Annotated in this window: 34 protein-coding genes and 2 rRNA genes (1 of these 36 only partly in view); 9 read left to right on the top strand and 27 right to left on the bottom strand. The window is 63.5% G+C overall.

Annotated elements, in window-relative coordinates; translation table 11 throughout:
• Positions 1-170, top strand: partial view of a PIN domain-containing protein gene (locus KIH78_RS01695; protein ID WP_219130957.1) — the end only. Its footprint begins 397 nt before the window's first position; the window shows 170 of its 567 coding nt (coding positions 398-567); its start codon lies off the left edge, out of view; it ends in the stop codon at positions 168-170.
• Positions 171-188: 18 nt separating this feature from the next.
• Here the strand turns inward: KIH78_RS01695 and KIH78_RS01700 are convergent, their stop codons facing one another.
• From KIH78_RS01700 to KIH78_RS01750, 11 genes are all read right to left on the bottom strand, one after another.
• Entirely contained in the window at positions 189-1,367 is a 1,179-nt protein-coding gene (locus KIH78_RS01700) for a restriction endonuclease subunit S (protein WP_219130958.1), read from the bottom strand.
• Complete coding sequence (locus KIH78_RS01705; RefSeq protein ID WP_219130959.1) at positions 1,367-2,851, bottom strand: class I SAM-dependent DNA methyltransferase; 1,485 nt, start codon at positions 2,849-2,851, stop codon at positions 1,367-1,369. The genes KIH78_RS01700 and KIH78_RS01705 overlap by 1 nt, the downstream gene beginning before the upstream one ends.
• A gap of 53 nt (positions 2,852-2,904) precedes the next feature.
• Complete coding sequence (locus KIH78_RS01710; protein WP_219130960.1) at positions 2,905-4,221, bottom strand: chloride channel protein; 1,317 nt, start codon at positions 4,219-4,221, stop codon at positions 2,905-2,907.
• Between the two features lie 185 nt (positions 4,222-4,406).
• Positions 4,407-5,774 (bottom strand): trigger factor, encoded by a 1,368-nt coding sequence (tig, locus tag KIH78_RS01715; RefSeq protein WP_219130961.1) that lies wholly within the window; start codon positions 5,772-5,774, stop codon positions 4,407-4,409.
• 53 nt (positions 5,775-5,827) lie between these two features.
• Entirely contained in the window at positions 5,828-7,141 is a 1,314-nt protein-coding gene (locus KIH78_RS01720) for an HRDC domain-containing protein (protein ID WP_219130962.1), read from the bottom strand.
• Entirely contained in the window at positions 7,125-7,745 is a 621-nt protein-coding gene (locus KIH78_RS01725) for a DUF3000 family protein (protein WP_219130963.1), read from the bottom strand. Before KIH78_RS01725 ends, KIH78_RS01720 begins: the two co-directional genes overlap by 17 nt.
• 56 nt (positions 7,746-7,801) lie before the next feature.
• On the bottom strand, positions 7,802-8,680 hold the full coding sequence (gene pflA, locus KIH78_RS01730) for a pyruvate formate-lyase-activating protein (protein WP_219130964.1): 879 nt from the start codon (positions 8,678-8,680) through the stop codon (positions 7,802-7,804).
• A 135-nt stretch (positions 8,681-8,815) separates the two neighbouring features.
• Positions 8,816-11,191: a formate C-acetyltransferase gene (gene pflB, locus KIH78_RS01735; RefSeq protein ID WP_214314814.1), complete on the bottom strand. Its 2,376-nt coding sequence runs from the start codon at positions 11,189-11,191 to the stop codon at positions 8,816-8,818.
• 270 nt (positions 11,192-11,461) lie between these two features.
• Entirely contained in the window at positions 11,462-11,665 is a 204-nt protein-coding gene (locus KIH78_RS01740) for a hypothetical protein (protein ID WP_214314812.1), read from the bottom strand.
• Positions 11,666-11,745: 80 nt separating this feature from the next.
• Positions 11,746-13,443 carry an NAD+ synthase gene (locus KIH78_RS01745; RefSeq protein WP_219130965.1) on the bottom strand — a complete coding sequence of 566 codons (1,698 nt, stop codon included), beginning with the start codon at positions 13,441-13,443 and terminating at the stop codon, positions 11,746-11,748.
• Positions 13,444-13,480: 37 nt separating this feature from the next.
• On the bottom strand, positions 13,481-14,632 hold the full coding sequence (locus tag KIH78_RS01750) for a M20 metallopeptidase family protein (RefSeq protein WP_214314807.1): 1,152 nt from the start codon (positions 14,630-14,632) through the stop codon (positions 13,481-13,483).
• A gap of 103 nt (positions 14,633-14,735) precedes the next feature.
• On the opposite strand from KIH78_RS01750, the gene KIH78_RS01755 reads away from it, so the two are divergent.
• Complete coding sequence (locus KIH78_RS01755; RefSeq protein WP_338024091.1) at positions 14,736-15,545, top strand: Cof-type HAD-IIB family hydrolase; 810 nt, start codon at positions 14,736-14,738, stop codon at positions 15,543-15,545.
• Between the two features lie 174 nt (positions 15,546-15,719).
• Here the strand turns inward: KIH78_RS01755 and KIH78_RS01760 are convergent, their stop codons facing one another.
• The 7 genes from KIH78_RS01760 to KIH78_RS01790 form a co-directional block, all read right to left on the bottom strand.
• Positions 15,720-16,259, bottom strand: a complete 540-nt coding sequence (locus tag KIH78_RS01760; RefSeq protein ID WP_219130967.1) for a peptidylprolyl isomerase — start codon at positions 16,257-16,259, stop codon at positions 15,720-15,722.
• Between the two features lie 1,264 nt (positions 16,260-17,523).
• A complete protein-coding gene (locus KIH78_RS01765; RefSeq protein WP_214314801.1) occupies positions 17,524-18,204 on the bottom strand; it encodes a methionine ABC transporter permease in 681 nt (226 codons plus the stop codon).
• Between the two features lie 2 nt (positions 18,205-18,206).
• A complete protein-coding gene (locus KIH78_RS01770; protein ID WP_219130968.1) occupies positions 18,207-18,986 on the bottom strand; it encodes a methionine ABC transporter ATP-binding protein in 780 nt (259 codons plus the stop codon).
• Between the two features lie 132 nt (positions 18,987-19,118).
• The gene (locus KIH78_RS01775; protein WP_214314981.1) at positions 19,119-19,958 is read right to left on the bottom strand and encodes a MetQ/NlpA family ABC transporter substrate-binding protein; all 840 of its coding nucleotides are present in this window, start codon (positions 19,956-19,958) and stop codon (positions 19,119-19,121) included.
• A 256-nt stretch (positions 19,959-20,214) separates the two neighbouring features.
• Positions 20,215-22,545 carry a RelA/SpoT family protein gene (locus KIH78_RS01780; protein ID WP_214314797.1) on the bottom strand — a complete coding sequence of 777 codons (2,331 nt, stop codon included), beginning with the start codon at positions 22,543-22,545 and terminating at the stop codon, positions 20,215-20,217.
• A gap of 83 nt (positions 22,546-22,628) precedes the next feature.
• The gene (gene dut / locus KIH78_RS01785; RefSeq protein WP_214314795.1) at positions 22,629-23,111 is read right to left on the bottom strand and encodes a dUTP diphosphatase; all 483 of its coding nucleotides are present in this window, start codon (positions 23,109-23,111) and stop codon (positions 22,629-22,631) included.
• Positions 23,111-23,404: a DUF4193 domain-containing protein gene (locus KIH78_RS01790; RefSeq protein WP_034530006.1), complete on the bottom strand. Its 294-nt coding sequence runs from the start codon at positions 23,402-23,404 to the stop codon at positions 23,111-23,113. Before KIH78_RS01790 ends, dut begins: the two co-directional genes overlap by 1 nt.
• Positions 23,405-23,557: 153 nt before the next feature.
• On the opposite strand from KIH78_RS01790, the gene sepH reads away from it, so the two are divergent.
• Positions 23,558-24,577 carry a septation protein SepH gene (gene sepH / locus KIH78_RS01795; protein ID WP_219130969.1) on the top strand — a complete coding sequence of 340 codons (1,020 nt, stop codon included), beginning with the start codon at positions 23,558-23,560 and terminating at the stop codon, positions 24,575-24,577.
• A 75-nt stretch (positions 24,578-24,652) separates the two neighbouring features.
• On the opposite strand, the gene KIH78_RS01800 is transcribed toward sepH, so the two are convergent.
• Positions 24,653-25,930 (bottom strand): alkaline phosphatase family protein, encoded by a 1,278-nt coding sequence (locus KIH78_RS01800; RefSeq protein ID WP_219130970.1) that lies wholly within the window; start codon positions 25,928-25,930, stop codon positions 24,653-24,655.
• A gap of 118 nt (positions 25,931-26,048) precedes the next feature.
• Between KIH78_RS01800 and KIH78_RS01805 the strand changes: the two genes are divergently transcribed.
• The gene (locus KIH78_RS01805) at positions 26,049-28,772 is read left to right on the top strand and encodes a DNA gyrase/topoisomerase IV subunit A (protein ID WP_219130971.1); all 2,724 of its coding nucleotides are present in this window, start codon (positions 26,049-26,051) and stop codon (positions 28,770-28,772) included.
• A gap of 107 nt (positions 28,773-28,879) precedes the next feature.
• Here KIH78_RS01805 and KIH78_RS01810 read toward each other — a convergent pair whose 3' ends face one another.
• Complete coding sequence (locus KIH78_RS01810; protein ID WP_219130972.1) at positions 28,880-29,389, bottom strand: LURP-one-related/scramblase family protein; 510 nt, start codon at positions 29,387-29,389, stop codon at positions 28,880-28,882.
• A 728-nt stretch (positions 29,390-30,117) separates the two neighbouring features.
• On the opposite strand from KIH78_RS01810, the gene KIH78_RS01815 reads away from it, so the two are divergent.
• The gene (locus tag KIH78_RS01815) at positions 30,118-30,675 is read left to right on the top strand and encodes a class II glutamine amidotransferase domain-containing protein (protein WP_219130973.1); all 558 of its coding nucleotides are present in this window, start codon (positions 30,118-30,120) and stop codon (positions 30,673-30,675) included.
• Between the two features lie 92 nt (positions 30,676-30,767).
• Positions 30,768-32,621 (top strand): DUF262 domain-containing protein, encoded by a 1,854-nt coding sequence (locus tag KIH78_RS01820; protein WP_236034331.1) that lies wholly within the window; start codon positions 30,768-30,770, stop codon positions 32,619-32,621.
• Positions 32,622-32,799: 178 nt separating this feature from the next.
• On the opposite strand, the gene KIH78_RS01825 is transcribed toward KIH78_RS01820, so the two are convergent.
• The 4 genes from KIH78_RS01825 to KIH78_RS01840 all read right to left on the bottom strand — a co-directional run bounded on the left by KIH78_RS01825 (position 32,800) and on the right by KIH78_RS01840 (position 39,151).
• Positions 32,800-33,312, bottom strand: coding sequence for a hypothetical protein (locus KIH78_RS01825; RefSeq protein WP_219130974.1), 513 nt, complete (start codon positions 33,310-33,312; stop codon positions 32,800-32,802).
• Between the two features lie 6 nt (positions 33,313-33,318).
• On the bottom strand, positions 33,319-38,202 hold the full coding sequence (locus tag KIH78_RS01830; RefSeq protein ID WP_219130975.1) for a type ISP restriction/modification enzyme: 4,884 nt from the start codon (positions 38,200-38,202) through the stop codon (positions 33,319-33,321).
• A 207-nt stretch (positions 38,203-38,409) separates the two neighbouring features.
• Complete coding sequence (locus KIH78_RS01835; protein WP_338024095.1) at positions 38,410-38,874, bottom strand: PIN domain-containing protein; 465 nt, start codon at positions 38,872-38,874, stop codon at positions 38,410-38,412.
• Positions 38,840-39,151, bottom strand: coding sequence for a type II toxin-antitoxin system RelB/DinJ family antitoxin (locus KIH78_RS01840; protein WP_219130977.1), 312 nt, complete (start codon positions 39,149-39,151; stop codon positions 38,840-38,842). Before KIH78_RS01840 ends, KIH78_RS01835 begins: the two co-directional genes overlap by 35 nt.
• Positions 39,152-39,739: 588 nt before the next feature.
• Between KIH78_RS01840 and KIH78_RS01845 the strand changes: the two genes are divergently transcribed.
• Genes KIH78_RS01845 through KIH78_RS01855 form a run of 3 tightly spaced genes read left to right on the top strand, consistent with a single transcriptional unit; the run spans position 39,740 to position 43,810 of the window.
• The gene (locus tag KIH78_RS01845) at positions 39,740-40,798 is read left to right on the top strand and encodes a hypothetical protein (RefSeq protein WP_219130978.1); all 1,059 of its coding nucleotides are present in this window, start codon (positions 39,740-39,742) and stop codon (positions 40,796-40,798) included.
• Positions 40,799-40,800: 2 nt separating this feature from the next.
• Positions 40,801-43,083, top strand: a complete 2,283-nt coding sequence (locus tag KIH78_RS01850) for a hypothetical protein (protein ID WP_219130979.1) — start codon at positions 40,801-40,803, stop codon at positions 43,081-43,083.
• Complete coding sequence (locus KIH78_RS01855) at positions 43,073-43,810, top strand: hypothetical protein (RefSeq protein WP_219130980.1); 738 nt, start codon at positions 43,073-43,075, stop codon at positions 43,808-43,810. Before KIH78_RS01850 ends, KIH78_RS01855 begins: the two co-directional genes overlap by 11 nt.
• Positions 43,811-43,864: 54 nt before the next feature.
• On the opposite strand, the gene KIH78_RS01860 is transcribed toward KIH78_RS01855, so the two are convergent.
• The 3 genes from KIH78_RS01860 to KIH78_RS01870 form a co-directional block, all read right to left on the bottom strand.
• Entirely contained in the window at positions 43,865-45,112 is a 1,248-nt protein-coding gene (locus KIH78_RS01860; protein ID WP_219130981.1) for a sigma factor-like helix-turn-helix DNA-binding protein, read from the bottom strand.
• A gap of 135 nt (positions 45,113-45,247) precedes the next feature.
• Positions 45,248-45,364 (bottom strand): 5S ribosomal RNA (rrf, locus tag KIH78_RS01865).
• Positions 45,365-45,510: 146 nt separating this feature from the next.
• Positions 45,511-45,652 (bottom strand): 23S ribosomal RNA (locus KIH78_RS01870); the annotation flags it as partial.

Here is a 45,652-nt window from a genome sequence, read left to right on the forward strand (position 1 = left end):
TCGACCTCGATCCCGGACGGGTTGCACAGGTATGTTATGCGGCGCTCATCAGCTACAAGGCGTATCCGCAGACACCGGAGGATTACGCACACATGCTCCAACGATGCGGACTGCCTCGATTCGCCGAACGACTGTATCCGATTCTCGACGCGCTCTACGAACGAAGCTGACCGTAAGGACAGTCTGTTTTAGGCGAAGTAGCGTTGGGTGAGGCTGGCGTAGAGGGTGTTCAGCCGATCGAGCTGTTGGCGAATGGTGGTTTTGAGGGATTCCACCGACGCGACGAACTCGATATATTCCGTCTGCGCCGAAAGAGACGGTACTAGAACAGGCAATCCCTTAACATCTTTTTGATTGATACTTGCCTGTCCGATAGCTCGTTTTGCATGGTTTTCAAAATACTCTTTCGAATATTCAGACGTCATCTGCGCACACAGAAACTCCGGCAGCATTCGACTCTTATCAGCATGCAGTCGCATCATATTAGATTCAAAAACAACCGTCTCAGGCATGTTCTTAACTAGCATCGTCTTCCCCATGTAACCGACGCTGTTCACCCGATTAATAACGATGTCCCGTTCCTGAAGTCCATATCGCTTAACCTCCGCAGTATTACAGACAAGACGTTTCAAAGAACCATAATCAGGACCTTCACGACGGAAAGAATCAATTCGGACAATCGGGATTCCCGAACCGTCAGTCACATAGTCTTTCTGAGGTTTATACAACCCATTCGACGGCTGCACCGACAAAACATCGCCAAGATTGACAACCGACGCTCTATGAGGGTTCTCGGATGGATCACCGAACATCTCGATGAAGCGGGATTGGATGAGTTCGTCAGCTTTGGCGAGCATCTGCTCGGCAACTTTGATCTGTTCCTGAACAGCGCTCAGCTTCCGTACAATCTCCTTCTGTTCCTGCATATCAGGAACAACGATGGGCCATGCCTTGAGAATTTTCTGACTGATATTGGGTTGGGTCCCGGTATTGCTGGATTCTTTGAACTGCTGTCGTTGTGAACGAAGATAGTGAAACAAATACCAGCGATCAATGATCTCTGTTTTCGGTTTCGCAAAAGCGATCGCCTGTGATGTGCAGCATTCACGTCCAGCGATTCCCAGTTTCCCGATGGAAGCGTACATCGCAATCAGAACCGTTCCAGCCGGCACCACTTTTGCAGAGCTGTTATCAATGCCGGATGCCGTCAACGATTCCTTCGCGTCCATGACAATGTCATCATTCAAATCAGAGACCGACAGCCAAGGCACACCTTCGCCAAAGTATCCTGACATGCCGCGCTTAGGAGTACCGCCACTGCCCCATGTCGCAACGTCCTGAAGAGTCATCAACTTCCGCTCCCCCATCACTCACCATCCTTGGTAAGCATGGCGTCGAGGGCGTCGAGGCCGTCCACGAACTTGGCGTTCAAGCCGCGCAATTCGGCCATGAGCTGTCTCGTCGGCGGGTATTCCTTGCGCTCGTATTCGACCTTGACGTACTTGTTGAAGCTGAAGTCGTAGTCGTTGGCGGCGATGTCGTCGCGCGTCACCATAAAGCTCTGCTCGGTGCGCTCGCGAGCGCCTTCGGACTCGAGATCCTTCCAACGTGCGAGGATGTCGGGGATGTCGTTGTGCGTCGGGTCCTCGTCACGTTTGTCGTCGAGCGTGTAGCCGTCGTGTTCCATGTTGTACAGCCAGACCCTGTCGGTGCTGTTCGGCGCATCGGTTTTGGTGAACACGAGGATCGCGGTGTTCACTCCCGAATACGGTTTGAACACGCCGGACGGCATGTAGATGATCGCCTCGAGACGCTGATGGTCCACCAGTTCGCGGCGCAGTTCACGATACGCCTTTGCGTTGGAGCGGAATAGCACGCCGTTGGGCACGATGCACGCGCAGCGGCCGCCGAGCTTCAACATGCGCAGGAACAAAGCCACGAACAGCAGTTCGGTCTGTTTGGTTTCCACAATGGCTTTAAGCGAGTCGTCGATGTCTTCGACATCCACGGAACCGGTGAACGGCGGGTTGGCGAGAATCACGTCGAACCTGCTGCGGATCGTGTTCAACCTTGACAGGCTGTCTTGATTGCGGATGTCGGGGTGTTCGACGCCGTGCAGCAGCATGTTCATTGCAGCGATGCGTACCATTGTCTGGTCGGTGTCGAAGCCGGTGAATTGCTCGCCTTCGAACAGGTTCCACTGGTCGGCGCTCATCGTGTCGCCATAGGTGCGGCGAATCCATTCGGCCGCGGAAATCAGGAATCCCGCGGTGCCGCACGCCGGGTCGCCAATCATCTGGCCGGGCTTCGGGTCAAGGAGACCGACCATGAGGTCGCGAATATGCTTGGGCGTGCGGAACTGGCCGTTCGCACCGGCCGTGTTGAGCTTGCTCAGCATGTATTCGTACAGGTCACCCAGATCATCCTGGTCCTTGACGTAGTTCGTCAGCAGGTCATCAATGCCGGCGACCGCACGTTCGAGTGTCTTTGGCTTGTTGAAGCCGAACGAAGCATCCTCCATACTCTCGGCGAACGCGTTGCCCGTGTGCAGGGTCTTCAGGAATGGGAACACATGCTGACCGACGGTCGCGAACATCTGCTCGGCCGGTTCGTTCTTGAAATTATGCCAGCGCAGACGCTGGCCTTCGGGCGTATCCGGGAACGTGAGCTTGCCGACGGGAATACCGGTGAGCTGCGCCATCTGCTCGGCTTCGAGCTGCTTGTCGTCAAGCGACTTCATGAACATGAGGTAGGTGAGCTGGCTGATCACCTCGAGCGGATTGGTGATACCGCCCTCCCACATGCGCTGCCAGATGTCATCGACCTTGTTCTTCACAGCCCCGGTAATCATCCAACTCCTTTCCGGATTCTTTCACATGCTGCTCCCACTGTACCGTTTGCCGTTCATCGGCGCGACGAAACACTCCTGTCCAGCAGTCGGTGCGACAGGACGGCCGAAACGGCGACGGCCAATCCGACGGGAACGAAGAGCGTGATGGGGGCTTCGGTGAGCTCCATGACGAGGCACATGGCCATGAGCGGCGCCTGCTGGGAGGCGGAGAGCAGCGCGGCGGCGCCGATGAGCGCGCACACGCCCACCGGATCGCCGGGGAACGCGAACGACCAGAGGATGCCGAGCGTCGCGCCCAACGCGGCGCCGAGCGCGATGCCGGGCTGGAGCACGCCGCCGGACGCGCCGGAACGGATGGTGGCGAGCGTCGTCGCGGCCTTCACAAGGAACGTGACCGCCAGCAGCCCCACGAGCGACCAGACCTGAGCGGATCCCACGGTACCGGCGGAGCCGGCCATGCCGTCGAAGGCGAGCTGGGCGGCGGCGCGGCCGTTGCCCATCACCTGCGGCGCGAACACGGCGATCAGGCCGGTGACGAAACCGGCGAGCGGCATCTGCCACAGGAGCGCCGCACCCTTCGGCTGGTGCGCGGTCGCCCACGAGGAACCCTTACGGAACAACGCGCCGGCCGCACCGCATGCAACTCCGCACAGCAGGGCGAACAGCATGAGGCTCGGCGTATAGTCGGCGGTCATGCCGGCGACGGCGTAGAACGTGTGACGCCCCTTGACGAGCGAGGCGACGTACGCGGCCGTGGCGGACATGCCCAACGCGAACCCGACCTTCTCGAGCGTCACATCGGCGAGCAGGATCTCCACGGCGAAGAACATGCCGGCGAGCGGCGCATCGTAGACGCCGCCCAGGCCGGCGCCGGCGGCGACGGCGACGACCATGCGGCGGTCGGCGAGCCCTGCGGCGTCGCCCTCATGGCCGATATGGAACAGATCGCAGAAACGTTGGGCGAGCATCGCGCCGAGTTCGCGCGGCGCGACCTCACGGCCGATGGACGCGCCGGAACCGACGATGAAGATCTGGAGCACGACGTGCACGACGGTCTGCCACCAGGGCATCCGCTCCCCCGCGACCGCTTTCTTCACGGACGGCACCTTCGTCGTTTTCGTGCGCAACAGCCACCAGGCAAGACCCGCGAGCGACAGGCCGACGGTCACGGAGACGGCGCGACGCACGGCCGGCACGGCGAACGGACCGGGCGCGCCGGCACCCTCCACGTACCCGAGCATCACATGCTCGACGCCGTACAGCAGCAGCGTGAGCAGGCCGGCTCCCGCGCCGATCAGCGAGCCCAGCACGAGCGTCGCGGCGACGAGCCACAGCATCCGGTTGACACGGACGTCTTTCCACACCGTCATTGTTCCCTCCCCATCCGAAGCCATCCGAAACCATCTGCAGTTGGTCCGACCGAAACCATACCGATAAACCGCCCCGGCGATGGGCGGCCACGGTCCACGCGGCGTCGCCGCATAACGAAACGGAGGCTTGGAACCCAAGGGTTCCAAGCCTCCGTGCATCACATCACGCTACTGCGCGGCTGGGCTCACTCGCCGTCCTTGGCGGACAGCTCGTCGGCCACGGCGGCGGCGGCGGAAGCGGCCTCGACGGACTCGGCCTCTTCGTCTTCGGCGGCCTCGCCGAGGAAGGCGGACAGGTCGACCTCTTCACCGTTGGCGGTGAACTTGACGGCGCGCATGCCGGCGAGCAGGCCCTTGGAACGACCGACCTCCTGCACGGCGGAGCCGAGCTGGCCGTTCTTGATGATGGCCTGGATGAAGGCGTTCGGGTCCATGCCGTACTGCTGGGCGATGGAGGCGAGGAAGTTGAACACGTCGGCCTGGGAGACCTGGACGTCCATCTTCTCGGCGAGGGTGTCGAGCAGGATCTGGTCCTTGAGCTCCTTCTCGGCGCCCTCCTCGGCCTGCTGCTTCTGCTCGTCGGTGGCCTTCTCCGGATCCGGGGTCAGGCCCTTGAGGTGCTCCTCGACGGCAGCGGCCTTCACGCCCTTCGGCACCGGGATCTCGAGGCCTTCGGCCAGCTTGGCCAGGAAGGCGTCGCGGGCCTCGGTGGCCTGACGGCCCTTGGCGTCCTCGCCGGCGGCCTTGCGGATGTCGGCCTTGAGCTCGTCGAGGGTGTCGAACTCGGAGGCCTCCTGGGCGAAGTCGTCGTTGAGCTCCGGGAGCTCCTCGGCCTTCACGGAGTTGACCTTCACCTTCACGGTGGCCTTCTGACCCTCGTGCTCGCCGGCCTCCAGCGTGCCTTCGAAGGTGGTCTCCTCGCCGGCGGACAGGCCTTCGAGGGCCTCATCCAGACCGTCGAGCATGGTGTTGGAGCCGAGCTCGTAGCTCACGCCCTCCTGGGAGTCGACGACCTCGCCGTCGATCTCGGCGGACAGGTCGATGTTCGCGTAGTCGCCCTTGGCGGCCGGACGGTCGACGCCCACGAGGGTGCCGAAGCGCTGGCGCAGGGTCTCGAGGCGCTTGTCGACGTCTTCATCGGTGACCTCCGGTGCGGCGATGGCGATCTCCATGCCTTCGATCTCCGGCAGTTCGATGTCGGGGCGACGCTCCACGGTGGCGGTGAACTTGAGCTTCTTCTCGTCCTTGGCGGATTCCGGCACGTCCACGACGTCGAACTCCGGCTGGGCCATCGGGTGGATCTTCTTCTCCTCGAGGGCCTTGGAGTACAGCTCCGGCACGCCTTCGTTGACGGCCTCGCCGGCGACGGCGCCGAAGCCGAAACGCTGGTCGATGAGCTTGCCCGGAACGTGGCCCTTGCGGAAGCCCGGCACGTTCACCTGCTTGGCGATGTCCTTGCGGGCGGCATCGAGGTACGGGTCGAACTCCTCCGGCTCGACGGTGATGGTGAGCTTCACCTTGGTGGGTTCGAGGTTACGAACGCTGATCTTCACGCTAAACGCTCCTGAAAAGTCGTTGTGTTCTTATATCTGCCCGAAGGCAACCGTCACAGTATAACGCGTTCCACGGACGCTGCAATGAGCCGCACCTGCCAGCGCCGTGCACCCTGCTCCGTGAGGAACTCCGCCACGTCGCGCGTCTCCGGCTCGTCCGTCCAGCACAGGTTGCGGATGATCTGGGGGTTGACGATGATCTCCACCGGGGTGCGCGTGTCCTCGGCGATCTGGTTAACCACGCTCCGCACGCGCTTGAGGCGCTCCATCCGCTCCGGGTGCCGCTCCCACTGCTTGTTCGAGCGGGGCGCGTTGGCGGCGGGACCGTCCTTGGGGTCGCGGCCGCCGGGCGTCGACGGCAGTTCGGATGCGGGCAGTGCGAGCGCCTCCTGGATGACGGTCTTCCACAGGGACGGCTTCACCGAGCGCTGGATGGGCGCGTAGCGTTCGAACATCTTGTCCTGCTCGCTGCCGGTGTGCATGCGCACGCGCTCGTTGAGGCAGCGCACGGCGCGGAACTCGCGCGCGTTGCGCGGCTTGCGCTTCGCCGCCTCGATGATCGACGAGTCCTCGAGCAGCAGGGGCGGGGAGATGTCGTAGCGGCGGGCCAGCTCGTCGCGCTTCGTCCACAGGGCGCGTGCGACGGCGAGGGCGCGCGGGTCGCGGATGATCTCGGTGATGTGGGAGATGCGCAGCCATGGCACCGGATGCTCGTGGCGAGGCCTGCCTGACGTGCCTTCGGCGAGGATGTGCGCGAACTCCTCCTCGGCCCATTCCTCCTTGCCGGCCCGCCTGAGGTCGGCGCGCATGAGTTCCTCGAGTTCGATGAGCTCCTCGACGTCGAGCGCGGCGTAGTTGCGCCAATCGCGCGGTAGCGGGCGATACGACCAGTCGGCCGCGGAATGCTCCTTGGCGAGGACGAGCCCGAGATAGTGTTCGGTGACGGCGGCGAGGCCGAACCGGTGCAGTCCGAGCAGGCGAGCGGCCATCTCGGTGTCGAAGAGGCGCTTCGGCGTCAATCCGATGTCGATGAAGCCGGGCAGGTCCATCATCGCGTCGTGGATGATCCATTCGGCATCGCCCACGGCCGTGTTGAACGTATGCCAGCTGACGCCCGCCTTGGTGAGCGCCACCGGGTCGAGCAGGATGATGCCGGAGTCGCCGCGTTTGAATTGGATGAGCCAATCCTCGTGCCCGTAGCGGAATCCGGACGCGCGTTCGGCGTCCGCGGCCAGCGGGCCGGATGCCGAGGCGAGCGCCACGCAGGCGTCCCGGTATCCTTCGCGGGTGTCGGTGACGTCCGGCACTCCCCCGCGTGGTTCGTTGAGCAGGCGTGGCTCCAGATTGCGTTCAATCAACAATGTCATCCTCGTCGAAACGGATGGTGGACCTGATGAACCGGGCCCAGTCGCCGACGGTCGCGCCGGCGTCGAACATCCCTCCGGGCTCGGTCACCGGAGTGAAGGATACACGTATCTCGCAACCTGCGGAATCGTCCACGCCGAGCGAGCCGAACGTCGTGTTCTGGGTGACGGTGACGGTGCCTCCCATGCTGTCGCGGCGGACGCCCCCCATGCGTCGGCACAGGTCGTCCCAGTACATGTCCGGCGCGAGCGACGTGTTCTCCTTCGGCTCGAGCGGGATGGCGGCGAAGGCCACGCAACGCCAGCGCGACCCCCAATCGTCGCGGGGCTCCCTCGCGTGCAGCAGCATGATCCAGCCCGAGGCGTGGGGCGACCTGTCGGACCGCGTCTCCATCGACACGCCGATGCCGTAGTCCGCCAGGGTCTGCGGCACCGGTATCTCCCGGTACTCCATGTCCTCGAGCCGGTCCATGACGCGCACCGATTCGACGGCGTTCCAGACGTCGTCGGGCACGCCGTCGGGGCGTTCCGGCAGCGGCGTACGGGAGTCGACGCCGTCCGCCGTCCGCGGTTCCACGCCTATGGGGAATGCGTAAATGTCGGCCATGTCTCCAGCGTAAGGGCGTTCGCGCCGTTTCGGGGTATCGGCACGCGGGAGGCCGGTCAGTAGACGGTGAAGCCGTGCGATTCGAACTGTTTGACGACGCGTTCGCGCAGCGCCGCGTTCGGCCCCTTCTGGTTCTCCAGCGGGTACGGGATGCGCAGCTCGTGCCACTTGGGGCGTCCGAGCTGATGGAATCCGAGCACGTCGATGTGTTCGACGGCGTCGCCGAAGCTTTCGCAGATGCGGGCGACGTTCTCGACGTTCTCCTCGGCGTCGGTGAGGCCCGGCACGAGCACGAACCGCACCCAGATCTTCTTGCCGGCCTTGGAGATGCGCCGGCCGAAGTCGATGGTGGGCTGCAGCACGCCGCCGGTGACCTTGTGGTAGGTCTCCTCGTCGCCGGATTTGACGTCGAGCAGGCACAGGTCGATGTCCTCGAGCATCTCATCGGTGTAGTTCTCGTTGAGGAATCCGGAGGTGTCGAGGCAGGTGTGCACGCCCATCTCCTTGGCGGCGTGGAACACGCGGGAGACGAACGCGGGCTGCATCATCGATTCGCCGCCGGAGAAGGTGATGCCGCCGCGCGTGGCTTTGAACAGGTCCTTGTAGCGGTCGACCTTCTTGATCATCGCCTCGAGCGTGACGGGCTTGCCGTCGCGCATCTTCCAGGTGTCGGGGTTCTGGCAGTACTGGCAGCGCAGCGGGCAGCCGCTCATGAAGACGGTCATACGGGTGCCCGGTCCGTCGACGGACGTGTTGATGTCCCACGAGTGGACGAAGCCGATGTCGCCGGACCGCAGTGCGGCGATGCGGTCCCGTCGGTCCAGCCCGATGGGCGATTCGAAGCCGGACAGACCGCCCATGAGGGTCTGCTTGGCGTAGGTCTTGGATGCGCGCAGCATATGGCGCGTGGTGGTGCGGAACTGGGTGTCGGGCATCGTCGTCCTCCTGTTCCTGGTGATGCGAGGGAAGGATGTTGGTCGTATGTTGATGGTCATGATGAAGGGGTGGGACGAATCCCACCCCTTCATCATCGTTCTACCGCTTCACGCGGTCGCTGTCTGCGACGGAGATCAGTCGGTGACGGCGCCCTGGTGGAAGGTGCGGGAGATCACGTCGAGCTGCTGCTCCTTGGTGAGCTTGACGAAGTTCACCGCGTAGCCGGAGACGCGCACGGTCAGGTGCGGGTACTTCTCCGGGTGCTCGACGGCGTCCTCCATGGTCTCCTTGCGCAGCACGTTGATGTTCGCGTGGTAGAGGCCGTGGCCGTTGCCGGCGTCGAGGATGCCGACGAGGTTGCCGATGCGCTCCTGCTCGTCGCGGCCGAGGCCATCAGGGGTGATGGTGTTGGTCAGCGAGATGCCGTCGAGCGCGTCGTTGTAGTCGATCTTGCCGACGGAGAACATGGACGGCAGCATGCCGTGGGAGTCCATGCCGTTCTCCGGGTTGGCGCCCGGGGCGTACGGGGTGCCCTTCTTGTGGCCGGACGGGAAGGAACCGGTGTTCTTGCCGTACTCCACGTTGGAGGTGATCGTCAGGATGGACTGGGTCGGGACGGCGCCGCGGTAGACCGGCAGGCGCTTGACCTGGCCCATGACCGTGGAGACGACCCACTTGGCGATGTCGTCGGCGCGGTCGTCGTCGTTGCCGTAGATCGGGAACTCGCCCTCGGTGCGGTAGCCCACGACCAGGTCGTCGTCGGCGCCCTCGACGTACTCGTACTCGTGGCCCTCGAGGGTCTTGGCCTCGGCGTTGGTGATCGGGTACACCTTGGCGTACTTGATCGCGGCGAGGGAGTCGGCGGCGATGGACAGACCGGACATGCCGCAACCCAGGGTGCGGTACACCTCCTTGTCGTGCAGGGCCATCTCGATGGACTCGTACGCGTACTTATCGTGCATGTAGTGGATGATGTTCAGCGCCATCACGTAGGTCTCGGACAGCCATTCGAGAGCCTTCTCGTAGTTGTTCTTGACCTTCTCGTAGTCCAGGGTGCCGTCGGCCTCCGGGAGGATCGGGTCGATGACGCCCTTGTCGATGACCTGCATGCCGGTCATCTCGTCGCGGCCGCCGTTGATCGCGTACAGCAGCGCCTTGGCGGAGTTCACGCGGGCGGCGAAGAACTGCATCTGCTTGCCGACGCGCATCGGGGAGACGCAGCAGGCGATGGCCGCGTCGTCGCCCCAGTGGCCGCGGATCTCACGGTCGGACTCGTACTGGATGGCGGAGGTGTCGATGGAGATCTTGGCGCAGAAGCGCTTGTAGCCTTCCGGCAGCTTCGGATCCCAGAAGATGGTGATGTTCGGCTCCGGGCCGGGTCCGAGGTGCTCGAGGGTCAGGGTGTTGAGCAGACGGAACGAGGTCTTGGTGACCAGCGGACGGCCGTCGTCGCCGAAGCCGGCGTCGGACCAGGTCGCCCAGTAGGGGTCGCCGGAGAAGATGGCGTCGTAGTCCTTGGTGCGCAGGAAGCGGACGATGCGCAGCTTCATGACGATGTTGTCGATGAGCTCCTGGGCGTCGGTCTCGGTGATCTTGCCGGCCTGGAGGTCGCGCTCGATGTAGCAGTCGAGGAACGCGGAGTTGCGGCCGAAGGACATGGCGGCACCGTCCTGGGACTTGATGGAGGCGAGGTAGCCCATGTAGGTCCACTGCACGGCCTCCTGGGCGGTCTGGGCCGGACGGGTCAGGTCGAGGCCATACTCGTTGCCGAGGTTGATGAGCTGCTTGAGGGCCTTGATCTGCTCGTCGTGCTCCTCACGGAAGCGGATCCAGTGCTCGATCTCCGGCTCGGTGAAGTCGTTGCGGTACGGCACGGAGTCCTTGTCGCGCTTCTTGAAGGCGATGAGCTTGTTCACGCCGTACAGGGCCACGCGGCGGTAGTCGCCGATGATGCGGCCGCGGCCGTAGGCGTCCGGCAGGCCGGTGAGGATCTTGTTGTGGCGGGCCACCTTGATCTGCTTGGTGTACACGCCGAAGACACCGTCGTTGTGGGTCTTGCGGTACTTGGTGAAGATCTTCTTGATCTCCGGGTCCGGCTCCTTGCCGGCCTCGCGGATGGCCTGCTCGACCATGCGCCAGCCGCCGTTCGGCATCATCGCGCGCTTGCAGGGGACGTCGGTCTGCAGGCCGACGATCACGTTGTCGACCTCCGGGGAGTCGATGTAGCCGGCCGGGAAGGCATCGATGCCAGCCGGGGTGTGGGTGTCCACGTCATAGACGCGCTGCTTGCGCTCGACGGCCAGGTAGTTGTCGTCGAGGTACTTCCACAGGTGCTTGGTCTTCTCGGTGGCCGGGGCGAGGAAGCTCTCGTCGCCGGTGTACGGGGTGTAGTTCTTCTGGATGAAGTCGCGGACATCGATGTCCTTCTGCCAGTTGCCGCCCTCGAAGCCGGCCCACGCCTTCGCGTCGAGCTCTTCCGCGGTCAGTGCAGCAGATTCAACAGCTGTCATTTCCACTCCTTGGTGTTGTATCTTGTTGCCGACGCACCTTCGTCGTCGTTGGTTTTAAGTCTAGCTGTACGTATCTGGCAAAAGGTTCAAAAAGCGCGTGAGCTATATCACATTGCGTTATCGTTCACACGACTTACCGGAGCAAGACGCCTGCAAACGTTCCCGCAAACGCAACCGGCCGTTCCCGCAACGCCGCGGATATGCCCGGAAACGGCGAGGGCGCCTTGCGAACCGCTTGACACGGCCCGTAAGGCGCCCTGGACGATGCCGTCAGCGTCCGTCGTCACCCCAGCGCAGGTTCCACTGACGGTCCTGCTCCTTCCACAGGGTTTCCCGATCCTGGAAAATCTTCCACGCGTCGAGCGCGTCCTCGCGGCTGCGGTACGGCCCCATGCGCTGCTCGATCGGCGATTGGGGGCCGAGCTCCGGCTCCCCCGTGCGGATGTTGAAATACCACTGCTTGCCGTCGGTCATGATCGGCTTCCTTCCCTTCCTTGATGAGTGCGGCCGCGGCCGGAACGGGCATCCGGCCGCGACCGCCCTGTTCGATCGGGCTATTCGCGGAACGCGTTGGTGATGGGCAGGCGACGGTCGCGTCCGAACGCCAGCGCCGTGACCTTCGGTCCGAGCGGATACTGGCGGCGCTTCCATTCGGCCCGGTCCACGAGCCTCATCACGGTGTCGACCGTCGCCTCGTCGAAGCCGTCGGCGAGCAGGTCGGCGCGTCCGTGCGCGTGCTCGATGTACGCGGCGAGCACCTTGTCCAGCAGCGCGTATTCGGGCAGCGAATCGGAATCCTTCTGTCCGGGGCGCAGTTCGGCGCTCGGCGCCTTCTCGATGGAGGAGACAGGGATCATCACGCCGTCCTTGAGCGGGACGCCGGGGTTGCCCTCCTCGTTGCCGACGACCTTCAGGCCGCCGATGCCGACGCCCGCGGCAGCCGCCTTGTTGCGCCAGCGGGCGAGCTCCCACACGCGGGTCTTGAGCAGGTCCTTGATGGGCGCGTAGCCGCCCACCGCGTCGCCGTAGATCGTGGAGTAGCCGCAGGCGAGCTCGGACTTGTTGCCGGTGGCCACGGCGAGCAGCCCCTTGGAGTTGGAGTAGGCCATGACGATGACGCCGCGGATGCGCGCCTGCAGGTTCTCGGCGGCCACGCCGTCGAGGTGCAGCTGCCGCTGGTAGGCGTCGAACAGCGGTTCGATGGGCTGGACGTCGTAGTGGGCGCCGATGTTCGCCGCGAGGTCCGCGGCGTCGTCCTTGGAACCGTCGGAGGAGTACATGGACGGCATGGAGATGCCGTGCACGTTGCCGCCGCCGACGGCGTCCGCCGCCATCGCCGCCACGAGCGCGGAGTCGATGCCGCCGGACAGGCCGAGCGTGACGCCGGTGAACCGGTTCTTCGCCATGTAGTCCTTGAGGCCGAGCACGCAGGCGGTGTACACCTCCTCGTCCGGGTCCGGCGCCGGGGCGATGGTGGTCTTCGCCTGGTGGATGTGCTCGCTGTCCAGCGTCCAGTAGGACAGGTCCTCCATGAACATGGGGCTGCGTTCGAGCAGTTCGCCCGTGGCGTCCACCACGAAGCTGCCGCCGTCGAAGACGAGGTCGTCCTGGCCGCCCACCTGGTTCACGTAGAGGAGCGGGGCGCCGACCTCGGCGGCGCGTCGACGTGCGAGTTCGGTGCGCACGTCGGTCTTGCCTTCCTCGTACGGGGAGCCGTTGATGGTGACGAGCGCGTCGATGTCGCGTCCGGCGAGTTCGGCCACGGGGCCGCCGTCCTGCCAGATGTCCTCGCAGATGGCCACGCCGAGGCGCACGCCGTCGACGTCGAGCACGACGGAGCGTTCGCCTGCCTTGAAGATGCGGAATTCGTCGAAGACGCCGTAGTTGGGCAGGAAGTGCTTGTCGTAGCCGGCCCAGACGACGCCCTCGTGCAGTACGACGAGGCGGTTGTACGGCTTGTCCGTGGCATGGTCCGTGCCGACGGTACCGACGACCACGTACAGTCCGCCGAGACCGTCGTGTTTGAGGGCGGACGCCAGTTCGTTCGCCTTGTCCCATGCGGCCTGACGGAAGGTGCGGCGCAGCGCGAGATCCTCGATCGGGTATCCGGTGAGGGTCATTTCGGGGAAGACGACGACCTGCGCGTCGCCGCGGGCCGCCTTGCGGGAGTAGTCGAGCACCTTGTCCGCGTTGGCGTCGAGCGCGCCGACGCACGTGTCGATCTGTGCGAGTGCGAAACGAATCTGTGTCATGGTCCTCCAGTGTAGTGCGCCCGGCGTCTGGCGCGGTTCAGCGCAGTTCGTCCAGGACGCGCAGGGCGGCGTTCACGTAGAACTCCACGAACGTGGGGATGGACGCGTCCAATCCCACGAAACGCGGGCTGTGCCAGTCGGCGCATCCCTCCTTGCCGTTCGAGCCGACGAACGCGAACACGGAGCGCGTCACGTCGGCGAACTCGCAGAAGTCCTCCCCCGCCATCGAGGGACGGATCGGCTCGAGCCGCGCGTAGTCGCGCACGTCCTCGGCGACGGCGCGCGCCAGCGGCGCGTCGGAGACGACGGGGTCCTGGAAGTCGTCCCACTCCACGTCGGCCGTGATGCCGAACGCCTCGGCCGTATGGGAGACGATCGCCCTGAACCGGCGTTCGGCGAGCAGGCTGTCCTCCTTGTGGAAGTAGCGCACGGTGCCCTGGAAGCCGGATTCCGCAGGCACGACGTTCCACACGCGGCCGCCGTGCACCTCGGTGACGGACAGAACGAGCGGATGGAGCGCGTTGACGTTCCGGCTGACGATGGTCTGCAGCTCGAGCACCATGGCGGCCATCGCCTCGATGGGCCCGGTGCCCTTGTGCGGATATCCGGCGTGCGTGCCGTCCGCGTGGAGCGTGACCTGGAAGCGCACGCAACCGGCCATCATCGGCTCGACGCCCACCGCGATCTCGCCGGGCGCATAGTTGGGGTTGTTGTGCGTGCCGATGATGGCGTCCACGTCGTCGAGCAGCCCCGCCTCGATCATCGCGCGGGCGCCCTGGCCGGTCTCCTCGCTCGGTTGGAAGAGGATCTTGACGGATCCGGCGAACCGGTCGCGATGGTCGGCCAGCCAGAACGCGGCGCCGAGCAGACCGGTCATGTGCAGGTCGTGGCCGCATCCGTGCATGACGCCCTGGTTGACGGATGCGAACGGCAGCCCCGTGTCCTCCACGATGGGCAGGCCGTCGATGTCGGCGCGCAGCGCGACGCGCGGGCCCTGCCCGCCCTCGCCGCGGATGAGGCCGACGACGCCGGTCTCCAACGGGTTCTCGAGGATCTCCACGCCGTGGGCGCGCAGCTGGTCGGCCAGATAGATGCTGGTGTCGGTCTCCTTGAAGCTGCGTTCGGGGTGGGCGTGCAGGTAGTGGCGGATGTCGATGAGGCTGGAATCGGTTTCGATGTGTTCGCTCATGCCTCCTACAGTACGCCGCGCATCGGGGATGCGCCGGCCCGGTCCGCCGACCTGTAGACTGGGAGGCGGCAGACATATGGACGATGGAAAACGGAGGTGCGTCGTGGCTGTCGCAGGTTCGGATATCAAAGGCGTGTTCTTCGACATCGACGGCACGTTGACGAGCTTCGTCACGCATGTCGTCCCCGATTCGACGATCGACGCGCTGCGCCGGCTGCAGGCCAAGGGCGTCAAGGTGTTCATCTGCTCGGGACGTGCGCCGAGCCACATGACCGTCGTGCTCGACACGATCCCGATCACGTTCGACGGCATCGTGGGCCTCAACGGCCAGTATTGCTGCGACGACCACGGCTTCCTCGAGAAGCAGCCTCTCGACATGGACGACATCCGCACCATCACCGCATGGCTGGACGCGCACCCGGACGTGGTGGCGAACTACTGCGAATCGGACTACGTATACTTCAACCGGATCAACGACGCATTGCGCGAGACGTGGCGCCAACTCGGCAAGACCGCGCCGAAGGTGAACCTGGACGACCCGCACACGCGCCCGCTCGAACACGAGACCTTCCAGATCAGCCCGTACGTGGACGAGGCGACGCAGGCGGAGATCGTCTCCCTGTGCCGCAACATCCAGGGCGTGCGGTGGCATCCGAACTTCGTCGACCTCATCCCGGCGGACGGCGGCAAGCCGCGCGGCATCGAACGGTTCATGCGCCATTACGGCTGGACGCGCGAACAAGTCATGGCGTTCGGCGACGGCGGCAACGACACGACGATGCTCGCGTTCGCCGGCATCGGCGTGGCGATGGGCAACGCCTCCGAGGAGCCGAAGCGCGCGGCCGACTACGTCACCGACGACGTCGACCATGACGGCGTGCTGCACGCGCTCGAGCATTTCGGCGTGCTGTGACGGACGCGGGCGGACGCACGGCGGATACGCCGTGACGGACGGACATCGGATGCGTACGCATCGGACGTGCACGCATCGGAACGCGTGCGGAAACGTGTGAGGCGGCCCTCCCCCATCGGGAAGGGCCGCCTCACGCATAGCACGCCGCCGAAGCCGTCGGCGTGCGGAATCGGGTCACTTGACCACTTCGACGGACAGGATGCCGGCCGGCTCGGTAGGACGGTCCATACGGTCGGTGGGCAGCGCCTCGAGCTTGTCGACCACGGCCTTGGAGGCGTCGTCGGCGACCTCGCCGAAGATGGTGTGGTGGCCGTCGAGCCACGGGGTGGGCACGGTGGTGATGAAGAACTGGGAGCCGTTGGTGCCGTGGACCTTGCCGTCCATGCCGCGACGCAGACCGGCGTTCGCCATGGCGAGCAGGTACGGGTGGTCGAACTTCAGGGACGGGTCGATCTCGTCGTCGAAATCGTAGCCGGGGCCGCCGGTGCCGGTGCCGAGCGGGCAGCCGCCCTGAATCATGAAGTCCTTGATGATGCGGTGGAAGGTGAGACCGTCGTAGAACGGCTCGTGGGAGGGCTGGCCGGTCATCGGGTCGGTCCACTCCTTCTCGCCGGTGGCGAGGCCGAGGAAGTTCTTGACCGTCTCCGGGGCCTTGTCGTCGAACAGGTTGATGGTGATGTCACCTTCGGAGGTGTGCATGATGATAGTGCTCATAGGTCATGAGTGTGTCATAGCCGCAAGACGGCGATGGCCCCGGCGTCGGCGCATCGACGCATGCCAGGCGCGGGCGTTTCGCCGTTGCGCGGCGACACGGATGTTGCGGAATAACACGGATGGCTCGACAAGGTGCGACGGCCACGGCGTGGTATTCTGGCAGTTGAGCTGCAGCATCTGACCACGCTGCACGCTCATAAGAGACGTAGTTCATGGTACTGTCTCCTTGGTATTGAGCGGCCGCAAGTCCTACGACTTGCGGCCGTTCGTGTTACCCACCGTGGCTCGTGGTTACGAGCAAGGTTACGGCGGATGAGATTGGAGATCCATCAGTCGGGGTTGCGTAAGGAAACGGGGCCTCATCCGGGCTGTGCCATCAGCGCGTTGGCGGGTTATTCCACGTGCACCGCCTGCACACCACCTGCGCACCGCCACGTACCGGGCGTATACCAGTCGCGCACCGGTCGCGCCACCCATCATGTTGCGCCCGTTTCTACAGAATCGGACGCAACACACGCCCAACCCCCGAGCGAAACATCCGTTCCTACAGAATCGGACGCACGGACGCCCGATCAGCACCACGAAACGTCCGTTCCTATAGAATCGGGCACAACACAGACCCAATCCGCAGGCAAAACAACCGTTCCTACAGAATCGGACGCACGGACGCCCGACCAGCACCACGAAACGTCCGTTCCTACAGAATCGGACGCAACACGGGATGCAGTTCAAAAGCCTGGGACCCGGAACGCGGAAACACCCATTTCAATCACTCCGGACCAACCGGGCATGGGCCGGAACGCGGAAACACATCTTCACAGCGTTCCGGAGTCACGAATCGAGGACCCGGAACGCGAAACCGCCCCTCATGCTCGTTCCGGACCAACCGTCCCTGGTCCGGAACGCAACCGAGGCCCTCGTTCTCACTCCGGGACCACAAATCAAGAACCCGGAACGCGGAATCACCCGCACACGTCGTTCCGGCCCAACCAAGCACGGGCCGGAACTCAACGACAGCCCCCATCCTCGTTCCGGTGCCACTCATCGCGTCCCGATCCCGTTCGCCGCACGGCAGACACACATCAGCCGCACATCGGACACACCGCCGGAACCGGCGAGGCGAAGCCGCAAGACGGCGATGGCCCGCGTCCCCTCCCGCACGACGTGCGGGAGGGGACGCGGGCCATCGAACCGGATATCCGTAAACGGGGCACGGACCGGACAGCATCCGCCTATCGGCCCGTCCCGGAATAGGCCGTCCCGGTCAGCGCGCGTGATGGTCGATGCGTCGCGCGAACCAGTCGCCGAACGATTGGATGATCTGCACGAGGATGACGCTCAGCACCACGGCGGCGATCATCACGTCGTACTCGTAGCGCTGGTAGCCGTAGCGGATGGCGATGTCGCCCAGGCCGCCGGCGCCGACGGTGCCGGCCATCGCGGAGTATCCGAACAGGTTGATGAACGTGATGGCCGCGCCGCGCACCAGGGACGGCAGGCTTTCGACGAGCAGCACCTTGGTGACGATCTGCCAGCCGGTCGCGCCGAAGCTCTGCGCCGCCTCGATGAGGCCGCCGTCCACTTCGGCGAGGGACTGCTCTACCATGCGGGCGACGAACGGTGCCGCGGAGATGACGAGCGGCACCATGGCGCCTTCCACGCCGAGCGACGTGCCGACGATGAGGCGGGTGAACGGGATGATCGCGACGAGCAGGATGATGAACGGGATGGAACGTCCGATGTTCACGATCCAGCCGAGCACGGTGTTGACGGCCTTCTGCGGGTGGATGGAGCCTTCGCCGGTGATGGTCAGCAGCACGCCCAGCGGCACGCCGATCACGTAGGCGAGCAGCGTGGATACGCCCGTCATGACGAGCGTGTCACGCGTGCCTTCGAGCAGCAGCTCGCCGTAGTCGGCGATGAATTGGCTGATGGTCGATCCCATGGTCAGCGCACCTCCCCGTTCTCGTCTTCCTCACGTCCGTTCTGTTCCTCCGCGCTGGCGATGAGCGTCTTGAGGATGTCGCTCTTCGGGTTGGCGAACAGCTCCGCGGTCTCGCCCATCTCGACGATGTCGCCGCCGTCGATCATCGCGACGCGGTCGCAGATGTTGCGCGCCACGGAGAGGGAGTGCGTGATGATGACGAGCGTCACGCCGAGTTCGCGGTTGATGCGTCGCAGCAGGTCAAGGATCTGCACGGTGGTGGTGGAGTCGAGGGCGCTGGTGGCCTCGTCGCACAGCATGATCTTCGGCTCGTTGGCGAGGGCGCGCGCGATGGCGACGCGCTGCTGCTGGCCGCCGGAGAGCTGGCTCGGATAGCGGTCCCCGTACTCCTCGAGGCCGACGAGCTTGAGGAGGCGTTCGGCGCGCGCGACGCGCTGCGCCTTCGGCTTGTGCGCGAGCTCCAGCGGGAACGTGATGTTGCGCAGCACGGTGCGCTGCTGGAACAGGTTGAAGTTCTGGAAGATCATGCCGATCTTCGCGCGCAGGGCCTTGAGCTCCTTGCCGGTGGCGTTGGTGATGTCGACGCCGTCGATGAGGATGCGGCCGCCGGTGGGGCGCTCCAGCAGGTTGATGGTGCGCACCAGCGTGGATTTGCCGGCGCCGGAGGAGCCGAGGATACCGAACACCTCGCCGTCGTGGATGGTGAAGTCGACGTCGTGCAGCACCTCGTGGGCGTCCGCACCAACGCCGTAGCTTTTCTTCATATGCTCGAATTGGATCATCGAGTGTTCCTTACCGTATGGTTGTCATGGAATCGGGCCGCATGCCGGAAACGGCAATGCCGCACGTCGGGCGTGCGCCCGTGCCGTGCGGCATTGTATCGGATGGCATGTCTCGTCCGTGGGCTTTCCGGATCAGAAGACCGGGACGACGGCGCCCTTGTAGGTGTCGTTGATGTAGTCGCGCACCTCGCTGGAGTTGAGGGCCTTCTTGAGCTCCTTGGTCTTGGCGGTGTTCTCGTTGCCTTCCTTGACGACCAGGATGTTCGCGTAGGTCTTGGCGGCGAGGCCGTCGGCCTTCTCGATCTGCAGGGCGTCCTTGGTCACGTCGAAGCCGGCCTGGATGGCGTAGTTGCCGTTGAGGGCGGCGATGTCCACGTCCTTGATGACGGTCGGGACGACGGCTGCCTCGAGCTCCTTGAACTGCAGGTTCTTCGGGTTGGAGGTGATGTCCTTCGGCGTGGAGTTGATGTCCTCCGGGTTCTTGAGCTTGATCAGGCCGGCGTCCTGCAGGAGCAGGAGGGCGCGGGCCTCGTTGGTGGCGTCGTTCGGGACGGCCACGACGGCACCGTCCTGGAGGGCGTCGAGGGACTTGGTCTTGCCCGGGTACAGGCCGAACGGCTCGAAGTGGACGGTCTCGACGGACACCAGGTGGGTGCCCTTCTCCTTGTTGAAGTTGTCGAGGTAGGGCTTGTGCTGGAAGTAGTTGGCGTCGACCTCGCCATCCTCGGTGGCGGTGTTCGGCTGCACGTAGTCGGTGAACTCCTTGACCTCGAGCTTGTAGCCGTCCTTCTCGAGCAGCGGCTTGACGGCCTTGTTGAGGATCTCGGCGTGCGGGGTGGGGCTGGCGGCCACGGTGATGGTCTTGTCGTTCTCCTGGCTGGCGGCGCCGGAGGTGTTGCCGCATCCGGCGAGGCCGAAAGCGGCGAGGGTGACGGCGGCCAGCGCGGCCGCGGCGGTCTTGGTGAAGCGCATGATGTGTTCCTCTCTCATTCGTTCCGTGGTGGACGGCATGTGCCGTCCCCCGACGAAACGCCACTATAGCGGCATGGGAAGGGGAACCGCGCGGTGTGGTAATCGACGTTGCTTATAGGGCGTGCAAACCACCCGACGGCTCGAGACCGGCTCGAGACCGGCTCGAGACCGACGCAAGACCGGCGCAAGACCGACGCAAGACCGGCGCAGGACCGGCGCAAGACCAGCGCAAGACCGGCGCAGGACTCGGCGGAACCTACTTCATCCTGCGCAGACGCGGCTCGGCGGAGTCCTTTGCGCCGGTGATGCGGTACACGTCGAACACGCCGTCGATCTTGCGCACGGCGGCGAGCAGCGTGTTGAGGTGCTGCGGATCGGCCATCTCGAAGCTGAACTGGCTGGTGGCCACACGGTCGGAGCCGGTGGAGATGGATCCGGAGATGATGTTCACGCCGTGGTCGGAGAGCACGCGGGTCACGTCGGACAGCAGGTTGCGGCGGTCGAGCGCCTCCACCTGGATCTTGACCATGAACACGCCCTTGGTGCTGGTCCATTCCACCTCGACCACGCGTTCCGGCTGGCGGCGCTGCAGCTCGATCATGTTCTGGCAGTCGGTGCGGTGCACGGAGACGCCCTGGTTGCGGGTGATGAAGCCGATAATCTTGTCGCCGGGCACGGGCATGCAGCAGCGGGCGAGCTTGATCCACACGTCGCCCACGCCCTTGACGGACACGCCGGTGGAGCTGTGCGCCTTCTGCCGGCTTTCGACGGGCTTGAGCGGCAGGACCTCCTGTTCGATCTCCTCGTCCACTTCGTCGGCGCCCGCGTCCTTGACGAGATGCGAGATGACGTTCTGGGTGGAGATCTGTCCGTCGCCGATGGCGGCGAACAGGCTGTCCGCGTTGGGGAAGTTGAGTTCGTCGGCCACGCCGATGAGCGCTTCGGGGGTGAGCAGCGTGTTGATGGGCAGGCTGCGCTTGCGCATGGCGCGGGTCAGTTCGTCACGGCCCTCCTCGATGGCCTCGGAGCGGCGTTCCTTGGAGAACCATTGGCGGATCTTGTTGCGTGCCTTGGGGCTTTTCGCGAAGCTCAGCCAGTCGCGCGAGGGGCCGGCGGTGTCGGATTTGGAGGTGAGGATCTCCACGGTGTCGCCGTTGTCGAGCTTGGTGTCGAGCGGCACGAGCCGTCCGTTGACGCGGGCGCCCATGGTGCGGTGTCCCACCTCGGTGTGCACCGCGTATGCGAAGTCGATGGGCGTGGCGGCCGCGGGCAGGGAGATGATCTTGCCCTTCGGGGTGAACACGTATACTTCGGCGGAGCCGAGGTCCTCCTTGAGGGAGCCGAGGAACTCGTTGGAGTCCGGGGTCTCGCTGGTCCAGTCGGCGAGCTGCTGGATCCATTTGAGGTTGTCGGCCTCGCTGAGCTCCTGGTTCTCGGAGCCTTCGCGCTTGCGGTCGGACTTGTCCGGCGAGCTCAGCGCACGTCCGGCCTGCCCGTTCTCCTTGTACTTCCAGTGCGCGGCGATGCCGAATTCGGCGCGGCGGTGCATGTCCCACGTGCGGATCTGGATCTCCACGGGCTTGCCGCCGGGACCCACCACGGTGGTGTGCAGGCTCTGGTACATGTTGAGCTTCGGCATGGCGATGTAGTCCTTGAACCGGCCGGGCACCGGGTTCCATCGCGCGTGCACGGCGCCGAGCGCCGCATAGCAGTCCTGGATGGAGTCGACGATGATGCGAACGCCCACCAGGTCGTAGATGTTGGCGAAATCGTGGCCGCGCACGATCATCTTCTGGTAGATGGAGAAGTAGTCCTTCGGGCGGCCGGTCACGTACGCCTTGATGTGCTGGGCGTCGAGGTCCTCGTTGATCTCGGCGAGGATCTGCTTGAGGTAGACCTCGCGCTGGCCGGCCCTGCGGGCCACGAGCACGACGATCTCGTTGTAGATCTTCGGGTAGATGACCTTGAAGCTCAGCTCCTCGAGCTCCGTCTTGATGGCGTTCATGCCGAGCCTGTTGGCGAGCGGCGCGTACACGTCGAGCGTCTCGTGCGCCTTCTTGACGGCGCTGGAGGTCTTCACGTACCGCCAGGTGCGGGCGTTGTGGACGCGGTCGGCGAGCTTGACGACGAGGACGCGCACGTCGCGACTCATGGCGACGACCATCTTGCGGATGGTCTCGGCCTGCGCGGAGTCGCCGTATTCCATCTTGGAGAGCTTGGTGACGCCGTCCACCAGGCCGGTGACGGTGTCGCCGAATTCGGCGCGGCATTCATCGAGCGTGTAGTCGGTGTCCTCCACGGTGTCGTGCAGGAGGCCGGCGGCGACGACCAGCGGCCCCATGCCGAGATCGGCGAGGATCTGCGCCACGGCGAGCGGGTGGATGATGTACGGTTCGCCGGATTTGCGGCGTTGCGCGGAATGCTGGATGACCGCACGCCGGTAGGCGCGTTCGAGGATGGTCAGGTCCTCGTCCGGGTGGTGGACTCGGCAGGCCTGCATGATGGGCAGCAGCGGGTTGATCGGATCCGTGCTGACCTCACACCCGAGCTTTCGTGCGGAATCGAACGTCATGTCACCGTCCGCCATATGCCACCTCCCTTGGTCCATGCGCCGCCATGCCGTATGCGGATGCGGGTCGGCGGCGCGTTCTACGCGTATCCTAGCGCGTGCTATGCCACTCCGGTGGAGCCGAATCCACGTTCGGCCCTGTCCGATCCGGGCAGCGCCGTGGCGGGGACGAACCGGGCCTCCACGTAGCGTTGGATGACCAGCTGCGCGATGCGGTCCCCCACTGCGAAGCGCGCGGTATGCTCCGGGTCGAGATTGATGAGCGGCACCTTGATCTCGCCGCGGTAGCCGGCGTCGATGGTGCCGGGCGCGTTGAGCACGGTGACACCCTGTTTGACGGCCAGGCCGCTGCGCGGGTGCACAAGCCCCACGTATCCGGCAGGCAAGGCGATGGCGACGCCGGTGGGCACGAGCGCGCGCTGGAACGGCTTGAGTTCGAACGCCTCGGCGGCCCTGAGGTCGGCGCCGGCGTCCCCGGCGTGGGCGTAGAACAGCTGCGCGAGCTCGGCGGGCTGGTCCGGGTCGATGGCCTTGACGAGGACCTCGGTGTTCTCGGGCTCGTTGTACGTGGGGTCGAAGGTCATCAGGCGGCGCACTCCTGGCACACGGGCTGGCCGTCGTCGGTCATGTAGGCGAGCTGGCTGCGGTGCTTGACGAGGAAGCATTCGGAGCAGATGAATTCGTCGCCCTGCATGGGGATGACCGTCACGGAGGAGTCCTCGTTGCTCAGGTCGGCGCCGGGCAGCTCGTAGTCCTCGGCGATGGCGTTCTCATCGTCGTCGATGTCGCTCGAGGAGTTCTGGGAGCCCTTGCCCAGGGCCTGCAGCGATTCCTCGTCCTCGTCCTTGTTGCGGGGGGAATCATAATCCTGGGCCATCGCGCGATCCTTTCTTCTGCGCCGTGGCCGTGGGCCGCGGCTGGAATGCTGGTTATACTCGCCCATAGGATACACGATTTCAAATACCCGTAAAGTTCGACACGTGGGGCATACTGGAATAAGTAGCAGGATTCACAGGAAAGTGGTGCACGCATGCCTGATATTTCGCCACGGGGCGCCCGTCTCGACCATGTCTCCAAGGCGGGCGACCTGGTGTTCGAGGCCGGTGGGGAGCGTTTCATCGTCACCGTGGACGAGACGTTGGAGCGCGCCATGCTGGAGGCGAAGCAGATCCGTCTCGAGCAGCTGAACGTCCGGCAGCCGAGCGCCGCGGACACGCTGCCCATCTCGAAGATCCAGCAGCTGATTCGCGCGGGCGCGGACCCGGCCAAGGTGGCGGAACGTTATGGTCTGGCGGAGGCGCTGGTGCGCCGGTTCTCCGCGTCCGTGCAGACGGAGAAGCAGTACGCCATCGAGCAGTTCAAGCGCGTGCCGGCGCCGAAGGGCAGCCGGGTGCGCACCGTGGAGGAGCTCATCGCCGCCACGTTGGACATGGCGGGCATCGACCGTTCCACGCTCACGTGGGCGGCCACGCGCCGCGGGCATGAGCCGTGGCACATCATCGCGCAGTTCCTGTCCGCGGGACGCAAGGTGCATGCGGAGTGGACATGGAACATGCATGACAACACGGTGGTGTGCCTCAACGCCGCGGCCCGCAAGCTGCTCGGCGAGCAGGAGCTGACCCCGAAGGCCGAGGCGTCGTCCGTCTCCCGCGGCGGGGCGTCCCGTGCGGCGGATGCGCCCGCGGCCGCGCCGGCCACGTTCCCCGTCGACCTGGCGGCCGCCCGGACCGTTCCCGGTCCGGTGCCCGAGCCGTCGCTGCCGCCGATGCGGCCGGACGCCGCGGATGCCGCGCCGCTCTCCCCCGCGGTGACCGGCGACATTCCGCTGGCCCGGCCCGTCGTGTCGTTGCCTTCCCCGCAGAGCGCCCCCGCCGCGCCCGCCGCTTCCGTCACGTCCGAAGGGGATGCGGCGCCCGTTCCGGCCGATGCCGGCGCGGCCCCAGCCGCCGAGACCCCGTCCGAGGGCGACGACCGTCCGCGCAAGGCGCCGAAGCGTCGTTCCGGCCGTTCGGCCGTGCCCAGTTGGGATGAGATCCTGTTCGGCGAGTGAGTTCGGCGAGCGGGTTCGATAGGTACGGTCCGTCACGTCACGTGACGCCGTCCGCCGACATGGTGTCCGCCGTCGTCACGCCATGTCGATGAGGCAGGGGATGTCCATTTCCAGCATGGTCTGGGAGCCGTGCACGCTGGGCAGGCGTGTGGCCTTGTCCGATTGGGTGCGCGAGTCGACGAGGGTGACGTCGTGCATGGCCTGCACGATGACGTCGCCGAGCATCGGTTCGACGCGTCCGTCCACCGGTCCGAACAGTCCGTCGGCGATGGCCTCGTCCTTCGTGCGCACCAGTGCGAGCCCGTCCAGCCGGTTCCTCCAGCGTGCGGCGATGTCCGCGGGGTCCGCGCCCCGTTCGGCGTAGAGCATCAGGGCGCGCGGCTCTCCCCCGACCAGTCTCACGTCCTGCGTGAGCTCCGGCTCGCCGGCGATGTCGATGCGTGATTCCGGCGCCGCCGTGACCATGCCGTGGTCGGCGACGATGACGATGAGCGTGCCTTTTGGCGCCTCCCTGCGCAGTTGCGCCAGCCGCGAGTCGATGCGTTCGAACACGCCGATCCAACGGTCGGAGTCCCAGCCGTAGGCGTGTCCGGTCTTGTCCGCGTCTCGGATGTAGAGGTAGGCGAGGCCGCCGTCCTTCCGCACGGCCTGCGCGGCGGCCTGGACGCGTTCGCCCGGCAGCACGTTGGACACGTAGCGGCCGCCCCTCAGCGCCGCCTCGGTGAGCGGGGAGCCGTCGAACTTCGCGAGTCCGGAGCTGACGACCGGCACGTCCTGCTCCACGAGACGCTCGAACACGGTGGGTTCGCGCTGCAGGTCGTGCGGGTCCACGATGGTGACGACCCTGCCGGCCGGGTCCTTTGGCACGAGCGGGTCCTTGAACTGGATGAGCTGCACGAGACGCGAGCCGTCGGGCGCGAGCTGCGTGTAGCCGGCCATGCCGGTCAACCCCGGGCAGGTGCCGGTGCCGAATGCGGCCATCGCGGCCACGGTGGTGCTGGGCGCGCAGGTGGAGATGGGCCGGGCGTTGGCGGAATCGCGCAGCAGGGACCGCAGGTAGGGCGCGTGTCCCACGCGCATGGCGAGGTTCCAGAAACCGAGGCCATCGACGAGCACGACGATGGCGGCGCGGGCTTCGGGCAGTCCCAGAGCGCGGCGCAGCGCCTCCGGATCGTGGTGGACGCGCGTGGCCACCGGATGGCCTATGGCGGCGGAGACGGCAGGAAGCACGGCGGACAGGTGCAGCGCGCCGCCACGCGGGGCGGGCGTCCCCTCCCCCGGCGTCCAGTCGCCGTATCGCGCGGTCGGGACCAACCGCAGGAGCTCCCTCATGTCCGGTACTTCCACACTCATGCCTTCCCATAGTAGTAGGAGGACGCCGGCGGGAGGCCACGGGCGGAGGCCGGACGCCCCGGTTGCGGCCGCCTGCTAGGATGATGCGGGTTTCAAGAGCGTCCAGGGAGTCCGTCACATGGCATCACATCGCAAGTCCGCCGTCGCCGCGTACGATCCTCGCACGGTGAAGGAGCATATCGTCGAAACGCCGTTGAACGAGGAGATGAGCAAATCGTTCCTCGAATACGCGTATTCGGTGATCTACGCGCGCGCCCTGCCGGATGCGCGCGACGGTCTGAAGCCGGTGCAGCGCCGCATCATCTATCAGATGGGCCAGATGAACCTCACGCCGGACCGCCCGTACATGAAGTCGGCGCGCGTGGTGGGCGAGGTGATGGGCAAGCTGCACCCGCACGGCGATTCCGCGATCTACGAGGCGATGGTGCGTCTCGCGCAGCCGTTCGCGATGCGCCTGCCGCTGGTGGACGGCCACGGCAACTTCGGCTCATTGGACGACGGCCCGGCCGCCTCGCGTTACACGGAGGCGAGGCTCGGCCCGGCGGCCCTCGCGATGAACGCGGACATCGACGAGGACACGGTCGATTTCACGCCGAACTACGACAACAAGCTCAAGGAGCCGACGGTGCTGCCCTCGGCCATCCCGAACCTGCTGGTCAACGGCGGCTCCGGCATCGCCGTGGGCATGGCCACGAACATGGCCACGCACAATCTGGGCGAGGTGGTCGCCGCGGCGAAGCATCTCATGGCGCATCCGGACGCCACGCTCGAAGAGCTCATGCGCTACGTGCCGGGCCCGGACTGGCCGGGCGGCGGCATCATCATCGGACGCGAAGGCATCCGCGAGGCGTACGAGACGGGACGCGGCACGCTCACCACGCGTTCGAAGACGCACATCGAGAACGTGACGGCGCGCAAGAAGGCGATCGTCGTGACGGAGCTGCCGTTCATGGTGGGTCCGGAACGCGTGCTGGAACGCATCTCCGAAGGCGTGAAGAACCGCAAGTTGGACGGCATCACCGGCGCCATCGACCTGACGGACCGTCACAACGGCACGCGCATCGTCATCGAGATCAAGACGGGCTACGAGCCGAACGCGGTGCTCGCACAACTGTTCAAGCACACGCCGCTGCAGGACAACTTCACCATCAACAACGTGGCGTTGGTGGATGGACGCCCGCACACCATGGGGTTGAAGGAGCTGCTTGAGGTGTGGGTGGAGCATCGCCGCGTGGTGGTGCGTCGCCGCAGCGAGTTCCGCCGCACGAAGGCGTTGGAGCGTCTGCACCTGGTGGAGGGCCTGCTGCTCGCCATGGTGGACATCGACGAAGTCATCCAGGTGATCCGCACGTCGGACGACGCGGATACGGCGAAGAGCCGGCTCATGGCCGTGTTCGACCTGGACGAGGTGCAGGCGCAGTACATCTTGGACCTGCGTCTGCGCAGGCTCACGCGCATGAGCCGCATCGAACTGGAGGCGGAGCGCGACGACCTGAAGAAGCGCATCGAGGAGCTGGAACGCATCCTCGCCTCCGCGGACGAACTGGACCGCGTGGTCGTGCGGGAGATGGACGAGACGGTGGAAAAGTACGGCACGCCGCGACGCACCGTGCTGCTGGACGAGGGGCCGGACGGCGCGCTCACTCCGGTGAGCGCGAAGGGCGACGATTCCGCGAGCTCGCGTGAGGCGTTGGAGGCCGCGCGCGCGGCCGCGACCGTCTCCAATGCGGCGGCGGACGTGGCGGCGGCCACCGCAGCCGCGAAGAAGGCCGGCGAGGACGCGACGGCCGCGGCCGTCCTGCAGATCGACGACGAACCGTGCACGGTGATGATGAGCGCGACGGGTCTCATCGCACGCACGTCGCCGTCCGCGATGGACGTGTTCGAATCGCGTTCCGTCTCCGACGCGCGTTCCGTGGACGACCAAATCACGTCGATCTTCCGCACGTCGGCGCGCGCCACGTTCGCGCTGGTCACGTCCGCGGGCCGTCTGGTGCTCGCCCATGTGGCCGACCTGCCGGCATTGCCGGCCTCCACCATGTTGAGCACGGCGGGCGGCGTGCAGGCGGACGAGCTGATCGGCATGACGGAGAGCACGGATCCGATTCCGGGCGAGCATGTGGTCGCCGCCGTCGCAATGGACGCCTCGGACGGCAAGGACGGCAAGGACACAGCCACGGGCGACGGCAAGGACGGCGACGCCGCGCCGCTGCCGCCGCTGGCGATCGGCACGCGCAACGGCGTGGTGAAGCGGTGGAACCGTGAGGCGCCCACCACGATGGACTCGTGGTCCGTCATCGACCTGAAGGAGGGCGACGAGGTGCTCGCCGCGGCGGACGCCGCGGACGAGGACCGTCTGGTGTTCGTCTCGTCCGACGCCTCCCTGCTCACGTTCGAGGCGGGCAACGTGCGCCCGCAGGGCCGTACGGCCGGCGGCATGGCCGGCATCCGCCTGACGGAGGGCGCGCATGCGATGTGCTTCGCGGTGGTGCGCGCCGGCAAGGTGGCGTGGACGTACGAGGAGGGCGAGAACGGGCTCACGTCCGCGTCCGGCGCGGTGGTGCTCACCGTGGCGGGCGACGAGGACGCGCTGCCCGGTACGGAGAACGGTTCGGCGAAGGTGACGCCGTTGGAGATGTATCCGACGAAGGGCCGTGCGACAGGCGGCGTGCGTTCGCAGCGGTTCCTCAAGGGGCAGAACACGCTGATCCTCGCGTGGGTGGGCTCCTACCCGCTCAACGCGTCCACCGATTCGGGCGCGCCGGTGGAGCTGCCGAAGCCGGACATGCGCCGCGACGGCTCCGGCGTGGAGCTGGCCGCGCCGATCGCGTTCATCGGCTGACGGCTGACGTCCGTTCCGTCACGATATGATGGCCGTGGTCGCCTGACGGTGGCCGCGGCCATCGTCGTCGCGGCGCGTCACATCGCGTCGCGTCACATCGCGTCGCGTCACATCGCGGCGGCGTTGGCCGCGGTCTGTTCGTCGGCCTTCACGCAGTCGATGGCGATGACCAGGGCGATGACGAGCGTGGCGTACGTCTCGTCATATACGGCGATCTTGTACGAATCGCCCCATGTGAACCATTGCTCGCTGATGCGCGCGACGGGCGTGCCGGCGCGCGTCACCTGGAAGTCCATGTCCCACCAGTCGCCTTCGACCTCGAGGCCGGCGGCGTCGATGCGGTACCGGTCCTTGAAGAACGTGAACTCCTTGTCGATGGCGGCGACCTCGCGTCCGCCCATGATGACGCTGAAGTGCGGCAGGAAGCTGAACGTCTTCTTCGTGACGGACGCGACCTCCGGATACGATTCATCCGGCCCGGCGTGGAGACGGAACGTCTTGGGCAGTTCGAACACGCTGCCGCGCACGGTGTACCAGACGCGGCCCGCGCCGTCCGTGACGGTGAACCGCTCCCCTATGGAGAACACCTTCTGCTTGATGTACAGGTCCAGCACCATCGCCGCCGCCTTTCCACGTCTCCGGTGACACGATGTCCCGCGGTCACTCCAGTGTACGCCGCGAGGACTTTCGTCTCGGGATATGACGCACGTGGCCCGTCCGCCGTGTCGGATGGCGCGCGATGGTATGTTCGAATGAGGTCGGCAAAGTGCCGACCGGTGGGGTCGATTCTATCAATCACCGTGGGGAGAGCCGGGGCTGCTAACCCCGGCTCCTCACATATTCCGGGCGAATCCGCTTGCTTGCCGATGCCCGTGGTACACAACCGTGTGGAATGCTGCCGACGGTGTTGTGTACCACGAATCCGTGGTACGCGACACCATGACGCGAAGATGTGCGTTTGCATACCAGCGGCTTGTGGTACGCAGCCGCGCGAACGGTCCGCTTGTGCTTGCGTACCATTCGTGGATTCCGTGGAAAGCTTGGAATTCCAACGTTTCGAGAACACCCGGCACAGCAGGGCCTCATGGGGTGATTGGTACGTGACGGGAAAGGAACCGGGAAACGCATTGCGTACCCCGGATTACCGGTACATGACGGCCCGGCCGCCGCGATCACAGGTTACGTACCATTCTTGAGGTCGCCTCCGGCGAAGATGCACATTACAGAGTAGGTTCAGACCGGTTTTTGTAATATTACGGAGTATGTTTTCCCCTGTCTGATGCACATTATCAAATCGGCGCGCGGGTGGGGTGCAAACACGTGGCGACGGCTACACTCGGAGCGCATGGAAGAAAACGCTGATAAGGATCCGATGAAGGAACGCTACGAGCATGCGGACCAAGGCAAGGCCACCATGCTCGCCATGATCATCGTCGTGACGATCAGGAAACGGCTCGCCGATCAGGGCGTCGAGCTGACGACCGCCGACATGGACGATCTGCTCCACCGTGAGGACGTGGTCGACCGGAGTCTGTCGATCCTGCCCGCGCTGGATGCGATGGGCCGCGTTCCGGGAGGTGCCGGCGCGACCGCGATGACGCGGATGCTCGCCACGTCCGACCCGGCGGGCACGCCGTTCGAGCTGCATGACGAGCCGGCCGAATCGGACGCGAACACGCTCGCCGCGGGCATCGTGGCCCGTATGAAGGCCGCGGCGTTCCATTCGGATGAGGCGTTGGAACGCGAGATGATGCGGGTCGAACAGGAGCAGGACCCCACATACATGCGCGACGTGCTCTACGATGCAATCGGCACGATCCGCGTCGTCCTCGGCATCCAGAAAGGCATGGAGCAACAAGGACGCATGCAGGCGCCGAAACCCTCGGATGACGAAGAGGACTGAGCGCCGCCGAACCTGTTCTCCGGCTCGGCAAGGTAATATCGAAGACACGACGAGCAAAGACAGGCGTCCCACTTCCACATTGAATTCGGGCAATGAAACGTCTGTTTCGAAAACCGCTATTGGAGGCAAGGATGTCGGGAACATTCAAGTCCAATGATGTACAGGTGTCGGAGATTCTTCGACAGATCGCGGATGGCGAAGTGCAGCTGCCGGATTTCCAGCGTGGATGGGTCTGGGATGATTATCGCATCAGGTCGCTGATCGCAAGCATCATGAACGCCTACCCCGTAGGCGCGTTGATGTTCCTCGAATACGGAGGGGATACGGTCCGTTTCAAGTATCGGCCGTTCACCGGTTCCGACGCTGATTGCGCCCCCGAGCAGCTCGTGCTTGACGGGCAGCAACGGTTGACGTCCATCTTCAATGCCCTCTATTGCAAGGCTCCGGTACCTACACGCAATGAGAAGGGGCAGGCGATCGACCGGTACTACTATCTGGATATTCGCAAGAGTCTGGATGTTTCCGTCGACAAGGTCGACGCCATTGTGGCCGTTCCGGAGGATCGGAAGATCCGTTCGGATTTCGGCCGCACCATCGATCTGGACGTCAGCGAACCGGAAAAGGAATATGAGCATCTGCTGTTCCCTCTGAACATCGTGTTCGACAACATGGCATGGATCAACTGGATGAACGGATGCAGAAGCCATTACCAGTACGACCAGGGGCTGATGCAATTGCTGGACGAGTTCCAGGCGCAGGTTCTGATCGCCATCCAGCAATACAAGGTGCCGGTGATCCAGCTGGCGAAAGAGACCCCCAAGGAAGCCGTGTGCCAGGTCTTCGAGAACGTGAACACAGGCGGAGTGTCCCTGACGGTGTTCGAACTGGTCACGGCGTCCTTCGCCGCCGACGACTATGACCTGCGCGGCGATTGGGAAGGCCGGGGAAAGAACCTCGGAAGACGGGAAAGGATGCGCCGCATCGAACGATCGCTGCTCGGCGGCGTCACTGCAACCGATTTCCTTACCTCGCTCACCCTGTTGACCAGATACCGTGCATGGGTGAAGAAGGGCACCGCCGTCAGCTGCAAGAAGAAGGACGTGCTGAGCATCTCCTTGGATGATTACACCAGCAATGCGGACGAACTGGAACAGGCCTTCATCGCCGCCAGCCGGTTCCTCAACGAACAACGTGTGTTCACGATCCGCGACCTGCCTTATTCCAGCCAACTCATTCCATTGTCGGCCTTGTTCGCCCTGCTGGGGTCGCGAGCGCAGGATTCGACGGTGAAATCGAAGCTCACCCGCTGGTATTGGTGCGGCGTTTTGGGCGAGATGTACGGCGGTGCCAATGAGACGCGATATGCCGCCGACGTCACCGGGGTCATGGCATGGCTTGACGGCGGGAACGAGCCTGATACCGTCGCCCGCGCATACTTCCAGCCGACCCGGCTGCTCACCTTGCAGACCCGTCAGAGCGCCGCATACAAGGGCATCATGGCGCTCATACTCCGGCATGGCGCAGTTGATTTCATGACCGGTCAGGCGATGGACTTCGTGAATTTCACCGAGCAGTCGGTGGACATCCACCACATCTTCCCGGCTGCCTACTGTCAGAAGATGGGGTATGACCGTCGCCAGTGGAACTCCATCGTCAACAAGACACCCATCACCGCGCATACGAACCGCGTGGTGGGAGGCACGGCTCCCAGCTCCTATATGGGCAAGATCGAGCGGGACGGTCATGTGACCCGAGAGGATCTCGATCGTTTCCTGACCACGCATCTTGTGGACGTGAATGCGATGCGGCAGGACGACTTCCGCTCGTACTTCGTCGAACGTGCCAAGGCGTTGTTGGATCTCATCTCCGATGCTATGGACAAGACCGTGACGAATCGCGCCGGAGACGACGTGCTCGCCCTGTTCGGAGCATCACTGGAAGAGTGACGCGAGGAGACCGTGGCGTGTTTTCCGTGGGCATGATGCAGAGAGGACACATCATGCCCACGAGGAATACCTGTTGAACGTCTGGATACCGATGGCGACGAACCTTTGGCCACCTATGAGGCATGGTCGCCGCTGCAGAACGGATACAGACTGAGGGGACCGTCGCCGACTTATACCTCTATGCCTCCAGCTCTGGATCGTCGTTGGAACCCGTGATTTTCGCGTTGCCGCCGAGGGCGACCACGGCGACGCCGGCGAGCGCCACGAACGCCGCCGTCACAGTCGCCGCGAGCCTGATGTGGAACTGCTTGTTCTCGGAGTCCTTGTCCGCTGCCATCTTGGCCAGGTCGACGATCTGCTGCGTCAGTCTCAGGCGTTCCTCGTCGGTCAGGTCGTCCTTATCCAGCCGACCAGACAGCACATCGATGACCTTGTTGATGGTGTCCATCGCGGCCTTGTTCGATTGGTCGTTGCTGTCAAAGGCGCGGAAGATGATCTCCCGGTATTCCTTGGCCTCATCGACCAGCATTCCTGCAAGCGCGGGGAACTGCTTCAACGCCTCCATGGCGACGCGCGGGTCCACGCGGTCGAGCATGGAGACCAGGGTGATGGCCTTCTCCTTGGTCATGTGCCGGAAGTCGGGGATGCCGAGTTTCTTCAGCACCTGCTGTTCGTTCAGCTGCTTCGCCATGATGTTCTACTCCTTCCATGCGGCGGGCCAGTTCGCGGGCTGGGGCAGTTCCTCCAGGGCGGGCAGGGAGTCGACGATGTCGAGGGTCTCCATGCTCACGCGGATGACTTTCTCCACCAAGTCCACGATGTAGCGAGGGTCGTCGCTGTACTCGTTCGGGTCGTTCGTGATGCCGCTCTTCTTGTCGGTGGTGACCTTGTAGCGGTCGATGAGCCAGCCAATCGCGCTCTTGCCGTTGACCACGTACTCGTACGCACGCAAGGGTATGCCCTCGATGGTCAGGTGCTCAGCGACACTGAGCACCGTCAGGTCCGGGACCTTCTTGCCGGTCTCGGGGTCCTTGACCTTCCTCGGGTAGGTCATCTTCTCGGTACGGCCCGGGTTCGTCTTGTCGCCGACCTCCATGACCGGCCACGGGTCGATAGACTCGTAGTCCAGATGCAGGTGGGCCAGGGCGCGGCCGGCCTTCATGAACGCTGTGAAGTTCTTCGCCAACGGGATGCGCGGCAGCTCCTTCTTGAGGTTGTTCGCGAACCTCCTGCGGTATTCGGGGCTGTGGAGCACGCCGTACACGTAGTAGAAGATGTCCTCCTTGCTGATGCGCAGGGTCGGATACGCCTCGCGGAACACTTTCAGGCCCGTGTCGGTGATCGCGTCGTGACGAATATAGCCGTGCTCGTCCGCACCGGACATATCTGCTTCGGCGAACAGACCGCCGTCATTTGACGGCTCGACCTTCTCATACCAGTACAGCGGGAAACACTGTGAGGTGCTTTGCATGTGTCGATCAGGCACACATTCCGAGATAATACACGAATAGTCACGACCTGCTGCCGGTCCGACCATGCATATTTCCAGATTATTTGCTCCAGAGTATGGGAACAAACGTTTAAGTTGGGAGCTTGGACGTTCAATCAGTTGGTCGGACGCATAGAGGAACTGCTTGCAGAATGGACGGTAGACCGAGGTTCTTATGTCTTGGTCCGCAAAGGAGAAAGAGACTCCCCGAGTGTATTTGCGTTTCAGATCGTCTGTCCATTTTAGTTTTTCGGAGTTGATCATTTCGTTCCGCGACACGCTTCTGTTGAACAGATCAACGCCTTGGCCGACCAGTTCCTTTAGGGAAGTGCCGGAGTAATTCCACACCCAGGCATCTCGGTTGGTCATAACTCCAAGCGCCGTAATGTCGAATAGCCCGGAAACCGGTAGGAAACCGCCGAAGAAGTCGTCTCTCTGGTCGAGCCAATCTCCATGCCTGTCCGGCTGGAGTTCTTCCCATTCCGGGTCACTCGTCACGGCATCCTTGAGGATGTCGAGCTTCTGCTGGCGGGTGAGGTAGTCGCCGATGTCACGGTAGTGGATGGCACCATGTTCGCCGGATGCCGGGTTCTTGATGAGCATGGTGATGGCGATGGTGGCGCGCGAGCCGGAGGCGAAGATCTTGCCGCCCTCGCGTCGGGATTCCTCACCTTGGGTGCGCTGGTTGCCGCGCAGATTGTATACGTAGATGCTGTTGAATTCCTCGGCGAAGCAACGGCGCACGCCGGCGCCGGCAGCGCCGGTGAGCCATCCGCCGTTGGTGACGAAGCAGACGATGCCGGAGTCGCCGATACGATCGGAGGCCCAGCGGAACGCGCGGATGTAGTGGTCGTAGAGCGAATTGTTGAGCGTGGCGTCAGAGTTCGCCACGTAGGTTTCCTCAATCCGTTTATCGAGGGTCGGGTATTTGGTGTTCTGGTTGCCGGTGTTCTCGCTGTCGCCGGCCCTATATGGCGGGTTGCCGACAATGACCTTGATTGGCAGGCTCTTCTGCTGCTTGATGCGTTCGGTGTTCTCGGTGAACACGGTGTCGTCGAGGGTGTCTCCGTCCTCGTGCATCTGGAACGTGTCCGTCAGCAGGGCGCCGGGGAACGGGACGTAGTCGCCGCCGATGCGCTTGTGGTAGGACTGCTCAATATTGATGTCCATGATGGTCGCGGCCAGAGGCACGATCTCATTGGAGTGCAGGTCATGCGCGTACTTGTACGGCAGGTCCTCCTCGGAAATCAATGATTCGTCCTCGATGAGGCGGCAGATGTACGTGCCGGTACCGGCGAACCCGTCGAGCACATGTACGCCGCGCGAGCCGAGCGACTGGCCGAACTCGCGCTCCAACGCGCGCTGCACCATGTGCAGCTGCGCGTCCACCACTTCGACGGGCGTGTAGACGATGCCCAAGCTGTCGGCGGTGTCCTTGAACGCCTTGGTGAAGAACTCGTTGTAGATCTCCTTGATGAGGTTCTGCTTGGCGACGTCCGTCTCCAACTGGCTCGCCGACAACCGGACCGACGCATACAGGTCGCGTAGGACGGGATTGTCGCCCAACGAGGGCAGTCCGGCCTCGTACAGGACGCTCATCGTGCGGTCGAGACCGCGCACGATGGGGTTGTGCTCGACGACCTCCTTGTTGGTGAACAGAGTCTGGAAGATCGGCTTCGTCACCTCATGCTGCGCAAGCACGGCGATTGCGTCGACCTCCGAGTAGCCCGGGTTGAGGCTGTCCTTCAACCCATCCACGAACTCCAAGAACGAGTCACGCGCTGGGCCGGGCTGGTTCACGAGCTGGTAGATGGCCTCGGCGCGGCCGCGGGTGATGGCGGCGATGTCGTCGGTCCATTCGCCCCAGTAGATCTTCGTGCCGCACTTGCGCACGATCTGCGCGTTGATGGCCTTCGCCATCTCGGCCACGTTCCAGTCCAGCTCCACGTTGACGAAATTGTCCTTGGTCAAGTCGGCGGTGTCCGGGTTCCGCTGCAGATCGTCGGCTTCCTCCGACCGCCGATCGTCGCCGCCGATGGTGGCGACCTTTCGACTGGAACGCTTGGATTTGCGCAGCTTGGACTCGTCGAGCACCTCGACCTCGATGATGCGCTTCAACGAATCCTCGTCGCCAAGCGCGGCGGCGTTGATGATCGCATCCAGCCGTTCGTCATGGCTCCTCAATGCGCGCACTACCTGCCACACGGTCTCGTACGCACCGGAGGAGAGAATCGTGTCCGGATCGGAGCCCACAGGGATGACCACGGGAATGATGATGTACCCGTATTCCTTACCGGGGGCCTTGCGCATGACACGGCCGACGGACTGGATGATGTCCACGCGGCTGCGTCGCGCGTTCAGATACATGACCGCATCCAAGTCCGGCACATCGATGCCCTCCGCAAGGCAACGCGCGTTCGAAAGGATATGGCACTCGTTGTCCGCGGTCTTGGCGGCCAGCCAGTCGAGTTTGCCGCGACGGGTGGCCGCATCCATGCCGCCGTCCACGTGGTCGATCTCCACATGCACCTCATGGCTGGCGGCCTTCATGGCCTTGTTCGCGTCGGTGTCCTCAAGGTTGCGCGTATAGTCGTCGATGACCGTGCGGAACTGCGCGCTCAACGCCTTCGAATCCTTGATGCTCGCGGCGAACGCGATCGCGTGGTGCAGGACGCGTTTGGAATCGTCCGGACCGGTCTCGGCGGCATGCCTGCCGCGGTTGACGAGCTCGCTGACACTCTTGGAGTGGCGGCGGTCGAACAAGGCCTTCCAACAGCCGACGAACTTGGCCGCATCGTCCAACGGAATCTCGGAGTCCTTCGCACCGTACTGCTTCTGCATGACCGAACCCATCATGCTCTCCGCAACCTGCATGACCACGATCTTGTAGTCCGTGAGCAGGCCCAAGTCCACGGCCTTGCCGAAGCTCAACCGGTACGCGATGCGCCCATACACCTGTTCGTCGTCCATGCTGGCGATCTCGATGGCGCCTTCCTTGGCCTTGTTCTTCGCGCCCTCACCGTAGATGCGCGGCGTGGCCGTCATGTACAGGCGCTTCACGCTATGGATGAAGTCGGCGTCATGCACCTTCTGAAATGCGGCCTCCCCGTCCATCACGCCGGTGGTGCGATGCGCCTCGTCGCAGATCGTCAGGTCGAAATCCGGCAATCCAAGCTCTTGCGCATCATGGATGACCTGAATGGACTGGTAGGTGGAGAACACCACGTTCAACGCGTCCTCACGCGGCTTGAACCGCTGCGAGACCGTCACCGGGTTCGTGGTCGCCGGGAACGGGATATCCGTCAACTGGCCATACGATTCCTGATCGGATTTGCTCAGCTTGCTGGCCTTGCCATCCGAACACACCACGTACACGTTGATACGGCAACGGGTCTGGTTCACCCAATCGCGCATCGACTGCGACACCAGCGAAATCGACGGAGCGAGGAACAACACCGTGCCGCCCTCCCCCACCTGCTCCTCCACCAGACGCAGCGAGGTCAAGGTCTTGCCGGTGCCGCACGCCATCACCAGCGAACAACGGTCATGGTCCGCGAGTTCCGTCTTCACCGCGTCGATGGCCTCACGCTGGTGCGGGCGCGGATCGTACGTCACACGACCGGCGGACTCCGTACCGTCGATGAACGCACCCCAATCGAGGTTCGACTCGCGCATCGTATCCAAATCAAGTCGCACCAAATCCTTGTCCGAATGCGAAAGCATGAAGTTCTCGAGATTCGAGGAATACCCCGAAGTGGTGTCGGCGATCATGTAATGCCGGTACCGGTCGTCGGCGAGCGCGTTCATGAAGAACGAGGACACGTCATCCTGTGCGAGCTTCGGCTTCGAGTAGCATTTCGCCTGAATCGCCCAATACGATCCGTCCTCGTCCTCGGCGACCAGGTCGATGCCCGTGTCCATCTTGCCAGGGTTCGTGGGTGCATCCTCCCATAGCCACACGCGGGTGACGCGCTCCACCCACGAGGGGTCGTGTTCGAGGAAGAACTCCACCGCACGTTCGAAGCGCGTGCCCTGTTCGCGTCTGTCGACCGATTCGGCGACGATCGTTTCGAAAATCTCGTCAATGCTCATGGACACGCTCCTCGGTGAAGTCGATACGCGTCCAAGAATACCGGTCCGTCATGCCGAAAAGCGGGATTCCCTCACGAAATCCAAATCAGGACGCATCCCAGCTTCTGCGAATACAGCGCGATCCTCATCGAGCGCTCAAACAGCCGACTGTTTCGTTCTCCATCTCGGTAACAATGGCACAATGAAACTTGCGTTCTTCTCAAACATCTACAGACGAGTCAGAATATCGACGACTGTCGTCGCGGGAATTGAGGAACGTTCGAAGGCGTGTCGGTTTGAATCACGGGTGATGATCCAATCCGCATGCCAGCCCTCCGCCGCCACACGCTTGGTGGCATCCTCATAATCCGACTCGTCCGAATCAAGCGAGGCCAATACCATCCGTCGATCTTCCGGAACCACCACCGTGGCATCAAGGAACAGACGCATCCAGCCGCGTCGTTCCTTGTCGCTCATTCCACCGTCTCCCCCGATACCGGCTTTGGCACGACCGGCTATGTAATAGAAATCCTTCAAGCTGCCCGGACTGATGGCAAGCAAGGCATCATGGCCACCTGCAAGTAATGCGAGGGCGGCTTCATGACCTTCCCGCATCGCTCCAGCCGCATCCAGCAGCACGTTGGTATCGAGAAACAGCCTAAGCGTCGCGGTCCTCCAGCATCCGCCGTTCATCTTCGGCGGTAAGCGCGGCAAGACCCGCCTGCGTGTCCGTATCGGATCCGGAAAGCAGACGACGCGCTTCGACGATGAACTCCTCCGGAGTCAGTTGGCGTTCTGCCTTTCGTCTGATGGTTGGCGTGAACGGCATGCCCTGATCACGCACAAGCTGGCCAAGACTGATGTCGATGTAGGTGCTCAAACTCATGCCCAGCTCGTCAAGAATCTCCTTGGCTTCGGCCTTGGTCTGCGCATCCAGCGTAAGCGTCGTCTTCTCTTTGATCCCAGGCATGGCATCACTCCTTCCACCCACATATCATACCATATATAATACGTATGTTATACGTTTATAACACCTTTTCAGCATCTCTTCAATTCATCCGGCTCGGTTCACACTCCGACACGTACCACGGATTCCGCCGCTTAAGCGCAATGACCGATAGAGTGGGTGAATCGGTTCGTATCGCGATGAGGAGACGAGGACGTCATGGTGGACGCTGCGGTGATGATGGTGAAGACCACCATACCCACCTATATCACCGCGCAGGATGCGAATGACCAATTCGGCGATCTGCCGGAATCCGTCAGATTCCATTGCCCGTACTGCAGGCGCCCGCTCACTCCGGCGGCCATGGGACCAAAGTTCGACTTCAGACGACGCAGAGGCCCTCGCACCGGAAGCCACACGACTCCCTCGCCCCATTTCAGACACCAACGGGACGACCAGTGGGCGCAACTCTGCGAGCACTACCATTCGGGAGAGTCCATCGGGCAGGAGGACAGCACGCCATCACTGCTCATGTTCCTACGCCGAGACAAGCCCGGCAGCTGCAGACAATTCCATATCGAATTCTCCCTACGTCGGCGCGGACTGCAGCGTATGCTGCGTGACCTGACGGAAACGGACGTCGTGAAGGTCGACGGCGTCGAACACAGGATGACGGAGCTGCTCGCCAGACGGTCGAACACCATCAGACTCCCCCATCCCGAACGCGCCCCCGAGACCCGCATCGCCATACCGGAACGGTGGCGACGCAACGTAGGACGTCCGCAACCGCATGACGACGTGATGGTGTTCTCCAGCGCGTTCGGCGGCAACGGCGGACGCCGCCTGCCGGAACGTTCCGCATTGCAGACAAGCGTCGACTACTACATCGTCGGCAACGAACGACGGCTGAAGAATCTGAACAACTACTTCGATTTCGCCACCGAACAGGGACGCATCGAAGACGGACCCCTCCTCGTGTATCAGGTACGTGTCGGAGCCTCATCGGCACGACTGGAAAAAGCCACCAGATGGCTCGAGAACTTCGGCTACTGCGTTTCGGACTACGACTCCTCGGCACAGTTGATGTGGCCGCCGTCACTGCGCTCCTGGGGCGTGGACGAACCATTGTTCCGACGGTCCTCACCCGTCTATCGTTCGCCATACCAATTCGGCGGCAAACCGATACCGGACCACATCATCACCCAGCGATTCCTACCGAAGGATCCGCGGGCACGCGAGGTGGGACTGCTCGGGTTCGCCAACCCAGACATCACCAGCGAGAAGGACTCCTACTGCGTGTTCTTCAAACCCACCGAGCGTACGCCGTGGAGCACCGTGTACATCGGCCCCGACTACCCGGACGACCTGCATCCGTACGACGAGTGGGGACAAAACAAGAACGAAATCGGCATCGGAACGACACCGGACATCGCGAACGCGACAGACACGACGCCGGACGAGACGATCGCGAATGCGGAACAGCCCGCTACGACCATTGTTCCTGCCGACATCCAACCGAGGAACGGGGATGCCACCGAGACCGCCGACACCGCTCCCCTACCGTTGGGCGACGGCGCCCGAATAGCTCGCCAAAGACTCGGCATCCGGGAACCAGCCAGACAACCGCGTTCACGCAGCACCATCATCGCGCAACTCAGGGAAAGGATGTAGCAATGCCCTGGATCAACGACTCCGAATTCACCCACGCATCCGTCTGCATGGCACAACGCGACCAGCACGGATACATCGACAACCTGATACGGCTGCTTGATTATCGGCAGGATCTCAGCGGAGCCAAGTCATACGCCTGGGTATATCGTGACGACGGCCACGAGACTCGAACCAATCCGGAAGATCCAAGAACCTTATACAGGCAGGAAACGCTTGAAGCGATGCATGAGTCCGGAGAGGACTTCCTCTTCGTCAAATGGAAACCAAATACCAGCAAACCTGAACGTCCCCAACTGCGAGACCCCTATACACGCCCCTACTCCTTCGTCCCCGCCTACTACGAAGTAATCAATAGCCCCGCGAATAGCCTGCAGGAGCTCCGTGAAAACCTCCAAGACGGATGGGCCTATTCGGGAAAGCCTACACGACGTGTCCTCATCATCTATGCGGAAAAGGGTGACAAACTTGACACCGTACTGTTGAATAGGGATGATTTGTCTTTTTCCGGCAATCAAATCCGGTTGAAGCTCTCCGCCCCACTCGGTGCCACTCGATACAAGCTAAGCACTAGCGACGTCAAATACTTGCCGGAGAATCCATGGACTAACGGATATAGGCGTGCTATATACACCAGTTTCTTATTGCCCCGAGCAGGGGACAGAATGCTGATCCAGCCGCTATCGCGATACGCCTTGCGTTACATACGATGGTATGCAGATAACGTTCTTGATCTGGCCCCGCAATCCGACGGGCAACGATTGGTTGAAGTCGTCAAGCAGGCATTCCAGTCACCGGAACGACTCGACGAATTCGGCACCATGCTGTCGCCCATGGACACTCAACGATTGCGAAAGACAATCTCTCGCTTCATAGCCGATGACAATCAGATGGTCAAGCTCGTGAAGGATGTGCTCTCCAGCGACACGGCCTTCAAGCAAGCCTGCATCACCGAATGCCAGCAGGATGCATTGCAGGATCTGGACGCTGAGCGAACCAAGCAACAGGCGCAACTGTACGCGGAAATCGGCGTGCAGAAACAGGAACTCGGCAAGCTGATTCAACAACAGCGTGACGAGCTTGCTCAGCTTGAGGAACGCATACGTGAGCGCTCCGCATCGTATGAACGGCTCGGCAAACTCGTGTCACCATTGCAGGCCGAGGCCGACAAGCTGGAGAAGGAAGTGGAAACCGCGAGAGCGGCGATCACCAGCATCCACAAACAGCAGGAGGCTGAACTCGCCAAGTTCACACAGCGCAAGGAATCGGAGCTGGCCGAACTCGAGCAACGGAAGACAGCCGAACTGGCCACACTCGAACAGCAGAAGCAGGCTGTACTGGCTCGTCTGGACGAGGACGTGGCGTTGCGGCTCGGACTGAAGTCGGCCGTGGAATCGGTGGTATCGGCACAAACGGCCCACGGCACCACCAACAATGCCGAAAGCACTGAGTCAATTCCCCACCCAACGGCGATTCCATACCCGACGCTTTCCACCTCATCCCCGCAAAACGGGACAGCGTTCACTCACGTCTTGGCGGAGAATCTGCGAGCCTTCGGCATCATCCAACCGGACAAACCCAAAGCCGCTCCAAAAGAACTGGCCGGTATTTGCGCCCCAGTCCTATCGGCGACTCGATTTCTAGCCATGGACTCCACGTTCGCGGCGGACTTCGCCAATGCCCTGTCATACGCGATGCATGGCGAACCCGCGTATCATGCGACGGTTCCGGCGGATTGGCATGACGCACGAGCATTGGACCAGCTCTTGACGAAGACCAGGGACCGCATGCTTGTGTTGGACGACGTCTTCGACACGGTGAACGAGAGCCTGCTGTTCGCCCTGTCGCGGCTCCACCCCACGCCGACGATCATCCTGCCGATCGGTGCATACGGTAATCTGCGGCTGCTTGCCGCCGAAGTCTGGGATCACGTGTTCTATATGCCGACCGAGCAATACGTCAAGCTGTCTGCCATGCCGACGAGCATGCACCAATCCACGAATCCCCCTCACCATTCCGATTCCCCGGATCAGTTGATCATCGATACGGCCACGTCCATGCAGGACAACGTCTCGTTGCCGATGTCCTCATTGATGCTGCCGGCGTCCGTCTCCGCCAGATTCGCGCTCAAATCAGGCGCGCGGCGATGCGTGTCCGCACATCTCGCCCTGCAGACCTATGCCGCATTCGGCATGGAGCAGGCGCGCACGCTACGCATCGACGGGAAGGAGCCACCGTTCGTCAAGGAGCTGCTGTCACGCATCGAACGGGGTCGCCATGGCCGGTGACCTGATGCGCGCCATGGCGGGCGATCTCGGCATCCCCCGCATGCATGGCGAGGATGATACCCGGTTCGCCTGCCGCGTTTCGTATTCCGCTCTCCGGTTCTGGATCCAGGCGTTCTGCCTGGACGACGGTTTCGGCGGCTCCTACGGAATCAGCCAGTCGACCATCATCCGCAAAAGCGAGGCATGGTTGCGCAATCTGGCCGGACTGTACCCGGACGTCCTAGGCTGGTACGCACAAGACACCGGCGTGCGACGCAACCTGTCCGCAATCGTACGGATGCTGACGAACGTGCGCGACATCGTCGGAACGAACGATGGACTGTACCGGTGCACGGCACGACATGCCGTGCCGCTCGGCACGGACGCATCGCTTCTGCTGGGACTGACCGACCCGACGAACCTTCCAGACGCACTCCCCATCTCAGGCATGGCGTTCGCCGTCGGCGGCACCATGCCGACGCAATCTGCGTCGTCCATCGTCGGAGCATCGCAACAATCGCGACAGTCGAAGAAACGCGCCGTCTTCACGCCGACCACAGACCAACGCTACATCGCCATCGACCTGTCACGTTCACCGGCCGATTCCGCACAGACCTCACGGTTCAACCTGTTGACATGGCCTGTGTCCGCCGTCGACGACAAGTCGCATAGGCTCGCACGCACAGCGTACGGCCCGACGCTCGCGAAACTGCTCGAATCCGCAGGCTACGTCATCGTTTCACAGTGATGAAAGCGACTTTCGGCATCACCGACAACAGCATCACCGACAGCGCCGGCCCGCCTACGCTGTCGCGTCGTGGCCGGATTCCAACCGGACCACACCGTCGGCGACGACGAACGGGGAGCGCGCGGCCCTCGAGGCCACGCCGCTCGCGGACACCGAACAGGTGCGCGACACCTCGTCGATCATCTCCTGATACGGCACGACGCCGCCATGCTCGCGGATCAGATCCTCGATGGCCCTGCGGATGGAGACGAACTCCTTCATCCCCCAGGAACGCAGCCCCCACTGGTGGGAGTCGACGCGCATGATCGCGTCGTTCGAATACAGCATCTTCTTGAACGTGCGGACTTCCGCATCCGGTTCGACGAGCGCGATCAGCTCGTCGGTGGACATGGGCCGGCCTTCGATGTCCAGGATGGCTTCGGCGCGGCTTTTCTGCGTGCGGCCGAGGATGAGGTCGCCTTCATGGAACATGAACCCGCAGTATACGGCCCATTCGTGCATCGTCTCGGACGACCTGTCGCCGGCGTACCGGTTCGTCCACGCGGCGAATCCGGCCGCCGGCACGATGCCGCGTCCGTCGGCGATGGACGCCATCGTCTCCTGGAACGCTTTTCTGGCGGCTTCGACCGTCGGGGAGGCGATCCATCCGTCTAGGATCTCGAATCGTCGCCGGGTGAAACTGCGAATCACCCACAGGTCCGGTATCTGCACGCCCGGCAGGCTCTCCCCCAGTTCGGGCACCGCCTTGTTGGCCTGGTCGAGCCGCATGAACGGCGTTTGTTCGGTGAACAGCGCGTCAAGGCGTGCTTCGATGTCGAACTCCTTGAATACGGGTTCGATGCGTTGGCGCAGTTGTCCTTCGATCTGTCGGATGCGTTCTCGTGAGACGCCGAACCGTTCGCCCACCTGATCCATGGGTACCGGCTGTTCGCGCATGAAGCGTTGTTCGAAGATGCTGTAGTCGCGTTCGTCGAACGAGGAGATCGCGTATTCGATGGCGGTGCCGAACGAATCGTGGAACCCGCCGTCAAGTTCAGTGTTGTCAGCGATGTCCTGTTCGTCGAAGTCGATGAGCTCGTCGGGCATGAGGTCGTCCATGGTGAGTCCGTTGAGCCGGCCGATGGCCTGTCGCACGTCATCGGGTTGATCGGGGAGCTCGGGGATATGGAACGGGTTGTCTTCGGAACGTCCGTGTTCCTTGAACCAGCAGACGACGGCGTCGAGATCGGACCACAGGTCGACGTAGGGCAAGCCGTCGAGAATCTCCGATTCCGGAGACGTCTCCTGCGGTTCGTCGTTCATCGCGGCCTTGTCATCCTTTCCTGTCCGTCCACCTCGTCCACGAGCCATCATAACCGTTTCGCGGCAACTGCGGGGTGGGTATAAAAGATTGACCTCGGGAGCGTACTGCTCGACCGAGGTCAATCAATCGTGTGGATGCGGCGGCGTGCTACTCTCCCACACCCTGTCGGGTGCAGTACCATCGCCGTGCAGGGCCTTAGCTTCCGGGTTCGGAATGGGACCGGGCGTCTCACCCTGGCCATGACCGCCGCAAATCTTCAATTGTCCTTACACGGCCCGCCTCGTGGGCGGGCTGCTGGTGGTCCGGGGACCGGATGGTGGACGCGAGATGAATCCTGTTGACTGATCGTGACCGCACGATGCTCCGTGCCGTCGTCTTGATGGAAATCCCCGTAAGGGATTGATTGTCCTTTCCCCGTTAGTACCGGTCAGCTCCACCGCTCGCGCGGCTTCCACGTCCGGCCTATCGACCACGTGTTCTGCATGGGGGGTCACGGACTCCCGAGGGAGTCCCAGGAATACTCATCTTGGAGCGGGCTT

The sequence above is a fragment of the Bifidobacterium saguinibicoloris genome (assembly GCF_019331725.1).
GTDB classification, from domain to species: Bacteria; Actinomycetota; Actinomycetes; order Actinomycetales; family Bifidobacteriaceae; genus Bifidobacterium; species Bifidobacterium saguinibicoloris.

Bases quoted from the DNA above. Each gene is read 5' to 3' on its own strand.
- KIH78_RS01830 (WP_219130975.1), bottom strand. From the start codon at position 38,202: ATGAGCATTGACGAGATTTTCGAAACGATCGTCGCCGAATCGGTCGAC.
- KIH78_RS01825 (WP_219130974.1), bottom strand. From the start codon at position 33,312: ATGGCGAAGCAGCTGAACGAACAGCAGGTGCTGAAGAAACTCGGCATC.
- KIH78_RS01745 (WP_219130965.1), bottom strand. From the start codon at position 13,443: ATGACACAGATTCGTTTCGCACTCGCACAGATCGACACGTGCGTCGGC.
- KIH78_RS01725 (WP_219130963.1), bottom strand. From the start codon at position 7,745: ATGGCCGACATTTACGCATTCCCCATAGGCGTGGAACCGCGGACGGCG.
- KIH78_RS01720 (WP_219130962.1), bottom strand. From the start codon at position 7,141: ATGACATTGTTGATTGAACGCAATCTGGAGCCACGCCTGCTCAACGAA.
- KIH78_RS01750 (WP_214314807.1), bottom strand. From the start codon at position 14,632: ATGAGCGAACACATCGAAACCGATTCCAGCCTCATCGACATCCGCCAC.
- KIH78_RS01835 (WP_338024095.1), bottom strand. From the start codon at position 38,874: ATGAACGGCGGATGCTGGAGGACCGCGACGCTTAGGCTGTTTCTCGAT.
- KIH78_RS01710 (WP_219130960.1), bottom strand. From the start codon at position 4,221: ATGACGGTGTGGAAAGACGTCCGTGTCAACCGGATGCTGTGGCTCGTC.
- KIH78_RS01760 (WP_219130967.1), bottom strand. From the start codon at position 16,259: ATGAGCACTATCATCATGCACACCTCCGAAGGTGACATCACCATCAAC.
- KIH78_RS01700 (WP_219130958.1), bottom strand. From the start codon at position 1,367: ATGGGGGAGCGGAAGTTGATGACTCTTCAGGACGTTGCGACATGGGGC.
- KIH78_RS01815 (WP_219130973.1), top strand. From the start codon at position 30,118: ATGGAAGAAAACGCTGATAAGGATCCGATGAAGGAACGCTACGAGCAT.
- pflB (WP_214314814.1), bottom strand. From the start codon at position 11,191: ATGACAGCTGTTGAATCTGCTGCACTGACCGCGGAAGAGCTCGACGCG.
- KIH78_RS01845 (WP_219130978.1), top strand. From the start codon at position 39,740: ATGCTGCGTGACCTGACGGAAACGGACGTCGTGAAGGTCGACGGCGTC.
- KIH78_RS01765 (WP_214314801.1), bottom strand. From the start codon at position 18,204: ATGGGATCGACCATCAGCCAATTCATCGCCGACTACGGCGAGCTGCTG.
- KIH78_RS01770 (WP_219130968.1), bottom strand. From the start codon at position 18,986: ATGATCCAATTCGAGCATATGAAGAAAAGCTACGGCGTTGGTGCGGAC.
- dut (WP_214314795.1), bottom strand. From the start codon at position 23,111: ATGACCTTCGACCCCACGTACAACGAGCCCGAGAACACCGAGGTCCTC.
- KIH78_RS01705 (WP_219130959.1), bottom strand. From the start codon at position 2,851: ATGATTACCGGGGCTGTGAAGAACAAGGTCGATGACATCTGGCAGCGC.
- KIH78_RS01780 (WP_214314797.1), bottom strand. From the start codon at position 22,545: ATGGCGGACGGTGACATGACGTTCGATTCCGCACGAAAGCTCGGGTGT.
- KIH78_RS01775 (WP_214314981.1), bottom strand. From the start codon at position 19,958: ATGCGCTTCACCAAGACCGCCGCGGCCGCGCTGGCCGCCGTCACCCTC.
- KIH78_RS01740 (WP_214314812.1), bottom strand. From the start codon at position 11,665: ATGACCGACGGCAAGCAGTGGTATTTCAACATCCGCACGGGGGAGCCG.
- KIH78_RS01810 (WP_219130972.1), bottom strand. From the start codon at position 29,389: ATGGTGCTGGACCTGTACATCAAGCAGAAGGTGTTCTCCATAGGGGAG.
- KIH78_RS01805 (WP_219130971.1), top strand. From the start codon at position 26,049: ATGGCATCACATCGCAAGTCCGCCGTCGCCGCGTACGATCCTCGCACG.
- pflA (WP_219130964.1), bottom strand. From the start codon at position 8,680: ATGCCCGACACCCAGTTCCGCACCACCACGCGCCATATGCTGCGCGCA.
- sepH (WP_219130969.1), top strand. From the start codon at position 23,558: ATGCCTGATATTTCGCCACGGGGCGCCCGTCTCGACCATGTCTCCAAG.
- KIH78_RS01855 (WP_219130980.1), top strand. From the start codon at position 43,073: ATGGCCGGTGACCTGATGCGCGCCATGGCGGGCGATCTCGGCATCCCC.
- KIH78_RS01790 (WP_034530006.1), bottom strand. From the start codon at position 23,404: ATGGCCCAGGATTATGATTCCCCCCGCAACAAGGACGAGGACGAGGAA.
- KIH78_RS01840 (WP_219130977.1), bottom strand. From the start codon at position 39,151: ATGCCTGGGATCAAAGAGAAGACGACGCTTACGCTGGATGCGCAGACC.
- KIH78_RS01820 (WP_236034331.1), top strand. From the start codon at position 30,768: ATGAAACGTCTGTTTCGAAAACCGCTATTGGAGGCAAGGATGTCGGGA.
- KIH78_RS01860 (WP_219130981.1), bottom strand. From the start codon at position 45,112: ATGAACGACGAACCGCAGGAGACGTCTCCGGAATCGGAGATTCTCGAC.
- KIH78_RS01850 (WP_219130979.1), top strand. From the start codon at position 40,801: ATGCCCTGGATCAACGACTCCGAATTCACCCACGCATCCGTCTGCATG.
- KIH78_RS01800 (WP_219130970.1), bottom strand. From the start codon at position 25,930: ATGAGTGTGGAAGTACCGGACATGAGGGAGCTCCTGCGGTTGGTCCCG.